Here is a 54,741-nt window from a genome sequence, read left to right on the forward strand (position 1 = left end):
GGTCACCGCACGTGCGGTGACCCGGCCCTCCTGCGCGTCTGGGACCTGGTCGGTCAGGACCGCACGAGGCGGGCGATGGCGTCGGAGGCCTCCTTGACCTTGGCGTCGGCGGCCTCACCGCCCTGGCGGGCGGCGTCGACGACGCAGTGCGCCAGGTGGTCGTCCAGCAGCTGCAGCGCCACCGCCTGCAGGGCCTTGGTGGCCGCGGACACCTGCGTGAGCACGTCGATGCAGTAGGTGTCCTCCTCGACCATGCGGTGCAGGCCGCGGACCTGGCCCTCGATGCGGCGCAGGCGCTTGAGCACCTGCTCCTTGTCGCTGTCGTAACCGACCACGTCCGCCTCCTCCTGCTCTCCCGCGCCCGCGGGGCACCGGCGTCAACGCCGCCGTGCGGCGGCCCCTTCCCCTTCGACTGTACCCGCAGGGGGTACTGAGAGCACCCGCCTGCGGCGACACGCACGCTGTGGGAGGAACACCCTGGGAGGGTATAACGTTCTTGGTACGGGTACCCCCTACGGGTACCAATCGATGACCGGGGACACCCTGAGGAGGACGTCGTCATGAGCACGATCGAGTACCGGGTGAGCGGCATGACCTGCGGGCACTGCGAGACGTCGGTGCGCGAGGAGGTCGAGCAGGTCCCGGGCGTCACCGGCATCGAGGTGAGCGCCCAGAGCGGCACGCTCGTCGTGACGGGCTCGCAGCCGGTCGACGACGCCGCGGTCCTGGCCGCGGTCGAGGAGGCCGGCTACTCGGCGGTGCGCGTCTGATGAACGCCGCGGGACGGCTCGCCTCCTACGCCACCGGCCTGGCCGTGGTCTTCGGCGGCTCGTTCGCCGCAGCGTCGGCTGTCGTCCCCGACAGCGCCTCCGCCGAGTGGCGGAGGAGCACCGCCGTCACCGGGCACCCCACCACCGGGCACCCCACCACCGAGCCCACCACCAGCGAGCCCGCCGGTGACGGGGCGGCGCTGCCGGGCCTGTCGCAGGCGCAGGACGGCTACGTCCTCTCCCCGGTCAGCGCGCCGGCGGCGGTCGGTGCAGCCGGTGACCTCTCGTTCCAGGTCCTGAACCCCACGGGCGCGCCGCTGGTGGACTACACCCGCTCCCACGAGGAGGACCTGCACCTGATCGTGGTGCGCTCGGACGGGACCGGCTTCCGGCACGTGCACCCCGCCCTGGACCCCGCGACGGGCACCTGGTCGCTGCCGTGGACGTGGGACGCGGCGGGCACGTACCGGGTGTTCGCCGACTTCACCCCCGCCGAGGGCTCCTCGGGGCTGACACTGACCCGCACGCTCGACGTCGCGGGCGCCTTCACCCCCACCCCGCCGACGGCGACGAGCACGCGGGACGAGGCCGGCGGCTTCACCGCCACCCTCCAGGGGAGCCTCACCAACGGGACCACCCGGACGCTGGAGCTGAGCATCAGCCGCGATGGGCAGCCGGTCACGACGCTGCAGCCGTACCTGGGCGCCTTCGGCCACCTGGTGGCCCTGCGCCAGGGCGACCTGGCCTACCTGCACGTGCACCCCGAGGGTGAGAGCCCGGCCAGCGCCACCGACACCTCGGGTCCGGTGGTCGCGTTCGCGGCCGAGGCCCCGACCGCGGGCCGCTACCTGCTCTACCTGGACTTCCAGGTGGACGGCGAGGTCCACACCGCCGAGTTCGCCCTCGACGTCCCGGCCACCGGCGGACCCACGACCGGAACCGCTGCCGGAACGACTGCCGGACTCACCGGCGAGCACGGCGACCACTCCGGGCGCTGAGGCCGCACCGCGGACTCCACGACCCGTTCCCACAACCGGAGGCAAGGACACCCATGAGCACCCACGCACCCGCCGCGACCGGGCCGGTCGACACCGGGCCGGCCGTCGAGCTGCAGATCAGCGGGATGACCTGCGCCTCCTGCGCGATGCGCATCGAGAAGAAGCTGAACAAGCTCGACGGCGTGAGCGCGACCGTGAACTACGCCACCGAGAAGGCGAGGGTCACCGTGCCGGGCGGGTACGACCCCGCGCAGCTCATCGCGGAGGTGGAGAAGGCCGGGTACACCGCCGCCCTGCCCGCCCCGGAACGGCCCGCCGCCGGCGAACCCGGCGACGGGGGTGAGGAACCCGAGGGCGCGGAACTGCGGACCCTGCGGCAGCGCCTCGTGGGCGCGGTCGTCCTGACGGTGCCGGTCATCGCGCTGTCCATGGTCCCCGCCCTGCAGTTCACCTACTGGCAGTGGGCGTCCCTGGCGCTGGCCGCTCCGGTGATCTTGTGGGCGGCGTGGCCCTTCCACCGGGCGGCGTGGGTGAACCTGCGCCACGGCACGGCCACCATGGACACGCTCATCTCGATGGGCACCCTGAGCGCGTTCGCGTGGTCGCTGTACGCGCTGTTCCTCGGCGACGCCGGCGCCCCGGGGATGACCCACCCCTTCGAGCTGACCCTCAGCCCCTCCGACGGCGCGTCGAACATCTACCTCGAGGTCGGCGCCGGGGTGACGATGTTCCTGCTCGCCGGACGCTACTTCGAGAAGCGCTCCAAGCGGCAGGCCGGCGCCGCCCTGCGCGCCCTGCTCGAGCTCGGCACCAAGGACGTGGCTGTCCTGCGCGGCGGGGTCGAGACGAGGGTTCCCGTCGACCAGCTGGTCCTCGGCGATGAGTTCGTCGTCCGGCCCGGGGAGAAGATCGCCACCGACGGGGTCGTGGTCTCCGGCACCTCCGCCGCCGACACCTCGATGCTGACCGGTGAATCGGTCCCGGTCGAGGTCGGTGAGGGCGACGCCGTCACCGGCGCGACCGTGAACGTCGGTGGACGGCTGCTCGTGCGCGCCACCCGCGTGGGCCCGGACACGCAGCTGGCCCGGATGGCCCGTCTCGTCGAGGACGCGCAGACCGGTAAGGCGCAGGTCCAGCGGCTGGCCGACCGCGTCTCGGGGATCTTCGTGCCGGTCGTCATCGCCCTGGCCGTCGCCACCCTCGCGGCGTGGCTCGGGGCCGGGTTCCCCGTCAGCGCCGCCTTCACCGCCGCCGTCGCCGTCCTGGTGATCGCCTGCCCCTGCGCCCTGGGACTGGCCACGCCGACCGCGCTGCTGGTCGGCACCGGCCGCGGCGCCCAGTTGGGAGTGCTCATCAAGGGCCCGGAGGTCCTGGAGTCCACCCGCGCGGTCGACACCGTCGTGCTGGACAAGACCGGCACCGTCACCACCGGCACCATGGCGCTGACCGACGTCGTCCGCGCCGCCGGCACCGACCGAGCGCAGCTGCTGCGGCTGGCCGGCGCGCTGGAGGACGCCTCCGAGCACCCCGTCGCCCGCGCCGTCGCCCGCGCCGCCGCCGACGAAGTCGGCCCCCTGCCCGCCGTGGAGGGCTTCACCAACCTCGAGGGCCGCGGCGTGCAGGGCGTCGTCACCCTCGACGGGCCCTCCGGCAGGACCAGCCACGCCGTCGTCGTGGGACGCGAGTCCCTGCTGGCGGAGTGGTCCCAGCCCTTGAGCCCGGACCTGGCCGCGGCCAAGGCCGATGCCGAGAGCGGGGGCGGGACCGTCGTGGCCGTCGGCTGGGACGGCGCCGCCCGCGGGCTGCTCGTGGTCACCGACACCGTGAAGCCCACCAGCGCCCGCGCCGTCGCCGAGCTCAAGCGCCTCGGCCTGACCCCGGTGCTGCTGACGGGGGACAACACCGCCGTGGCCCGGCGGGTGGCCACCGAGGTCGGCATCGAGGAGGTCGTCGCCGAGGTCCTGCCCGAGGGCAAGGTCGACGTCGTCAAGCGCCTGCAGGCGCAGGGCAAGACGGTCGCGATGGTCGGTGACGGCGTCAACGACGCCCCCGCCCTCGCGCAGGCCGACCTTGGCCTGGCCATGGGCACCGGCACCGACGTCGCGATCGAGGCCGCCGACCTCACCCTGGTGCGCGGGGACCTGGTGAGCGCCGTCGACGCCATCCGGTTGTCCCGCAGGACCCTGGCCACGATCAAGGGGAACCTGTTCTGGGCCTTCGCCTACAACGTCGCGGCCCTGCCGGTCGCGGCCCTGGGGTGGCTCAACCCAATGCTCGCCGGGGCCGCGATGGCGTTCTCCTCCGTCTTCGTCGTCGGCAACAGCCTGCGGCTGCGCGGTTTCCGAGGCCTGGCCGACCAGAGCACCTCCTGACCCCGCCGCCGGCACGACGGCCCGATCCACCCGCGCGCACCCCGGAGGGTGCGCGGAACACCGACACGAGGAACCACATGCCACGCGCGGAGGACGGCGGGGACGCCACCGTGACCGCCGCTGAGACCACTGCCCGGAACCGCTCGAGGCTGGCGCTGCTGGTGGTCGCCACCGCCCAGCTGATGACCGTGCTCGACGACACCGTCGCCAACGTCGCACTGCCCAGCATCCAGGCCGACCTAGGCGTGTCCACCACCGCGCTGCCCTGGGTGATCAACGCCTACCTGCTCGCCTTCGGCGGCCTGCTGCTCTTCGGTGGCCGCGTCGGGGACCTGGCCGGGCGCCGGCGGGTGCTGCGGGCCGGGCTGGTCGTCTTCACCGCGGCCTCCCTGGCCGGTGGCCTGGCGCCGACCGGCGAACTGCTGATCGCCGCCCGCGCCGTGCAGGGCGTCGGTGCTGCCTTGGTGGCGCCGAACGTGCTGGCCCTGATCGCGACCAACTTCCCCGCCGGCGCCGCGCGCAACAAGGCGATGGGTGCCTACGGGGCCATGTCCGCTCTCGGCATCGTCGGCGGGGTGCTGCTGGGCGGGTTGCTGACCGGCGCGCTCAGCTGGCGCTGGGTGCTGCTGATCAACCTGCCCATCGGCCTGGTCGTCCTGGCCGGCACCCGGGTGCTGCGCGAGGGGGAACGCGGTGCTGGGCGTCTGGACACCCTCGGCGCCCTGACCGCCACCGGCGGCGTGAGCGCCCTGGCCTACGGCTCCACCCGCGCCGGCGAGTACGGCTGGGGCGAAGCCCTCACGCTGGCCGCCTTCGCGGTCGCGCTGGTGCTGCTGGTGACCTTCGTGCTGGTGCAGGCGCGCAGCCGTCACCCGCTGCTGCCGCTGCACCTGCTGGCCGACCGCAACCGCTCGGGGGCGTACCTGTCGGTGCTGGTCATCGGCGCCGGGCTGATGGGCACCTTCTACCTGGCGGTGCTGTTCATGCAGCAAGTCCTGCAGTTCGGCCCGCTGCGCGCCGGCGTGGCCTCCTTGCCCTTCGGGCTCGGGATCATCGTCGCCGCCGGGGTGGCCTCCAAGCTCGTGGAGGAGCTGCCGGTGCGCGCCGTCGCTGTCCCCGGCCTGCTGCTGGCCGCCCTTGGCCTGTTCTGGCTCTCGCGGCTGCAGGCCGACTCCGGCTACGTCAGCGGCCTGATGGTCCCCTTCTTCCTGGCCACCTTCGGCCTGGGCCTCGCCTTCCTGCCGATGACCCTGCTCGTGGTGCGGGAGGTCGATGAGCGCGAGACCGGCAGCGCGTCGGCGCTGATGAACACCGCCCAGCAGGTCGGTGCGGCTCTGGGCCTGGCGCTGTTGACGACCGTCTCGACCACCGCTGCCGACACCCGCCTGCCGGGTGCGGGTCGGGCGCTGCAGCGGGCGGTGAGCGAGGGTGACGCCGGTCTGCTGGCGCGGGCCGAGCAGGCCCTCAGCCACGGCTACACCAGCGCCTACCTCGCCGCCGCCGCCGTCCTGGTCCTGGCCGCCATCATGGTCGCGCTCACCATCACCGCCGGCCGTCAGCAGTCCAGCACACCGGCTCAATCTGGTGCCTGACAGCAGATGTCAGGGACCGGGGTTGATGAAGGGCGGGAAGCTGGAAACGTTCGCCCGCACGGGCCAGGTGATCCCTGGCTTCGCTGAAGCCGCCCAGGACCACCTGCGAGGTCGAGCATCAGCCTGCCCAACAGGTTCTGCCGCCACGGCCAGCCGGTGCCTGGCACCATCCAGAGCCAGGCCCCTGCGAGTACCACGAAGACGACCGCTTCCACCTTCAGGCACGGCCCGCAAAGCGCGCCAGACCCTTCTCCTAGTGATCATGCTCAGGGAAGGGCTTCGCTGCATCGAGGAGTGCTCCTGGTACTTGCTCATGACGCGACCCATGCAGCTGCAACATCAACAACGACGCTGCCAACTTCTTGACGCAGGACACGTCCGTGCGGTGAGCAAGGACCGCTTTGATCTTCCGTGCGTCGCTGTCCAGGCGCGACCCGTGCCGGTCCAGCGTCTTGGGAAGGCTCTCGACGGGCCAGCCGTCTCCGGTGTAGCGGGGCAGGACATGCAGGTGGAGGTGGAAGATCGTCTGGAAGGCGGCCTCACCGTCGTTCAGGAAGAGGTTGATCCCCTCGGGACGCAACGTCGAGCGGCGCAAGGCTCGGGCCAGGTCGTGAGCCGCCGCCCAGACGTGAGCACCAGTGGCGTCGTCGAGGTCCTCCATGCCCACCGCGTGACGGCGCGGCACGAGCAGGAGGTGCCCGGGAGTGACGGGGTAGCGGTCCATGGAAGCCACGACGGTCTCGTCCTCGTACGCCCTGCTGGCCTCGGCCTCGTGCCGGGCGATGTCGCAGAAGATGCACCCCTGGGCCGCCGCGGTCGCGCCCTGCGTCATGGAGCGACGCTTTCAGTGCGTCGAGCCAGGCGCTACCCGATTGATGAGCGGTCGGTTGCCCTGATCAGCCGCTCCCCGACATGTCTGCGACGTCCTCACCAGCCCTAGGGTCTGCCCCTACTTCGTTGACCTTCGTCGGTAGGGGCGATTGAGCCGCGTGAGCGGCTTGGAGAAGTGTCTCGTACTCGATGGGCGTCAGTCGACCCAGCGCCTGCTGCCGGCGGCGACGGTGGTAGGTCCGTTCGATCCACGCGACGATGGCCAGGCGTAGCTCCTCCCCGCTGGCCCAGCGCCGGCGGTTGAGGACGTTCTTGTGCAGCAAGCTGAAGAATGACTCCATCGCAGCGCTGTCCGCGCAGGTGCCGACCCGACCCATCGACCCGCGTGCCTGCGCTGCCGACAGCGCACGAAGGTAGCGGTGAGAACGTAACTGCGCTCCGCGGTCGGAGTGAACCACCAGCTCGAGGACGTCGGTCCCCCCGCGCAGGGCCAGGGCGTTCTGCAGGGCCTTCACCGCGAGGTCGGCGGTCATCCGCGCGTCGATGGAGTAGCCGACGATGCGATTGGAGCAGGCGTCCTCGACCGCGCAGAGGTAGAGCTTGCCCTCAGCAGTGGGATGCTCGGAGGAGGCACCTCCCACGCAGTGGGGGAATGTCGGTCAGCCAGAGGGCATTGGGCTTCTCGGCGGTGAACTTCCGGCGGACGAGGTCGTCGTGCACGGGCGGTCCCGGCCGGCGACCGGCGCCACGCTTGCGGGCGTGAGCTGAGAACAGCTTTTGCAGGTTGCACAGGCGCTGAACGTGGTTGCGCGAGGCACTGACGCCCTGCTGCTGCAGCTCGTCGGCGATGAAGCGGTAGCCGAACTCCGGATCGTCGTGGTGGATGTCCACCGCGGCGTTGATGAGGTGGGCGTCGTTCCAGTCCCGGTCGGTGACCGGGGCGGTGCGCCACTTGAAACATGCCTGCTTGGAGAAGCCGAGCACCCGGCGGGTCACCGCGACAGGGATTCCGTCCTCGGCGAGGTCACGGACCAGCGGGAACATCATTTTGGCAGGACGTCACGGGCGAAGTACGCGGTCGCCCGGCGCAAGATCTCGTTCTCCTGCTCCAGCAGCTTGTTGCGTTTGCGCAGCTCTCGCAGCTCGACGTCGGACTCTTCCGATGTCCCGTGAGAGGAGGTAGGAGCGGTTAGGTCGTCCTCGCGGTCGGCGATCCTCAGCCAGCGTCCCAGGCACGACTCGGAGATCCCGAAGCTGCGGGCGATCTGAGCTCGGGTCTGTCCGCCTTGGCGGGCGACGCGATCACGTCGCGGCGGAACTCGTCGGGATGGGGCTTGTGCACGGTGGTCATCCTTCCAGCGAGGACCATGATCCTCATAGGTCGGAGTCAACCAGAGCGGGGGCAGACCCCCGGAGTACGCCGCGGATCGCGGGATGACCGCGACGTCGCCTGCAGCGCGCCATGAGCGGGAGGTCGGTGGTGATGCTCGGCTACGACGCTCAGGTCGTCGCTGCTGCGTGCTTGTGGCGCCTCGTGGTTGTTCGTGGGCGCGGCTCACGTCTGATCACCGAGGCGACTCACCACTTCGCCTGCTCGCTCCACCCGGGAAGGGCAGGGCCGGGGAGGGTGCACAAGACGCTTCCCGAATCGTCGAAGAGCCACAGGCCGTCGTGATCGTCATCGGTCTTCAGGTGCACCAATTGCACCTCTTGCAAGCCGCAGCGTTCCAACACCTGCAGGATCTGATCGACGGCTGCGGCCACCAGTGGACGATTGAGTGCGGCGAGGTGTCGGGCCCTGCGCCGGTAGGTGGTCAGCAGTTCCTCGACAGCGACAGGACCGGCACCGAAGTAGACGTCGACGCTGCCGGAGAGGGCGTGGAGGAAAGGTGGGTCGCTGCAATCCGCGACCGCGTGCATCGCCATCTCCTTGGTGGTCACTGTTGGTTCGTGTCAGGCTCGAGGCTGGGTGCATGTGCGGTCCTCATGATCCATCTTCCCTCGATGGAGCGATCTTGGTCGACATCTGACCATGAAACAGCGTGCGCGGTCTTCGACAACACCGCGACGTCGTGGCCAGCCATGATTGCGCGTGGCCAGCGGGGAAGGCGGACGTTCATGGCCCGTCGCGCGCAGCTGTGACGGCTCAGGTGGTGAGCCCTTCGGCCAGGTCGAGGCGCTGGCTGAGGGCATCGAGACCAGCGGTGATCATGCGCCCGTAGCCATTGTCGGGCAGTGCAGTGATCGCTCGGCGTCCGAGGTCGAGGTGGCGGCGGGCGGCGTCGAGGTCGCCGAGCTCGCGGTGGACCTCACCGAGGTTGAGGTGGAGGGAGGGGTAGAACGCTGCCACCGGCCCGGCCATGCCCGCAGCAGAGGCACGCTCGTCGGTGATCGAGTCCGCTGCCCGCAGAGCCTCAAGATCCCACCGCAGTTCTTCCTGCGGGTCATCGCAGGTGTCGGCCATGGAGTGTGCCAGTGCGCAGCGGTGCATGGCGTCGCCGTCAGGACCGATCTGGGACCACAGGTCCATGAACAGCGCGTGGGCTCGATACTTCTCGCCACGCTGGTTCAACTCGATGCCGTGGCCGATGCGCGTCATCACGTCGTCAGGGGCAGGTGTGTTCGGCGTCTCGTCGTTCATGGACGCAGCTTGTCGGAGCCCACCGACATCTCACCGGCAACGTCGTGGTCGTCGACAAGTCCGTGAAGTCGCCGGCCGGCAGCAACAGCGCGCACAGCGAGATGACCGTGAAGTGCAGATGGGGGTGATTCACCTTCTGCCAGGATCGCCCGATGGCTGTCCACCACCCCGCGACGATCGTGCCGACCAAGCTGCAGCTGCTGCAGGCGTGGGTGCCGCACCAGCCGTGGATCGGCGGCGCCGACGCCAGCACCTTGATCGAGCTCGGGTCCTACCGCTTCGACGACCCCGACGGTGAGGTGGGGGTGGAGACGCACCTGCTGGCCACTGCCGACGGACAGGTGCTGCAGGTACCGCTGACCTACCGCAGCGCCCCCCGCGCAGGAGCCGAGGACTCACTGATCACCACGATGACGCGCACCACGCTGGGCGATCGCTGGATCTACGACGGCTGCCACGACCCGGTCCACGTCAGCGCCCTGGTCGCCACCATCATGACCGGCGGCCGCGAGGCCGACCTGTACGCCGCCACCGATCAGGGGCTGGTGCTGGAGCCGGCCAGGACGCACGTGCGCGGCAGTGGCTCCTCGGCCGCCGTCCCGGCTTTGACGGCGCCGGTGGTCAGCCATGACGGGACCACGACGACGATCGACGCCGGCGTCCGGCTCACCTTGCCGCGGGTGGTCGACGTCGCCGCTGCGCCGGGGGCCGCTCTCACGCTGAGCGGCACGTGGCCCGGCCAGGAGGTCCCCTGCGTGGTGGCCAGCGTGGTCGTCCCCTGATGAGAGGGCAGCAAGCGGTCAGACCACGACAGCGGGACGACCGTGGAGTCCGGACGCGGTCAGGCGGGGTGCTCTCGGCCTGCCTCGGCGACAGCCTTGACGTGACTCCCGCGTCGTTGCAGGAGCCGGCGCAGGTACGGCGCGAGCAGCAGGTGGGCGACGACGTCGCCGAGGGCGCCCGCGGGGGCGGTGATGCTCATGCGGTCGGTCATGCGGGTCCCTCCCGACATGAGGTCGTCGAAGAGGTGCTCGTGGTGCAGGGCGCGGAAGGGGCCGCGGGTCTGCTCGTCGACGAAGCGGTGCGGGCGGTCGTAGGCGGTGACGCGGCTGGTCATGCGCCAGGGCAGTCCGAGGTGGCGGGCGTGGAGGGTGACCTCGTCGTCGAGGTGGAGCCGGCGCAGGCCGGTGCTGGTGGTGGCCGTCTCACCGCTGCCGGCGAGGGAGGCGGTGTGGACGTCGACGTCCAGTTCCAGGTCGAAGACGACGGCGGGTGGGGCGTGGATGACGGTGACGACCTCGATCAGCACGGGCACCCCTGAAGGCTAGGTGTCAGCTCGAGGACCGCTGGCGGGTCGGCGTGATTGCGGCGTCATCGCCGTCCGGTAGGAGCGCGCACAACGCGGGATGACCGTGAGGTCGTCGACTTCCACACGTCGGGGCGATCGGGCAGGTCGCGATCCAGCGACGCCGCCGGTACCGGCGCTGACTGGAGGGCCCAAGCGGTGCCACCTCACCTGCCGCCTTGCCCGACGCCGGCGTCCCCGATGGGGACTGTGCTGAAGTGGCGGACCGCCGCCATGATGTCGTCGGCGGTGACGTCCAAGGCGTAGGGCATGACGATGTAGTCGCTGCGGTAGATGGCCCGCCGGTAGCGCTGCAGGACGCTGGTCGGTCGCGGGGGTGCTCCCTGCTCGTCGGTGTCGACGAACGTGACCACCCGGAACCCCAGCGAGAAGACGAAGAACCACCGCGGCCGCATTCCGCTGACCTCCACCGATGCGATCTGCGTCCACGGCAGACGGTGGCGGTCGGCGAGCTTGACCCCGTGCTCGTCGATGACCAGCTGCGGGCGCGAGCGGCCACCGCGGGCGGTGATCATCTGCACGGTGGTGAAGACAGCGAAGCCACCGAACAGCACCGTCCCCAAGAGCGTGAGTCCCCGTGAGTAGGTGCCGCTCAGACCCAGAGCCAGGTAAGCCGCGGTCAGCATCACGAAGGTGATCAGCAGTGCTGTGAACCCGCGGGCGGTCTTGCGCGCGGTCAGGACGTGACGGTCGGTGGTGCTGCTCACGGCCTGTGTCTAGCGCCTGGGCTGGTCTGTCACGACGTGAACGGGCCAACTGGGACCACCCAGCCCAGCCAGCTCACGGCCCGGCGGGGGAAGGTCACCGGTGGTGACCCCCACATCGGCGTTTGCAGGGCGGGGTGAGGCGCGTCGGTGTGACGTCCTCTGGCTGAGCCCGGTTGGGTCACCCGTACCGCGCCATGACCGTGACCTCGCCCGCAGGGCGCCATGACCGGACGTCACGCGGCGGCGCGCGACGACTGCGAGGTGGTGCGGCGCGTGAGCGATGCTGGCGATGTGCGGTCGACGCTCTTGGCGAAGACGCGCCGTACTGATGGTGACCGCGAGGAGGGACCGGGCCGTGACTCGACAGAACGCTGGGGCGTTTGGCGTCATCGTCTTGCGCCTGCCCACTGCCAACCCCCTGTCTTCACGACCTGAGGTTCACCTGCTGCTCGATGGTGACGCGGGTGTCGCGCCGCGGCAGTGGAGCGACCTGCACCCTGATCTCGACTTGTCCATGCGTGGACGGACCATGTGGTCGTTGGTGCTGAGCCCGTCGGGGCGCAAGCTGCTGGCCCGTGTGCCCAGCTCCGGTGCTGACATGGCGTCTCCCGACGTCAAGGCTCAGCGCCTAGTGATCATCGACGTCGCCTCCGGACAGGTGACCCCAACGTCCTTCACGGAGTTCGAGCAGGTGGAGGAGGAGCACTCCATCGACGACATGCTCGACTTCGCGACGGGGCGCAAGGCCCCGCCTTCGCAAGAGCATCGGCGCAGTGTGACGTTGAAGTACGCGATGTCCGCCGATGACGACGCCCTCGCCGTTGCGGCGACGCACCGTTCTGGCACCGACTGGCACCTGACGGTGACCGTGGTGCGGGGTGAGCAGCAGCAGGCCAGCGCTGAGCGCACCTTTCCCGGCCACCGGGTCTCGAGCATGGACGCGGTCTTGGACCACCTTGTGCAGTGGTCACCAGACGGGCGTTACCTCGCGTTGCAGGTGAGGGAGCCGGACCCGCAGTGGGAGGTGAAGCGCTACGAGTCGCTGTTCGTCTTGGACGCGTTGACGTTGGAGACGGTGCTGAGTCTGGACGCTACGTGGCTGGTGGGGTCGGCGTCGTGGTCGCCTGATGGTCGGCAACTCGCGGTAGAGCACAAGGACGGCTCGCGCATCCTGGACGTGCCGCAGCAGCGGCTGGATGAGCTCGCGTGGCTGCCTGGCCCGCGGTACAACCCTTCCCGGCAACCTCAGGTGCTGGGCTTGCTGTCCGGCGATCGTGCCCTGCTGCTACGACGCACCAGCACTCCTCGGTTCCGGCTGATCGCTGCGGATCTGGCGACGGGTAAGGGACCGCTGCTAGCGGCGTTCGGGACCGATGACCTGAACAGGGACGCCCGCCCGTCCGTCACCCGCCGGTGGCAGGAGCTGGCCGACACTCCATGACGGTCGAGGAGTGGGCCCGCGCATCTACTGGCTGCCTGCGCCCTCCACACGGTTAGTGCCCGAGAGGCCGCTCATACCCGCGGTCATCGACATGAGCGCGACGGCGCGGCCATCGACATGTGCGGACGATTGACGACCTACTGGTCCGCGGGATGACCGGTAGGTCGTCCGGTACCTGGACCGTCCCATGTGCCCAGGAGGGAGCGGGTGACGTTCTGGCGCTGGCATCGTCGAAGCCATGACGGAGCCGACCGACGACGAAATCTGGGACGAGCCCCTCACCGGCCTGCCCCTGCCACCGCGAGCGGTGCGCATCCTGGACTCCCTGCTGCCCATGCGCGGACGCAGCCGCCGCGGCTACGACCGCCCGCCGGACACCCTCGCCGAAGCCTGGCAACCCGCCTCCCAGGCCAGCTCCCGGGACTGGTTGGGCTTCGAGCTCCCCACCTTGCCCAGCCTCACCGCCGACCACGGACTGACCGAGCACTTCGTCGTGCACTCCTTCGAGGAACGTCCTCCGCGTTGGGCCATCCCGCCGGGGAGCAACGTGACCTTGAGCATCCTGTACGTGCCCGCCGACATCGAGTGGGCTGCGCCGGGCTCCTACGCCGCCGCCGCTGAGCGCGGGATGGTCACCGTGTCCCTGCTGGCCGGCGACGGTGCACCGTGGCCTCGGGTACCGCGCTCGACCTGGCAGGTCCGCACCAACGAGGCCAGTGGCGACTCAGTCGTCGTCTCCGTGGGGAGCGCCCTCATCGGGGTGCAGCGTCGCCGCGCCGCTTCCACTCGCCTGGCCTGGTCTGTGACGACGCCGTCGCCGGGGTTCAACGTGGAGGTGTGGGCGCACCTGCCGCCGGTCGTGGCGGTGAGCGCCTTGGTCAAGGACTGGGCCTCGACGCGGCTGGGTCCCCTTCCGCACCCGCACCGATGACCAGCGCCTGTCGATGCGCCCGAAGCGCACTCAATTCGACACGTGCGGACGATCGACGACCTGCTGGTCCGCGGGATGACCGTGACGTCGGTGTCGCCTACAGCCGCCTCAGGTCAGCGTCGACGGATGAGGTGAGGCGGCGGTTGTGCACCACTGTGCCCAGTGCATCGGGTCCCCAGATGATCAAGACAGCCAGCAGCCCGCCGTACCCGCCGGCTACGCGGCCCATGCCGCACCACAGGCCCACGCCAGCGAACGCCGCTGAGGCCAAGGACAGCGCCCACCAGGTCCTAGTGGTCACCACCGTCCCGGTGTAGCGGTCGAAGCGACGGACGGTGAAGGGCAGGTACCGCCCCGCGTTCTCGCGGCTACGCCGATGAGCGGCGATGAGGCCGAGCAACACCGCGACGATCCATGCACCAGCACCGAGCAGCACGGCACCCACCTCCTCAGAGCCACCCTGCCAGGCCGGCTAGCCCTGGCGGTGCCGGATGATCATCCGCTCTCGGCCTGGGCGCAAGATCATCGGCCGGCCATGGTTGCGCCAGGATCGCGGGATGACCGGAAGGTCGAGACCTGCCGGAGGCGTCTGGTCAGTACGTGGAAGCGGGTCCGGCGACGACTGCGATCGCCTCCACCTCTACCAACTGGTTCGGCCAACCCAAGACGCTGACGCCGAGCAGGGTGCTGGGGGCGTCGTGGTGACCGAAGGTGCTGTGGACGACATCCCAGACGGCGTTGAGGTCGTCGCGCTGGCTCGAAGCGACGTACACGGTGCTCTTGACGACATCTGTCAGCTCCGCGCCAGCCTCGCGCAAGGTGACGACCAGGTTGGCCATGACCTGCCGCGCCTGCCCGACGTAGTCACCGACAGCGACGGTCTGCCCGTCGGCATCTAGAGGGCAGGCTCCTGCGGTGTAGATGGCCTGCTTGGCACTGGCGGTCGCGGCGTAGGCGTAGGGGGCCTGATCGGTGAGTGTGGGGGGGCGGATGAAGGTGATGGCTTCGTTGGTCACGATCAGCGTTCTGGATCGAGGCCGGGGTGGTGAGCACCTGGTTTGAGCGAACATGGACTGCCCGTCACGGGCGCCTCCCCCCCCCCCGCGTGCCCTTGCGGATCGCTCGCTCGTCGACGAGGCCGTGAAGTCGTCGGCCACCTGGACAGCAGCATGGCCGCGGAGACGTGTCGTGTGGGCGTCAGTTGTCCGTTGCCGGTGGCCCGTTGCTAGCGCAGCGAGCTGAGCACCTGCATGGCTTCGCGCTCTCGGTCGGCCAGCTCGAGGAGGATGATCGAGGCGTCGGTGAGGTGGCCGCGCTCGCCGTCGTCTGCGGCGGCCGTGAGGTGCTGGAAGACCTGCGTCCACAGGGGAGCGATCGCTTGGAACATCTGATGACCGCGGTGCAGTTGCTCATCGTCGGTGAGAGTCGTGCACTCGGCGAGGAAGTCGCGGTACATGGTGCGGAAGAGGGCGCCGCCGGTCCCGCCGCGTTCCATCAGTGAGGCAGCCAGCGCGATCTGCGGCTGCGGATCACTGCTGCGGTCCAGCCACGTCGGCACCTGCGCAGCGGCCCTTCGGATGCCGCGGTGTCCCAAGTTGGCGATGGGCGGGTTCAGGAAGTCGCGTGCGTTGCTGCGGATCGCAGCCCGGACAGCGTCTCCGAGGTTCGCCCCGCCCCCGTCGGCTGTGAGGGTGAAGGAGAGGTTCCTGGCCGTCATCGGTCCGCGTTCACCGCGCGCCCGCTCCAGGCTGGTGCGGGTGGTCGTCACGGGGCCGCCCTGCTGGGCGGTGTCGATGAGGTAGGCGTGGGTGTCGTCGTAGCCGTACATCGCCACGACGTGGCCACCGAAGTGGACCCTCGTGGTGAAGTAGTCGAGGTGGTAGGAGTCGAGCTGCAGGCCGACGGGACGCCCACCGTCCAGCGCTGCGGACACGTTCTGCCACGCCTTGCGTACCGACGTGGTCTGCTCGAGGTGCAGTGTCACGCCCAAGCGGGCGGCCAAGGTTCGGGTGATGGCCATCGGCTTGCTCCGGCCACCCAGGAGCGGGAAGTTCATCTTCTGGCTGTCCCAGTAGATGAAACCTAGCCCTTCGCCGAGGCCGAAGCGCATGGGTTCGGAGAGGTCGATGCCTTCGTGGCGCAGCAGGACGCCCAACGCGGTGGTCTCGCAGTGCTGCCCTGCGTGTAGTCCTGCGTGTAGTCCCGCGTGCTGCCCCGCCAGGGTCCCGGCCAGTCGGGCCGCATCTCGGGACGTGGTGTCGATGATCATTGGTCCTCGTGTCCGGTGAGTGGGGGCGAGCTGATCGGCCAGGCGATCTCCGTGCGGTACGCGCCCATCGGCACGCCGGGCCCGGGTGGGAGGAGGTAGAGCTCTTCTGCCGGCCCTTCGAGTGCGCGGTCGTGATCGGTGATCCAGCGTCCCAGCGACTGGTAGGCGGTCTCGACGTCGTCGTAGCTGCCCTCGTGGATCGTCGCTGCGAGCGTGCAGCGGGTGAGGTGCCCCGCCTCGACCGCTGCAGCCGGCCGCGGCGCCCGTGTGACGGGCACGAACAGCTCCACGCTCAGCGCCGCCGCGTCGAGGTCGTCGCTGGGGTAGCGGGCACCAGGAGGGCCGACCGAGGTGATGCCTTGCTCAGCGAGTACGGAGAAGAGCTGGTCGAAGCCAGAGTTCAGCGCACCGGCCAAGCCGGACATCGAGGTGTGCACCAGCATCCGGGCGGTGCACTGAGCCTCGCGGCGCCGTTCGTAGACGTGCAGCCAGCCGGGCACCTGCAGAGGGTCCTGCAGGACGGCCTGCAGGCGCGCGGCGATCTGCTCCAGCTCCGCAGCTCGCAGCACGACGCGATCGCGGTGGCGCTCGAGGGCGGCCTGCACCTTCGTCGAGCTGCCGGCGGTGAGGATCTCAGTGATCTCGGGCAACCCCACCTCCAGCTCCCTCAGCCGTCGGATCAGTCCTGCCTGGGGGAACTGGTCGACGGCGTAGCGGCGGTAGCCGGTGTTCGGATCGATGTGTGCCGGGGTCAGCAGGCCCAGCCGGTCGTAGTTGCGCAGGGTGCGTACGGACAGTCGGGTGGCCCGTGAGAACACCCCGATCGACATCAGCTCTGTCATCAGCACCTCCCGGGAGCACTCTGGGGTCTCTCCCAGGGGGAGAGTCAAGGCTGGCGGCCGTGGCGCCCGTCGACTCATCGGCTGCGAAGGGCTGAACCGGTGGTTGGACGTGCTCAGCGACCACACGCCATCCGGCATGAGCGGACGTCGCCGACTCGCCGGACCCGCCCACGCCGGCAGGGCGTGCTCACGGTGTCCCGCGCCAGGGTGGGCACCGGCAGGAGGGCACGTGGTCTCGTCGCTCGACCAGCTCGTCGGCGTCGGCGAGGCGCACCTCGCCGACGAGGTCGATGTCGCCGGGTGGGCCAGGACGCCGGGGACGACCGAGCACCCGTGCGCGGGGCCTCCTCCGCCGCGGCCGCTCGCCGGAGCGCGGGACCGCGCCCGGTGAGCCTGCGGCGGACGTGGGCGCCACCGCCACGGAGCGGTTCCCTGCGCCACCTGGCGATCGCGGTCGGGACCGGAGCTCCTCGCGCTCCTCGCGCGCGCCGGGACCTCCGCGTTCAGTCGTCCGGCAGCTGCACGGGCGCGAGCTCCGCGAACCGGTCGCCCGGGCCGGGGTTGCCGGGGGCGCTCGTACCACCGAGCTGGTGCACCACGCCCCACACGGCGTTCAGGCCGGTGGTGACCGCGCCCTCGGCCCAGCCGGGGGTGAAGGAGATGTCGTCGCCGGCGAGGAAGATCCCGCGCTGCTGGGGCGGCAGGTCGTCCTGCACGAAGTGGCAGAACAGCCGCCGCTGGTAGCGGTAGTGCCCGGGCAGGTTGCCGCGGAAGGCGCCCATGAAGTGGGGTTCGCGTTCCCAGGAGACGGTGATCGGGTCGCCGAGGACGTGGCTGGCGATGTCGACGTCGGGGTAGATCTGCTTGAGGTTGTGCAGCATGAGCCGCACCCGCTCGTCGGTGTCCAGCGCCAGCCACTTCAGCGCGTCGTCGTTCCAGGTGTAGCTCAGGCAGATGACGGCCGGTGAGTCCGCCGCGGCGGGGTCGTCGACGCCCTCGCCGCCGTCGAGCAGGTAGGTGCCGCGGGTCATGCGGTCGGTGAGGGTGGTGCTCATCACCCGGCGGCCGGTCGCGGGGTCCACGTCGCGCCAGAACGGGCGGTCCACCAGCACGAAGGTCTTGGAGGACTGCATGTAGTGCGAGCGCTCCATCGCCATCCACATCTCGTGGCTGAACAGCGACTCCTCGGTGTCGATGCCCGCCGACAGCAGCCAGGACTGGCAGGTGGCGACGACCGCCTCGAAGGAGCGCTCGGTGCCCCAGCGGTCCAGGACGAGCAGGCGCCCGTCCTCGCCGCGGCGCACGCGGGTGACCGCTGGGCGCGGCGATCCGCCGTGCAGGGACTGCAGGCTCGTTCCCGCCGGCCAGTGCACGAGGTCGGCGGGGGCGTGCTGCCACAGCCCCAGCGGCACGCTCTGCGCGCCGCCGGTGATGCGGTGGTGCTGGTCGTCGGCGTCGGTGTGCACGACGCGCAGGATCTCCAGGATGGAGTTGGGGAAGTCGGTGTCCCAGCCGCCGGTGCCGAAACCGACCTGCCCGAACGTCTCGCGGTAGGAGAACGGCAGCTGCCCGAAGGAGGGTGACTTGGCGACGAAGCCGTAGAACGTCTCCTCGTCCAGCCGGGGGACCGTCCGGTTCCAGATCTCCTTGATGGCCGCCAGGTCGCGGCGGCGGATCGCGTCCTGCATCGCCTCCAGCTCCGCGCCCTCCACCAGCGCCCGGCGCCAGGCGGCGGCCACCTCGCCGAACTCCGCCGGCAGGTCGTCGGGGGTTTCGGCGTAGTGGGCGCGGTTGCGCAGCTCGATGACGGTGCTGGGGGTCTGCGGGGCCAGCGGGTTGGGGAACGGGCTGGTGCGGATGCCCAGGGCGTCGACGTAGTGGAAGAAGGCACGACCGGAGGAGGGGAACCGCATGCCGCCGAGGTCGGCGACCGCGCCGGGCACCCCGGGGAAGGCCGCCGAGCGCAACCTGCCGCCGATCTCGCCGGCCTCGTAGACGACGGGGCGCAGCCCCAGCTTCATCAGCTCGTGCGCGGCGACCAGACCGGACACGCCGGCCCCGATGACGGCCACCTCGGTGCCGCGGCGGTGCTCGGGCACCGAGCCCAGCCCGGCGGGGTGCGCGAGGTACTCGTCGTAGGGGAAGGGGAAGTCGGGCACGAGCATCGTCAGCGGCTGCGCTCCGGCGGCCGGCGCGTCGGGCAGCTGGTCCTCGGTGCTCGTTCCTGCGGGCAGGGTCATCTCAGCTCCCGGTGCGGGTGGCGGCGAGCACGGACAGCAGCTCGTAGGTCACGTGCGCCGCGGCGATGCCGGTGATCTCGGCGTGGTCGTAGGCGGGGGCGACCTCGACGACGTCGGCGCCGACGACGTGCAGGCCGGTCAGCCCGCGCAGGGTGTTGAGCAGTTCGCGGCTGGTCAGTCCGCCGGCCTCGGGCGTTCCGGTGCCGGGGGCGGCCGCGGGGTCGAGGACGTCGATGTCGACGGAGACGTAGACGGGCCCGTCGCCGAGGCGGCGGCGCACCCGCTCCACGGCGCGGGCCACCCCGTCGGTCTCGTAGTCGTCGGCGCGCACGACCTGGAAGCCGAGGACGGCGTCGTCCTCGAGGTCCTGCTCGCTGTAGAGGGGGCCGCGGGTCCCCACGTGCAGGCAGCGCTCCAGGTCCAGCAGACCCTCCTCGGAGGCCCGGCGGAACGGGGTCCCGTGGGTGTAGGGCGCGCCGAAGTAGGTGTCCCAGGTGTCCAGGTGCGCGTCGAAGTGCAGCACCGCGAGCCTGCCGTGCTGCTTGGCCAGCGCCCGCAGGGCGGGCAGGGCGAGGGTGTGGTCGCCGCCGAGGGCCATGACGGTGGCGCCGTCCTCGGTCAGCCGCGTCAGCGCGGTCTCCGTCTGGGCCAGGGCCTCGCCGATGTCGAAGGGGTTCAGGCCCAGGTCGCCGGCGTCGGCGACCTGCTGCGCGGCGAACGGGGAGACGCCGAGGGCGGGGTTGTACGGGCGCAGCAGCTTGGAGGAGGCGCGGATGTGGCCCGGGCCGAAGCGCGCGCCCGGGCGGTAGCTGACGCCGGAGTCGAAGGGCAGGCCGACGACCGCGACGTCGGCGCGGGAGACCTCGTCCAGGTGCGGCAGGCGGGCGAAGGTCGCGGGGCCGCCGTAGCGGGGGACGCGGGTGGCGTCGACCGGTCCCTGCGGCGGCGGAGGGGTGCTGGAGGACGACATGGCTCCACAGTGGCGCGAGGCGGCCGACCGGTCAACCCCGGTTTACCGCTGGAGCACCCGGGGTTCCCGGACGGCCGCGGTGGTGCCAGACTGCGGCGGACGCATCGACGGCGTCGACGGCGAGACGACGCCACGGCGAGACGGCGAGGACGGGAGGGCGTGGTGCAGGCAGCGGCGGAGGGCACCGCGCTGGTCGGGGCCCGGCTGCGGGCGGCACGACTGGCGCAGCGGCGCACGGTGGCGGAGGTGGCCGAGGCCAGCGGCCTGACCAAGGGCTTCCTCTCCCGCCTGGAGCGCGACCGCGCCACGGCGTCGGTCGCGGCGCTGGTGCGCCTGTGCACCACCCTGGACCTCGCCGTCGGCAGCCTCTTCGAGCCCGCCCCGGCCGGTGAGGTGGTCCGCGCCGGCAGCTACCCGCCCATCACCTTCGGCGGCCACGGCCTGCGCGAGTTCCTGCTGACCCCCGCCGGTGAACGGCGCCTGGCCGCCATCGTCAGCGAGGTCGAGCCCGGCGGCGGTTCCGGTGAGGAGCCGTACGCGCTGGCCGCCGACGTGGAGTTCGCCCTCGTGCTGGCCGGTGAGGTCGAACTGCGCTTCGCCGGCCCCGACGAGGAGGGGGTGGCGGGCCCGCCCGAGGACGTCGTCGTGCTGGGCACCGGTGACACCTTCACCTTCGACCCCGCCCGCCCCCACTCCTTCCGCGCGGCCGGCGACGTCCCCGCGCGGGTGCTGTGGGTCGTCAGCCCCGCCCTGTCCGAACCACCGCGCCGCGGCGCCTGAGGCGCCCGATCGACCACCCCGGGCCCACCCGGTGGACCCGACGAACCGGACGAAGGAGTCCCGTGGACAGCACCACCACGCCGCCGCGCCGAGGCCTGCGCGCGCAGCTGACGCGCACCAAGCCCGTCGACGACATCGTCTCCGAGGCCGGTCGCGGCACCGGAGGCACCGGCGGCAGCATGCGCCGATCGCTGGGCCTGTGGCAGCTGACCGCGCTGAGCATCGGCGCCAGCCTGGGCACCGGCATCTTCGTCGTGCTCGGTGAGTCGGTGCCGCTGGCCGGTCCCGCCGTCGTCGTCAGCTTCGTCCTGGCGGGGCTGACGGCGCTGCTGTCGGCGCTGTCGTACGCGGAGATGGCCGGTGCCGTGCCCGTCGCCGGGTCCAGCTACTCCTACGTGTACGCCACCGTGGGGGAGTTCGCCGGGTGGCTGTGCGGCTGGTGCCTGCTGCTGGAGTACGGCGTCTCCGTGGCCGCCGTCGCGGTCGGCTGGGGGCAGTACGTCTCCGACGTCGTGCACGCGGTCACCGGGCTGGGCCTGCCGGACTGGACCGCGCAGCCGCCCGGCGACGGCGGGGTGCTGAACCTGCCCGCCGCCCTCGTCGTGGCCGGCGCCGTGCTGCTGCTGGTGCGCGGGGCCGAGGAGAGCGCAGCCGTCAACGCCGTCATGGTCGTCGTCAAGGTCGTCGTGCTCGCGCTGTTCTGCGCGGTGGCGTTCACGGCCTTCCAGGCAGGCAACCTCACCCCGTTCGCGCCGCTGGGTGTCGCCGGCGCCACCGCGGCGGCCTCCCGGCTGTTCTTCTCCTACATCGGCTTCGACGCGGCCAGCACCGCGGGGGAGGAGGCCCGCGACCCCCGCCGCGACCTGCCGCGCGCGATCGTCCTGTCGCTGGTCGTCATCACGGCCGTGTACTGCCTGGTGGCGCTGGCGGCCGTCGGCGCGCGGGAGTGGACGTGGTTCGAGGGCGTCGAGGTCGCCCTCGTGGACATCCTGCGCGAGGTCACCGGCCGGACGTGGGTGGGCGTGGTGTTCTCCCTGGGCGCGCTGGTCTCCATCGCCAGCGTCGTGCTGACCGTGCTCTACGGGCAGACCCGGATCCTGTTCACCATGGCCCGCGACGGCCTGGTGCCCGGGGTGTTCGGGCGCCTGGACCGCCGCGGGGTGCCCGTGCTCGGCACCGTGCTCGTCGGCGGCGCCGTCGCCGTGCTCGCCGCGCTGGTCCCGCTGGGCGCGCTGGCGGACGCCACCAGCATCGGCTCGCTGGCCGCGTTCGCCCTCGTCAACGTCTCCGTCGTCGTCCTGCGCCGCGCCCGCCCCGACCTGCCGCGCACCTTCCGCGTCCCGCTGTTCCCGCTCACCCCCCTGCTGGGCGCCGCGATGTGCGTGCTGCTGGCGCTCAACCTCGGCACCGGGACCTGGGTCGCGTTCGGCGCGTGGACCCTGGTCGGGGCGGCCGTCTACCTCGGCTACGGCCGTCGCCGCTCCCGGCTGGAGGGCCGGGCGGGCGCCGCGGGGGAGGGAGGGCGGTGAGGATCGCGGTCGCCCAGCAGGCCGCCGTCGCCGACGTGGCGCAGAACCTGCGCACCCTGGAACGGGTGGCGGCCGACGCCGCCCGGGCCGGCGCCGACCTGCTCGTCACGCCCGAGCTGTTCCCCACCGGTTACGACCCGGGGCGGGTGCGGGCGGACCCCTCGGTGCTGCCGCACGTCGTGGACCTCGCCCGGCGCACCGGGGTGGCGCTCGTCGTCAGCGAACCGCACGACGGCGCCATCACCGCCGTCGTCGTCGACCGCGACGGGACCGTGCTGGGCCGCTACGTCAAGACCCACCTGTACGGGCCCGCCGAGCGCGCCGCGTTCCGCCCCGGCGACGGGACCCCGCTCGTGGTGCAGGTCGCCGGGCTGCGCGTCGGCGTCCTCGTGTGCTTCGACGTGGAGTTCCCCGAGGCCGTGCGCGGCCTGGCCCTGGCCGGCGCCGACGTCGTCGCCGTGCCCACCGCGATCTTCGACGCGAGCGTGGCCCGGGTGCTCGTGCCGGCACGCGCCTACGAGAACCGCGTCGCGCTCGCCTACGCCAACCACGTCGGGCCCGCGGCCGACGGCAGCACCTTCAGCGGCGGTTCCGTCGCCGTCGGGCCCGACGGGCGGGTGCTGGCCGCGGCCGGGGCCGACGAGGCGGCGCTGCTGGTCGCCGACGTCGACGCGGACGACCTGCGGCGCGCGCGGGAGGTCGTGGACTACCTGCCCGAGCGCCGGCCCGAGACCTACCGGCTGAGCTGAGGAGCCGGCGCGGGCGGTGCCGCCGCCCGCGCGGCCGGCGCCCCGAGGCGGCCCCGGGTGAGGACGAGCAGGACCGCCGTGGCGAGGCCGGTGGCGAACAGCTGCACGACCAGGGTGTCGTGGTCGCCGTCGAGCGCGGGGAAGACCGCCGGCCACAGCAGGGTGTACGTGCTGTTGATGCCGGCGTGCAGCAGCATGACGAGCGGGACGCTCTGCCCGGTGCGGTTGAACACCCACGTCATCACCAGGCTCAGCGGCACGCACGAGAGGGTGAACAGCGTCGGCTGGACCCACGACACGTGCGGCCAGCCGCCCCACTCGGTGAGGAACAGCGGCCAGTGCCACGCGCCCCACAGCAGGCCGAGCAGGACCGTGCCGCGCACCGCGCCGAGGCGCTCCTGCAGGCGGGGCAGGGCGAAGTCGCGCCAGCCGGGTTCCTCGGCGAGGGCGGTGGTGACCACCTGCACCGCGAGCATCGGCAGGTACCCCAGCAGCAGCAGGGCGCTGACCGGGCGCACCGCGTCCCACGCCTGCGGCAGGACGAAGGTGGCGGCGAGGACGGAGACGGGCACCACGACCCCGACCCCGAGGTACCACCGCCAGCCCACCCGGAAGCGCAGCAGCCGTCCGCGCCAGGCCCGCAGCCCGGAGCGGCCCTCGACGAGCGCGGTGACGACGAGGGCGGCGGTGACCGGCCCCAGGTAGGCGCCCGGCAGCACCCCGAGCAGCTGCGAGGTGCCGAGCACGGCGGGGAACGAGAACGGCAGGACGCCGGTCCCGTGGCTGGAGAGCAGGTAGGGGATCCACGCCAGCCAGCTGAGGCCGTAGGCGAGGGCGAAGAACGCGGTCAGCGGCCGTCGTGCGACGGCGGCCCGCAGACCCGCCGCGGGCCGGGGCGCGGGCCGGGGCGCGGGCCGGGGCGCGGGCCGGGGCGGGTGCTGGGCTGCGTGGTGGGGCGCGTCGTGGGACACGGGTGCGGCCTCCTGGGTCGGGCGGTCGCCGGTCGCGATCCGCTGCGCCCCAGCACACCCGGGAACCCGCTGCGGGTCCCTCCCGCAGCCGCCCCGATCGTGGTGGTGCCTGCACCACCACCCGCGTCAGCGCCCGTCGGCGGTGCGCAGGTAGCGCAGGACCGCGACGACGCGGCGGTCGACGTCGTCGGTGGGGGCGAGGTCGAGCTTGGCGAAGATGCTGCGCACGTGCTTGTGCACCGCGCCCTCGGTGACCACGAGCCGCCGGGCGATCGCGGTGTTGCCCAGGCCCTCGGCCATCAGGCCCAGCACCTCGCGCTCGCGGGCGGAGAGGCGGTCCAGCCCGGCGTCCGGCCGCGTGCGGGTGAGCAGCTGCGCCACCACCTCGGGGTCGACGGCGGTGCCGCCGTCGGCGACGCGGTGCAGCGCGTCGAGGAACTCCTCCACCCGCCCGACGCGCTCCTTGAGCAGGTAGCCGACCCGGCGGGCGCCGCCCACGAGCAGTTCGGTGGCGAAGGCCTGCTCGACGTAGGCCGACAGCACGAGCACCGCCAGCCCCGGCATCCGGCGCCGCGCCTCGACCGCGGCGCGGATCCCCTCGTCGGTGTGCGTCGGCGGCATCCGCACGTCGACGATCGCGACGTCGGGCGCGTGCTCGGCGATCGCGGCGAGCAGGTCGTCGGGCCCACCGGCGGTGGCCACCACGTCCAGGCCCTCCGCGCGCAGCAGCAGGGCCAGCCCCTCGCGCAGCAGCGCGTCGTCCTCACCGATCACGATGCGCACGGCAACCGCACCTCCAGGCTGGTCGGGCCGCCCGGGGGGCTCGTCAGCGACAGCGTGCCATCGTGCGCCCGGACGCGGTGCAGCACCCCGGTCAACCCCGACCCGCCGCCCGATCCGCCGCCCGACCCGCCGGCGAACCGGGCCCCGCCGCGGCCGTCGTCGAGCACGGAGACCAGGAGTTCGTCGCCGCTGCGGCGCACGCCGACCCGGACGCTGCTCGCACCGCTGTGCCGGGCGATGTTGGTCAGGGCCTCGGCGACGACGAAGTAGGCGGTCGCCTCCACCGACACCGGGCAGCGCACCGCGACGTCCACCTCGACCCGGCACGGCACCGGGCAGGCCGCGGCCAGCCCGTCCAGCGCGCCCGCCAGACCCCTGTCGACCAGCACCGGCGGCAGGACGCTGCGGGCCACGGCGCGCAGTTCGGCCAGCGCCTGCTCCGTGGCGGTCTGCGCCCGCTCCAGCAGCTCGTCGGTGGCGGCGGGGTTCCGGGTCAGCGAGCGCCGGGCGGCCCCGAGCAGCACGTTCACGCCGACCAGCCTGTTCTGCGCGCCGTCGTGCAGCGAACGCTCGATGCGGCGCAGCTCGCTCACGTGGGCGTCCAGCGCGGCGGCCCGGGTCGCGGTCAGCTCGGCCACCCGCAGGGACAGGTCCGCACCCGGCGGTGGCGCCAGCAGCCGCCGTCCCGCCGAGCGCTGCAGCCGGGCCATGCCGGGCGCGGCGACCACGGTCAGCACCGCCCAGCCCAGCCCGAGCAGCGACACCGCCGCCGCACCGCGCCCGTCCTGCACCGTCCACCACCACGGCGAGCTGTCCACCCCCGCGGGCACCAGGTGTCGCCACAGCGGGAAGGTGGTGTCGCGCACCGCGTACACCGGCAGCAGCGCACCCACCAGGCCCAGCAGCAGCCCTCCGACGGCGTGCACCGGCAGCCAGCGCAGTTCGCGGCGCACCACGGCGTCGGCCAGCGCCGCGCGCAGCGTCGCCGGCACCTCACCACCCGGCAGCAGCTCCTCGCCCCGGCGCTCCAGCCGGCGGCGCTCGCGGTCGGCCAGGTCCCGCAGGCCGCGCAGCGTCCGCGGTGCCAGCAGCAGGCCGATCCCCACCGGGCACAGCGCCGCGACCACCACCAGCCAGACCAGCAGGCCCAGCGCCGGCAGCGCGGTGCCCAGCCCTCCGGCGAGCTCCGCGACCGCCGCGCGCGTCGAGCGGCCGGTCCGGGCGATCGGGGAGCGGAGAACCCTCGCGCGCCGCTCGCGCCTGCTGGTGTGCACCCCTGGACGCTAGGGGTTCCCCGGTCCCGCGTCAGCACCCGCACGCGGGGGGTGCAGCCTGCTGCACCGCACGGGTGCAGCCTGCTGCACCGCGGGAGGGTAGCCGGCGGGATGGGGTGCGGCGCCCGCGCGCCGGAGCATGGACCAGGACCACCCGCCTCCCCGAAGGAGCCTGCCGTGAGCGATCCGCGCACCCTGCCCGTCCGCACCGACGCCCGCACCGACCTCCGGACCGGCGGAACCCGCCCGCGCCGCGCCACCTGGCTGTGGGTGCTGCTCGTCGTCGCCGTCGTCGTCGACCTGGTCTCCTCCGCCGGGGTGCTGCCGCCGGCGGTCGGCACCGGTTCCGGTGCGGTCGCGATCGGGTGCATCGCCGCGCTCGTCGTCGCCCGCGTGCGGCGGTGAGGACCGCGACGGCCCGGTGACCGGTGACCGGTGAGCGGTGACCGGACACCCGGGCGAGCGGGTTCGCGACCGTGCTCGCGGGCCGGGTGCGAGCGCCACCGCTTGCACCCGGTGATCGTCCTGCGTTCACTGTGACGGACGATCCCCGCCCGCGGTGCACGAGAACCGGAGTCCTGCCATGGCCACGTCCGAGCACGCCGTCTCGCTGAACACCCCGACGGCGCTCGCCGTCGGTTCCCGCGCGCTGGAGCTGCCGGTGCGGCGCGACGGCCGCCGCTACGGCGTGCTCACCGTCAGCGCCCGCGGTGTGCAGTGGAACCCCGCCACCTCCCGGCCCGCGGTCAGCGTCACGTGGGAGGAACTGCCCGCCGCCCTGAGCGCCGCAGCAGGCAGCGGTTCCGCCCCGACCGCACCCGCGCGCAAGCGTGCGGCGAAGCGCACCCCTGCGGCGCCCGTGCGGGGGAGCACCGGGGGTTCCGCCGCCCCGGCCGAGGTGGCCGCGACGGGGGGCGCGGCCGACGCACCTGCGACGGCGGGACCTGCGACGGCGGGACCTGCGACGGCGGGACCTGCGACGGCGGGTTCCGCGGGGGGTTCCGCGGAACCCGCCGCGGTCCAGCACGTGGACGGGCAGCAGTCGCTGCCGCTGGAGGGACCGGCCGACCTCGCGGGTGGGGGAACCGCTGCCCGGGCCGACGCCGGTACCGGCCCGGGAACCGGTGCCGAGCAGCAGAGCGCTCCCGCACCGGCGGCCCCCGCCGGGAACGCGGCACCGGTCCTGGACTTCGCGGGTGCGGCAGCGGGTGCGGCGGCTCCCGCGCGCACCGGCCGTCGGGCCGCGACCCGCAGGTCGGCGGTGAAGGCGCCGCCGCGCCGCGCCGGGGAGCCGGCCGCCCGGGAGGTCACCTCCGCGCCGGCCAGGGCCGTCGGTTCCACCGTGCCGGCGGCGGGGACCGACACCGCCCGCCTGGACGCGCGCGCGGTGCGCCGGTGGGCGGCGGCCAACGGCATCACCGTGCCTCCGCGCGGCCCGCTGAGCACCGCCGTCCGCGAGCAGTACCTGGCGGCGCAGTGACCGCGCAGCGCTGAACGTCCCACGACCTCGACCGGGGTCGGGTCAGGGACGGCTCAGGGTTCCTCCCCGATGCCGTCGCCCCCGCGCCGCGGGCACCCTGGGCTCATCGGGTGCGCGACCTGCGGACCCCCCAGCCAGAGGAGCACGACCGTGAACGTCCTCCACGCCCGACTCGCCCGCCAGGGACTCCTCCGCTCCGCGGACGACCGGTTGCTCGGCGGTGTCTGCGCCGGCCTCGCCCGGCGCTTCGGCATGGACCCGTGGGCGGTGCGCGCGCTGTTCATCGCCACCCTCGTCGTCGTCCCCGGCAGCCAGGTGCTCGTCTACCCGCTGCTGTGGGTGCTGATGCCCGAGGAGGGCGCGGCGGCGACCGGTCGCAGCGCCCAGCACCCCGTGGTGTGAGCTCGGGGTGCGGCTCGGGGGCGCGGGCTCAGGGGTGCGGGGCCCGCGGTGGGGTGAAGGCGTCGCGGAAGCGCCGCACGGCCAGGTGGCTGTCCTCGCGCGCCCACGCCTCCAGGGCGACGGTGCCGCGGTACCCGGCCTCGCGCAGGGCGGCGGCGACGGCGGGGTAGTGGACCTCCCCGGTGCCCGGCTCGCACCGGCCGGGCACGTCGGCGACCTGCACCTCGCCGATCCACGGCAGGCTCCGCCGCACCAGCTCCACGAGGTTCCCCTCACCGATCTGGGCGTGGTAGAGGTCCAGGTTCATCCGCAGGTGGGGGCTGCCGACCGCGGCGACCAGGGCGCGGGTGTCGGCCGCGGTGGCGAACGGGGTGCCGGGGTGGTCGACGGCGGTGTTGAGGTTCTCCAGGGTGAAGACCACGCCGTGGCGCTCCCCGAGCTCGGCGATGCGGTGCAGGGTGCGCTCGGCCGCCAGCCACATGGCCCCCGTCACCACCTCGACGGGGCGCACCGGCAGTCCCCGGCCGTCCAGACCCGTGCCGTGCAGGTTCAGGTTCGGGGTGCCCAGGGTGGCCGCGGCGGCGATGGAGCGCGCGGCGCTCGCCAGCAGGGCGTCCGCGCCGTCGGGGTCCACCAGTTCCCCGTCGACGTAGCCGGTCATCGACGTGAACCTCGCGCCGGTGGCGGCCAGCGCGGTGAGGTCCGCGCGCGTCCAGTCCCAGACCTCCACGGCGAAGCCGAGCTCGTGCAGGGTGCGCGCCCGCTGCGGCAGCGGCAGGTCGGTGAAGACCATCTCCGCGCACACCGCCAGGGTGAACCCGCCGGACGCCGCGTCCACGGCCGCGTCCACCACCGCGTCCGCCGCTCCGCCCACGGGGCCGCTCGCGTCCCCGCTCACCGCGGCACCGCCGCGCCGCTCGGGACGCCGGTGGCCGGGACGACGGGTTGGCCGGTGCGCACGGACTCGATGCACGCCATGGCGATCGCCAGCGCGCGGTGCGCGTCGCGGCCGGTGACCGCCGGGGTGCGCCGCTCGCGCACGGCCGCGGTGAACTCCTCGAACTCCCCGGTGTAGGCGTCGGCGAACAGCTCCACGTCCGAGCGCACCGTCGCGGCGTGCGAACCCGCGGCGTCGTAGCGCACCGGTGCGGTGCCGACGGGGGAGCCGACCGTCAGCATCCCGGCCGAGCCGAAGACCTCCGCGCGCACGTCGTAGCCGTAGGCGGCCGAGAAGCTGGCCTCGGCCGTGGCGATGGCCCCGTCGTCGAAGCGGATGGTCACCACGGCGGTGTCCAGCAGCCCGGCGTCCTTGAACCCCGGCGCGACCAGGGCGTCGGCGACGGCGTACACCGAGACGGGCTGCGCCCCCGGGTGCAGCCACAGCAGGGTGTCGAAGTCGTGGATCAGGGTCAGGCGGAAGATCGCCCACGGCGGGACCGCCGCGGGGTCCGCCAGGCCCGGGTCGCGCGTGACCGAGCGCAGCAGCTGCGGCGTCCCGACGAGCCCCGCTGCGAGCTGGGCGCGGGCCTGGGCGAAACCGCGGTCGAAGCGCCGGTTGAAACCGACCTGGAACGCCACGCCGGCGGCGTCGGTGGCGGCGGTGCCGCGCTGCACCTCGGCCGGGTCCATGCCGGCGGGCTTCTCGCAGAACACCGCCTTGCCGGCCGCGGCGGCCGCCTCGACGAGGCCGGCGTGCGCCTCGGTGCTCGCGGTGATCACCACGGCGTCCACGCCCGGGTCGCCCAGCACCTCGTCCGGGTCCAGCACCGCGCGGGCACCCAGCGGGGCGGCGACGGCCTCGGCGGCGCCCGGGCGCGGGTCGGCCACCGCCACCAGTCGTGCTCCCCGCACGCGCGTGCCGAGCAGCCGCGCGTGCGAGGCGCCGATCCGTCCGGCGCCGATCAACCCCACCCGCAGCGGGGCGCCGCCGCCCGCACCGCTCCCGCTGCCGCTGCCCGCACCGCTGCCGGTGTCGCCGCCGTCGCCGCTCATCCTCGCCCCGTCTCCTCGCCTAGAGCGCTCTAGGTTTAGAGCGCTCTAGGAGTGTGGACGTGCGGCGGTGCCCGGTCAAGCACCCGTTCCGCGTCCGGCGGAGGACCCGGTCCCGTGCCCGGCCGGGTGCCGGGACCGCACTAGGGTGGGCACCGCCGAGGAGGAGGGGCCGACGATGGGGGAGAAGTCCCAGCCGGTGACGATGGCCGACGTCGCCGCCCGGGCGGGCGTCTCGCGGGCGCTGGTCTCGATCGTCGTGCGCGGGGTGCCGGGTGCCAGTCCCGCCAACCGCGAGAAGGTCCTGCGGGCGGCCGCGGAACTCGACTACCACCCCGACCAGCGCGCCCGCCTGCTGGGAGCGGCCCGCAGCCGCACCCTGGGAGTGGTCCTCGACCTGCGCCAGCCCTTCCACGGGGAGCTCGTCGAAGCCCTGTACGCCGCCGTGGACCGCGACGGGCGGGCGGGCGCGGGGTGGCGGCTGGCCCTGGAACCCACGGCTCCCAGCCGGCCGGCGGCCACCGCGGTGCGTTCCCTGCTCGACCACCGCTGCGAGGCGGTGCTGCTGCTGGGCCCCACCTCACCGGCGGCGGAACTGGCGCGGCTGGCCGAACGGCTGCCCGTCGTGGTCCTGGCCCGGGCCGTCGAGGCGGTGGGGGTGGACGTGGTGCGCACCGACGACGAGGCCGGCGCCCGACTGGCCGCCGAGCACCTGCTGGCCCTGGGCCACCGGCGCCTGGCCCACCTGCACGGCGGGCGCTCCCCGGGCGCCGCCCAGCGGCGCGCCGGCTACCGCGCCGCCGTGCGCGCGGCGGGGCTGCGCGCCGAGCTGGTCGCCGGCGGGCCCGGCGAGTCCGACGGGCAGGCCGCCGCGCCGCGGCTGCTGCGCCCGGACGGGCCCACCGCGGTCCTCGCCTTCAACGACGCCTGCGCCGTCGGCCTGCTGGCCGCCGCCCGCGCCGGCGGCACCGCGGTGCCCGAGCGGCTGTCCATCGTCGGCTACGACGACAGCGCCGTCGCCGCGCTGCCGTCGGTGGCGCTGACCACCATCGGCCAGGACGCCGCCGCCCTGGCCGAGCACGCCGTCCAGCGGGCCGTCGCCCGCGCCGAGGACCTGCGCGCACCCGCCACCGAGACCGTCGTGGCCCCCCGGCTCGTCCAGCGGCGCACGACGGCACCGCCCGCCTGACCGCGGGCGGGTACCGGCTCCGTGTCGGAGGTCGCGGTTAGCGTGCCGCCGTGGCCGGGACGGAGTTGCAGGAGCTGGTCGTCGCCGACGCGCAAGCGCTGCGGGAGTGGTTGCTGGCGCACCACGCGTCCTCGCCGGGGGTCTGGCTGGCGCTGACGCGCAAGGGCGGCACGGTGACGTCCCTGACCTGGCAGCAGGCGGTCGACGAGCTGTTGTGCGTGGGGTGGATCGACGGGCAGGGCCGCAAGCGCGACGAGCAGACGTCCTCCATCCGCTGCACGCCGCGCGGTCGGCGCAGTTCGTGGTCGCAGCGCAACGTGGCGAACGTCGAGCGCCTGAGCGCGCAGGGGCGGATGACGCCTGCGGGGCTGGCGGCCGTGCGGGCGGCGCAGGCCGACGGGCGCTGGGCGGCGGCGTACCCGGCGCAGTCGCAGGCGCAGGTGCCGGCGGACCTGCTCGCCGCGATCGCCGCGGACCCGGCGGCGCAGGCGGTGTTCGAGGTGCTGACGGCGACCAACCGGTTCGCGCTGGTCCACCGCCTGGCCTCGGTGAAGCGGGCGGAGACGCGCGAGCGCAGGATCGCGCAGTTCGTGCAGATGCTGGCCCGGGGCGAGACGATCCACCCCCAGCGGGCCCGGCCGCCCTCGCCCGGGGCGTCCTGACGCCCGTCCCCGCCCGCTCCGCGCTGGGGGGAGCGGGCGGGGACGGGCGGTCAGGCGGGCGGTCAGGAGGGCGCCGGTGCCCGCACCGCGAGCACCGGGCACGGGGCGTCCAGCAGGACGCGCTGGGCGGTGCTGCCCAGCAGCGCCTTGCGGACGGGGGAGCGGCGGTGCAGGCCGACCACGACGAGCTCGGCGGCCTCGGACTCCGCGACCTCGAGGATGACCTCGGCGCTCGTGCCGCCGGCGCCGGTGCGGTGCTCGATGCGGTGCTGCACTCCCGCGGCGCTCAGCCGCTGCTGCACCGCGTCGAGGTCGACCTCGTCGGCGGCCGTGGGCCGGGTGTAGCCGGCCTCGTCGACGATGTTGACGACCACGACGGCGCACCCCCGCCAGCGCGCCTGCTGGATGGCCTCGGTGACGGCGAGGAAACCCGTGCGGTCGGGGACGTAGCCGACGACGACGCTCACGAGGGCCCCCGGGCCGGTGCGGGCGCGGGCAGCGCCCCGGTCATGATGCCGACCACCTCGTTCATCTCGTGGTCGCCGGGGCGCACGACGGCGGCCCGGCGCCCGAGCCGGTGGATGTGGATGCGGTCGGCCACCTCGAACACCGCGGGCATGTCGTGGCTGATGAGCACGACGGGGATGCCGGTGTCGCGGATGCGGCGGATGAGGTCCAGCACGCCCTGGGACTCGCGCACCCCCAGCGCGGCGGTCGGCTCGTCCATGATGACCACGCGGCGCCCGAAGGCGGCGGCCCGCGCGACGGCGACCGTCTGGCGCTGACCGCCGGAGAGGCTGTCGACGGTCTGGGTGATCGACTGCAGCGTGGTGATGCCCAGGGCGTCCATCTGCTGGCGCGCCTGCCGGCGCATCTCCTTGACGTCCAGCATCCGCAGCACCGACCCCAGCGGTCCCTTGCGCCGGATCTCCCGGCCCAGGAACAGGTTCGTCGCGATGTCCAGGGCCGGGGCCATCGCCAGGTCCTGGTAGACGGTCTCGATGCCGGCCAGCTGGGCGTCGTGCGGGCTGCGGAAGTGCACCGGGCGCCCGTCGAGCAGGACCTCCCCCGCGTCGGGGACCACGTCGCCGGACAGGACCTTGATGAGGCTGGACTTGCCGGCGCCGTTGTCGCCGATGACGGCCAGCACCTCCCCGGCCCGCAGGTCGAAGTCCGCCCCAGCCACGGCGGTGACGTGCCCGTAGCGCTTCACGATGCCCCGGGCCTCCAGGACGACTTCGCTCATCGCGCCTTCTTCCTCGTGACGGTGTCGAGCGCGACGGCCGCGATGACCAGCGCGCCGGTGACGATGTTCTGGTAGAGCGGGTCGATGCCCGCCTGGGTGAGCCCGGACTGCAGGACCAGGACGATGAGCGCGCCCAGGTAGCTGCCCAGGACGGTGCCGCGCCCGCCGAACAGGCTGGTGCCCCCGATGACGACGGCGGTGATGGTGTCCAGGTTCGCGGTCGGGAACGCGTTGGGCGAGGTCGCCGGGCTGCGACCGAAGGCCTGCAGGGCGGCCAGGGCGTAGAGGACACCGGCCAGGACGTAGACCGACAGCAGCACCCGGCGCACGTCGATGCCGGTGCGCTTGGCGGCCAGGTCGTTGTTGCCGACCGCGTACACGTGCCGCCCCCAGGCGGTGCGGGTCAGCGCGTAGTGCAGGACGACGACGCTGAGCAGGACGACGACCACGCCGGCGGTGACCTGGAACCGCCCGAGGAAGTACCCGCCCTGCGAGAGGACCGTGAGCGGTCCCTCCTCGACCAGGACGGTCTCCTTGGTGTACAGCCGTGAGGCGGCCTGCAGGATCGTCAGCAGGCCCAGGGTGACGATGAACGGCGGCAGGCCCAGGCGGGAGACGATGAGCCCGGACACCGCACCGAGCGCGGCGCACAGCACCAGGCCCACGAGCAGCGCGGCCAGCGGCCCGGAGGAACCGGCGGCCAGGCGGGCCACGACCAGCGTCCCCAGCACCATGATGGCGCCGTTGGCCAGGTCGATGCCGCCGGTCAGCACGATGAGGGTCTGCCCCAGGGCCAGGGTCCCCACGACCACCGACTGCTGCAGGATGAGCGAGAAGTTGTCGACGCTGGCGAAGTTGTCGGTGAGCAGCGAGAACACCAGGCACGCGACGACGAGCGCCGACAGCGGCCCCAGCACGGGGTTGCGGAACACGTGGTCGGCGATCGTCGCCGCCCGCGTCCCGGCCGAGTCGCGGACCAGCACCTCGCCGGTGCCGGCGGTCTTGACGGAGTCAGCCATGGACCTGCCTTCCAGTTCGAGCGGGTTCGCGGTCCCGGCGGCTCAGGACTCCCCGCCCCAGCAGTTCTCCAGGCCCCAGGCGGTGTCCTTCGCCTCCAGCCCGCCGAGCGGTTCGTCGGTGATGAGCTGCACGCCGGTGTCGATGAAACCGGTGGCGGGGACCTCCGGCTTGGTGCCGTCCTCGGCGAAGGCGACGGCGGCCTTCACGCCCTCCTCGGCCATCTTGCCGGGGAACTGCATGACGGTGGCGGCGATCTTGCCGTCCCGGACCGCCTGGACGCCGGTGCAGCCGCCGTCGATGGAGCCGACGACCGTCGAACCCGCCTTGCCGGCGTTGTTCAGCGCGGTCCAGGCGCCGATCGCGGCGGGTTCGTTGATGGTGTAGACGGCGTTGATGCCGGGGTTCTTCTGCAGCAGGTTCTCCATGGCCGTCTGGCCCTTGGCCTGGTCGCCGTTGGTGTCCTGGCGTCCGGCGATCTCCGGGCTGTCGTCGGTCAGGCCCATCCCGGTGAGGAAGCCGGCGTGGCGCTGGTCGCCGACGGAGACGCCCGGCTGCAGGTCGAGCATGGCCACGACCGGCGGGGTGGAGCCCAGCGCCGCCTTGACGTAGGCGCCCTGCTGCTCGCCCGCCAGGGTGTTGTCGGTCGCCCAGGTGGCGTCCACGCCCTCGTTGCCCTCGGTGGGGGTGTCGAGCGCGGCGACGAAGATGCCCCTGTCCTGGGCGGCCTTCAGCGTGGGCACGATCGCCTTGGAGTCGTTGGCGGTGATGAGGATGGCCTGCACGCCCGAGGCGATGAGGTTCTCCACCGCCGCGACCTGGCTGTCGTTGTCGCCGTCGGCCGTGCCGGCCTTGGCGATGAGCTCGGCCCCGGCGGCGTCCGCGGCCTCCTGGGCGGCGGCGCGCATGGACACGAAGTACGGGTTCGAGTCGGTCTTCGTCACCAGACCGATCTTGAGCGTCTCGTCGCCGCCGGAACCGGAGGTGCTGCCACCACCACCGGTCTGGGTGGCCGAGCAGCCGGCCAGGGCGGTCGGCAGCACGACGAGGGCGGCCGCGACGGCGAGGGAGCGGAGGGTGCGCTGGGAGGCGTTCACGGGGTTCCTTCCGGTGTCGCGCCGCCGGCGCCGGACGGGCGGGTGCCGGGGCGCTGGGACGGGCGCGAGCTGAGCGGGTCTACACGAGCGGTGTGCACGGCCGTGTGCACGGGCTGGACGGTCCTGGACGGGCTGTCGGCGGCGGGTCGGACGTGGCGCTCCTTCGCGACGAGCCGTTCCGCCGGCACCCGGTGCGGCCGCTGTGCCGTACCGGGTGGGCAGGACTGTAGGGCGTCGGGCAGAGGGAGGCAAGCGCTTGTCGAGGTGCGGCAAGCCCTTGCGCAAGCGCTTGTCGTCGACGACGATCGTCGCGGCACCGAGGAGGGGGGCGTCGATGGCGACGATGGCCGATGTGGCGAGGCTGGCAGGTGTGAACCCCTCGACGGTCTCGCACGTGGTGAACGGGACCCGCAGCGTCAGCGCGCCCACGCGGCGGCTGGTCCTGGACGCGATCAGCGCCACCGGCTACCGCCCCAACGCGCTGGCGCGCTCCCTGGCGACCTCGAGCACGACCACGCTCGGCCTGGCCAGCCGGTTCGTGTCCAACCCCCACTTCGCCGACCTGGTGCGCGTCATCGAGGCCCGGGCGCGGGCCGCCGGGTACACGCTCGTGCTCGCCGACACCCACGACGAGGCCGAGCAGGAACTGCGCGCGGTCGGTCAGCTCGTCGACCGGCGGGTGGACGGCGTGCTGCTCGCGCCCTCGGCCCACGCCGACGCCGGGGCGCTGCCCCTGCTGGTTTCCCGGGGGATCCCCGTCGTGCTGCTGGACCGCTTCGCCGACGCCGAGGTGGACCAGGTGGCGCCGGAGAACGTCGAGGCCACGGCCACCCTGACCGGCCACCTCGCCGACCTGGGGCACCGCCGGATCGCCTTCGTCGCGGGGGCGCCGGGCCTCAGCTCCTCCACCGAGCGCCTCGAGGGCCACCTGGGGGTGGTGGCCGCCCGCGGCCTGGACGCCGACCCCGCTCTCGTGCTGGCCGGCGGCAGCGAGGTCGACGACGCCGAGCGGGCCGTGCTCACGGCCTTCTCCGCGCCCGGGCGCCCCACCGCGGTCGTCGTGGGCAACAACGCCATGACCGTCGGCACGCTGCGCGCGCTGCGCCGCCTGGACCTGCGCGTGCCCGGCGACGTGGCGCTGGCGGCCTACGACGACCCGGAGTGGGCCGACATCGTCGAACCGCGGCTGACCACGATCGCCCAGGACGTGCCGGCGATGGCGCGCCGCGCGGTGGAGCTCGTCCTGGAGCGGGTGCTCACCCCGGACGCGCCCGCCCGCCGCGAGCGCATCGTCCCCGCCTTCCGCCACCGCACCTCCTGCGGCTGCGGCTGAGGCCGCCGCCGGGATCGGCGAGGTGGGTGCGCAGCCGCCGGGAGCGCCCGGTCACCAGCCCACGTACCGCACCAGGACCGGGCGCTCGTGCCGGCCGGAGGTCGACCTGGAGGGGTCCCGGTCGTCGACGGCGTGCTGGACCTGCGCCGTGCCCAGTTCCCAGGTGCGCGCGGGGGTGAAGGGCATCGACGTCCCGCGGCCGAGCACGAACCTCTCGGTGTGCCGGCCACCGTCGCAGGTGATCTGCTGGTGCTCGCGCTGGAAGACCCCCACGGACGGCGTCTGCACGCCCAGGGACATCCGCACGTCCACCGTGGTGGTCAGGGGCGCGCACCGGTAGGTGACGTCGACGACCCCCTCGTCCAGCTGGCCGCCGCCGGGGGTCTGCGGTTCGGTGAGCCGGTAGCGCATCAGGGGGCTGACGTGCGTGATCGTCAGGCTGCCGGGTTCCGGGGGCCTCTGCCAGGGCCAGCCGTGCGCCGCTGCGCCGGCCGGGGTGGCACCGAGGAGCACCAGGGCCGCGGCACCGGCCAGGGTTCCCGCGATCCTTCTCATCCCCGAACGCTACGCCTGGTGCGTCCGTCACGACAGGGCGCGAACTGCTCGCTCCGGCGTCCTCGCCCGGTCACGTCGGCGCGTGCGACGTCGAGCGCGGCGAGGTCGGTACGGTGCGGTGAGCCCCTCGGGGCGAGGAGGAGGGGGGACCCGTGGCCGAGCGCGTCACGTTCGAGAGCACCACCGGGCACCGGCTGGCGGGGTTGCTGGACCTGCCCGAGGGCACCGCGCGCGGGTGGGGGGTGTTCGCGCACGGGTTCACCCTGGGCAAGGACTCCCCGGCCGCGGCGCGCATCTGCAAGGGGCTGGCGGCCGAGGGCATCGGGATGCTGCGCTTCGACAACCTCGGCCTGGGGGATTCCGAGGGGGACTGGGGCGACGGTTCCTTCACCCGCAAGGTGTCCGACACCGTGCTGGCCGCGCGGTTCCTGGCCGCGCGGGGCAGCGCACCGGACCTGCTGGTGGGCCACTCCTTCGGCGGCGCCGCCGTGATCGCCGCGGCCGAGCACGTCGAGGGGTTGAAGGCCGTCGTCAGCATCGGCGCGCCCTCGCAGCCGCGGCACGTGGAGCACAACTACGACGCGCTCGTGGAGCGGGTGATGGCCGAGGGCCACGCGGAGTGGATGGTGGGGGGCCGTGCCCTGACGCTGAAGCGGGCGTTCGTGGAGGACGTGCGCGCCGCGGACCTGCGCCGGCACGTGCGCCGGCTGCGGGTGCCGCTGATGGTGATGCACTCGCCGACGGACGCGACGGTGGGCATCGAGAACGCCAGCGCCATCTTCAAGGCGGCCTCGCACCCGCGCAGCTTCGTGGCGCTCGAGGGCAGCGACCACCTGCTGGTGGCACCGGGGCAGGCCCGGCGGGCGGCGCGGATCGTCAGCGCGTGGGTGGACCAGTACCTCCAGCAGGCTCCGGCCTGATCCGCGCGCGCCGGGGCGGGCAGCGGCTCACACCAGCGCGCGGGCCTGCTCGACGAGGGCGAGGCAGGCCCGGGCGACGGCGAGCCGGGTGGCCACGTCGGCGTCCTCGGGCCGCACCGCCACCTTCAGCCCGACGTGGGGCACGTCCCCGGCGGCGCGCAGCGCCTCGAGGACCTCCTCGGGGCCGAGCAGGGAGGGTGCGGAGATCGCCAGGGCAGGGTCGTCGCCGCGCGGGGGGATGTGCGTGTCGGCCCACGCGGGGGACCAGGGGGACTCCTCGCCGGTGGCGCCGGAGAACACCACCGAGCGCAGCAGCCCCTCGGCGGCCAGGGTGCGGACGTGCTCCAGCGCGAGCGCGGGGCCGCGGCCCTCGATGGCCGAGCGGCCCCAGTTGAAGCCCGTGCCGAGCCGGTCCGCCGGCAGGCCGAACCCCTGCACCAGCGCGATCTCCTCCTCCAGCGGCCAGAACCCCTTCGCGGGGGTGCGGCCCGGCACCAGGGCGTCGCAGTGCTCCAGGACCACCTCGGCGCCGGCGAGGTCCCAGGACAGCACCTCCTCCAGCGAACGGGCCAGCGCGTCCAGCGAACCGGCGCGCGGCCCCGGGGCGCTGTGCAGCTCGATGCCCACGACGCGGCGGCGGCCGGAGCCGTCGGCCAGCGAGAGCGCCAGGTCGCGGGCGCGGGCGACGTCCGCCAGGGCGCGGGCGCGGGCGCCGGGGTCCGTGGAGGACAGCCCGTAGGCCGGGTCGGTGGTCAGCCGCGGCACCACCGTGGGCACGAGGCTGACGAGCAGGTCCCACTCGGGGCGGACGTTGCGCTCCAGCCAGCCCGGCTCCAGGCTGCGGCTCCCCTCGGGGGGCAGGGCGTGCTCCAGGCCCGCGACGCCGAGGTCGGCCAGGCCCGCGAAGAGCTCCTCCTCCCCGGCCGGGTCGGCGGGGGCCAGCATGTAGCCCGCCACCAGGGTTCCCCGGCGGGCCGGGTCCTGCGCCGGGTCCGCGCCGGGCGTGGGCTCGCTCATGGTTCCTCCGTCGTCGCCGTGGTCGTCGCCGTGGTCGTCGTCGTGGTCGTCGTCGTGGTCGTCGTCGTGGTCGTCGTCGTGGGTCGGCGCTCCGGCGCGCCCCTTGACGTCGTCCCGGACCGTATCTAGGTTTTCCGTCCAGCGAAACAGCGTTCCACCGCAGGTGCCCCGGGATCCGCCGACGGACGTGGACGTCCGCTCGACCCCCGCGCACCTCCCGACCACCGCACCACCCCACCCGGCCTGCACCACCTGGAGCGCCCGGTCCGTCCGGGCGCGAGGCAGCAGTTGAGGAAGGAGCCGCTCGTGCGGGGAACCACGGCGACCGGGGCGGTGCGCGCGGCGCAGGACGGCGTGGAGGCTCCCCGCGCCGCGGCGGCCAACGCCAGCGAGAAGACCCTCCTCGTGCTGGAGGCCGTCCTGGAGAACTCCCGCTTCACGGACGTGGTGGAGGCGACTGGCCTGGCCAAGGCCACGACCCACCGCATCCTGGCCACCCTGGTGCACCGGGAGTTCGTCACCCTGACCGCGGACGGTTCCTACCTGCCCGGGCCCAAGGTGCTGGCCCTGGCGGGGCGGGCGCTGCAGCGCATCGACATCTCGGCGATCGCGCAGCCCTTCGTCGACGAGCTCGTCGACCGCGTGCACTGCACCGTGCACGTGGGCGTCGCGAACGGCGACGAGATCGTCTACCTGATCCGCGCCGACTCCGACAAGCCCTACCAGATGCCGTCCCGGGTCGGGCACGCGATCCCGCTGCACACCTCCGGGATCGGCAAGGTGGTCCTCGCCGGGCTCACCGACGAAGGGGTGGAGCGCTACGCCGCCCGGACCGGGTTGCCGGCGCGCACCGCGCACACCCTCACCACGGTGGAGGCGCTGGCCGCGGAGCTCGCCGAGGTGCGCCGCCGCGGCTACGCCGTGGACCGCGAGGAGAACGTGCCCGGCGTCGCCTGCGTGGCCGCGCCGGTGCACGACCACACCGGCACCGTCCGGTACGGGCTGAGCATCTCCACCCTGACCCTCGAGCACAGCCTCGCCCAGGTCGAGGCGATGTCGGCCGACGCCGTCGCGACGGCCGCCCGGCTGTCCGCCGCCCTCGGCCACGTCGGCTGACCCGCCGACGCCACCCACCCGGACCAGGAGAGACCCGTGGCACCCACCGGCCCCCCGCGCAGCGCAGCGGCCCCGAGGAGGACCCCGTGAAGATCGTCATCACCGACTGCGACCACGACTCCCTCGCCGAGGAGCAGGCGGTGGCGGACGCCGCCGGAGCCGAGCTCGTCCTGTCCCCCTCGGGCGCCGCGGAGGACGTCGTGGCCGCCGCCGCCGGCGCCGACGGCCTCGTCGTGCAGTACGCCCGCATCGACGCCGACCTCCTCGACGCGCTGCCCACCGTGCGCGCCGTCGGCCGCTACGGGGTGGGCGTCGACACCGTCGACGTCGCCGCCTGCACCGCCCGCGGCGTCGCGGTCTGCAACGTGCCCGACTACGGCACCGAGTCGGTCTCCGACCACGCGATCGCCCTGGCGCTGGCGGCGGCCCGCCGCATCGCGTGGATGGACCGCGGGGTGCGCGAGGGCAGCGGCGGGCTGGCCCCGGTGCGCCCGCTGCACCAGTTCGGCGGGCGCGTCTTCGGCGTCGTCGGCCTGGGCCTCATCGGCGCCGCCACCGCCCGCAAGGCCGCCGGCCTCGGCTACCGCGTCGTCGCGAGCGACCCCCGCCACCGGCCGGGGACGGACGTCGGCGGCGTGGAGGTCCTCGCCCTCGACGACCTCCTCGCGCAGGCGCACGTGGTCTCCCTGCACGTCCCGCTCACCGAGGCCACCCACCACCTGCTCGGCGCCGCGGAGCTGGCCCGGATGCGCCCGGACGCGGTCGTGGTGAACACCAGCCGCGGCGCGGTGCTCGACACCGCAGCGCTGGCCGACGCGCTGGGCGCCGGCCGGCTGCACGGAGCCGGCCTGGACGTCTTCGAGGAGGAGCCGCTGCCGCCGGGCCACCCGCTCACCCGCCTCGACACCGCCGTCCTGACCCCGCACCTGGCCTGGTACTCCGAGGAGTCCTACGGGGAGCTGAAGCGCCGCACCGTGCAGAACGTCGTCGACGTCTGCGCCGGCGGGCGCCCCGCGAACGTGCTCAACCCCGAGGTGCTGGACGCGGCCGCGGAGCGTGCCCGGTGACGGCCGCCCCCACGGCCGCGGTCTGGGAGGGCCCCGACGTCGTCCGCCCCGCCCACCTGCCCGCCCCCGAGGTCCCCGACGGCTGGGCGCTGCTCGACGTGGCCTGCAACGGCATCTGCGGCAGCGACCTGTCCATCCTGCACGGCACCCACCCCCGGGCGGCGGCGCCGCTGGTGATGGGGCACGAGGTCTCCGGCTGGGTCGCGCGGGCCGGTGCCACCGGCCCGCGCGAGGGAGCGCTCGTGGCCGTCGAACCCCTCATCAGCTGCGGGCGCTGCCGCGCCTGCCGCACCGGCGCCGCGCACGTGTGCTCCCGGCTGGGCCTGTTCGGCATCGACGCCCCCGGCGGCCTGGCCACCCAGCTCGCCGTGCCGCCGGACCGCCTGCACGAGCTGCCGGGCACGGTCGACCCGCGCACCGCCGCCCTCGTCGAACCGCTGGCCGTGGCCGTGCACGCGGTGTCGCTGTCCGGCATGGAGCGCGGTGACGTCGTCTCCGTCCAGGGCGCCGGGCCGATCGGCCTGCTCACCGCCCTGGTGGCGCGCGCCGAGGGCGCCGGGACAGTCGTCGTCACCGAACCCGGGCCCTGGCGCCGCGAGGTCGCCCGCGGCTTCGGCCTGCGCGTCGCCGCCGACGGGGAGGAGCTGACCGCCGTCCTGGACGAGCTGACCGGCGGCGAGGGCGCCGACACGACCTTCGACACCGCCGCCCACCCCTCGGTCGCGGCGCGGCTCAGCTCCACCACCCGCGTGCTCGGCCGCGTCGTCGTGGTCGGCGTCTACAAGCAGCCCACCCCGCTGGACCTGCAGGGCGTCTGCTTCCGCGAGCAGTCGCTGCAGGGCGTGCGCGTCTACACCAGCGCCGACGTGCGGCGCGCGGTGCAGCTCGTCGCCGACGACGCGCTCGGCCTGGCCGCCTTCCCCACGACGGTGTTCGCCCTGGCCGACGTGGCGCGGGCCTTCGACGCCGCCGCCTCCGGCAGCGACTGCCTCAAGGTCCTCGTGACACCCCGCCCGGAACTGCTGGAGGATCGGACCGCATGAGCGACCCCTTCGACCTCACCGGCCGCACGGCCGTCGTCACCGGCGGCGGGCGCGGCCTCGGCCTGGGCATCTCCGCCTCGCTGCTGCGGGCCGGCGCCGACGTCGTCGTCCTCGGCCGCAGCGCCCCCGCCGCCGAGCTCGCGCAGGAGGCGGCCCGCTGCGGTCGGCGCCTGGTCCACCACGGCGTCGACCTGGGCGACGCCGCCGCGGTCGCGGCCACCGCGGCCGCCGTCCTGGCCGAGCACCGCGTCGACGTCCTGGTCAACAACGCCGGCACCCAGGAGCGCCACCCGGCGGTCGAGTTCCCCCTCGACGCCTTCGACCGGGTCCTGGACGTGAACCTGCGCGCGGTCTTCCAGCTCTGCCAGCTCTTCGGCGCACCCATGCTGGAGCGCGGCGAGGGCCGCGTGGTCAACATCGCCTCCCTGCTCTCCTTCCAGGGCGGGGTGACCGTGCCCGCCTACGCGGCCAGCAAGGGCGCGGTGGCGCAGCTGACGAAGGCGCTGTGCAACGAGTGGGCCGGGCGCGGGGTCGGCGTGAACGCGGTGGCCCCCGGGTACATGGCCACCGACATGAACGAGGCGCTGCTGGCGGACCCGGTCCGCCGCGAGCAGCTGTCCGTGCGCATCCCCGCCGGCCGGTGGGGGACGCCGCAGGACGTGGGCGACGTCGTCGTCTTCCTGGCCTCCCCGGCGGCCGCGTACGTGCACGGGCACGTCCTCGCCGTCGACGGCGGGTGGCTGGCCCGGTGACCCGAGGACCCGAACCCCTGGAGGCCCCGCCCGTGGACGTCCTCGACCGCGTCACCGCGGCCCGCCTCGTGCCCGTCGTCGTCCTCGACGACGCCGCCGCGGCAGGCCCCCTGGCCGACGCCCTCGTCGCCGGCGGCCTGCCCGTCGCCGAGGTCACCTTCCGCACCCCGGCCGCCGCCGACGCGGTGCGGGCCATGGCCGACCACGGCGGGGTGCTCGTCGGCGCCGGGACCGTCCTGACCCCCGCCCAGGTCGACCGGGCCGTCGCCGCCGGTGCGGCGTTCGTGGTCAGCCCGGGCCTGGACCGGGCCGTCGTGGAGCGCTGCCGCGAGCACGGGGTGGCGGTCCTGCCCGGCGCCGTCACCGCCACCGAGGTGCAGGCCGCGCTCGCGCTGGGCCTGTCCACCGTGAAGTTCTTCCCGGCCGCCACCTCGGGAGGGCCGGCCGCGGTCCGGGCGCTGTCCGCCCCCTTCGCCGACGTGCGGTTCGTCCCGACCGGCGGCATCGGCCCCGACGACCTCGGGCGCTGGCTGGAGGTGCCGAGCGTGCTCGCCGTCGGCGGGTCGTGGATGGTCCCGCGCGAGCGCATCGCGGCCGGCGACTTCGACGCCGTCCGGGAGCTGACGGCCCGCGCGGTCGTCCTGGCGGCGCGGTGAGCGGCGAGGCGGGCGCCCCGGTGAGCGGCGAGGCGGGCGGCCCGGTGCAGCTGCGGGCGGCCGGGGACTGCCGCTACGACCTGGTCTCCCTCGGGGAGGTGATGCTGCGCTTCGACCCCGGTGAGGGGCGCATCCGCACCGCCCGGCGCTTCGAGGTCCACGAGGGCGGCGGGGAGTACAACGTCGCCCGCGGGCTGCGCCGCTGCTTCGGCGCCCGCACCGCGGTCGTCACGGCGCTCGCCGAGAACGAGGTCGGCCGGCTCGTGGAGGACCTCGTCCTCACCGGCGGGGTCGACACCTCCCTGGTCCGGTGGGTCCCCGCGGACGGAGCGGGCCGCACCGTGCGCAACGGGCTGAACTTCGTGGAGCGGGGTTTCGGCGTCCGCCGCTCGGTGGGCGTCTCGGACCGGGGCGGCACGGCGGTCAGCCGCCTGGCGCCGGGGGACGTCGACTGGGACGACCTCTTCGGCGTCCAGGGGGTCCGCTGGTTCCACACCGGCGGGATCTTCGCGGCGCTCTCGGAGAGCACCGCCGCGCTCGCCGCGGAGGCGCTCGCCGCCGCCCGCCGGCACGGGACGACCACCTCCTACGACCTGAACTACCGCCCCAGCCTGTGGGCCGGCCGCGGCGGGGCGCAGGCCGCCCAGGAGCTGAACCGCCGCCTCGTCGAGCACGTGGACGTCCTCGTCGGCGCCGGCCTGGCGGGGCTGCCCGGCGACGGCGGCGACCCGCGCGAGCGGGTCCTGCGCGACGCCGCGGACAACCCCGGCCTGCGCGTGGTCGCCACCACGCGCCGGCGGGTGGTCTCCGCCTCGCTCAACGACTTCGGCGCCCTCGCCTGGTCGGCCTCCACCGGGGTGGTCGAGGGGCCCGACCTGCGCGACCTCGCCGTGCTGGACCGCATCGGCAGCGGCGACGCGTTCACCGCGGGGCTCGTGCACGGGCTGCTGAGCGGGCAGGGGCTGCAGCGGGCCGTGGACCTCGGGGTCGCGCACGGGGCCCTGGTCATGACCACCCCCGGCGACTCCTCGGCCGCGTCGGCCGCCGACGTGGAGGCGCTCCTGGCCTCGGGGGACGCCTCCGTGTCCAGGTGAGGGCGACCGCGCCGCCGGCGAGCACCTGCCGCCGGCGGCGCGGCTCCGCTGGCCGAGGTGCCGGTGCGCTCCTACCGTTGGAGGTCGGGGTCCGCTGCCCGGCCGTCCTCGCGACCGGGGCGTGGGCGACCGCAGTCGGCAGCATCGCTCGCGAGCGCAGCAGCGGAGGCGTCATGGTCCAGCGGTCCCGCTCCAAGGCACCGGCCAGTGCCCTGCAGGGGGCTCTCAGCATCATGATCTTCCTCGAGGTGGCCGCCGTCACCGGCGTGGTCCTGGGGCACGTGCTGCACAGCTACCTCCTGGGCGCCGCTCCCGCCGTCCTCATCGCCGCGGCCGTCACGGGGACCTGCGCGTGGGTGCGCCGGCGCCAGTGAGCCGCACCCCGCGGCACGCCCGCGGGCGTGCCGGCGACCCCGCCCGTACAGCGCGCGTTCGCCCGGGCACCGCCCCGGCGTCGCCGTCCGGTGGGCGCCGGGGTGGACCCTGGCGGCCGGGGAGCGCCCGGGCCGGGCGGCCCTGATCGGCGGAGCGGCGAGTGCTGGGGGCGGACGGGTGATCTCGGTGGAGCACGGCGCGCTCGCGGCCCTGGTCGTCCTCACCGTGGTGGTGGGCTTCGTCCGGTTGTGGAGCGACGTGCGCAGCGAGCTCTCCCGCTCCGACGGCGGGGCCGACGGCTCCGTCCCCCGCGGTGGCGGCACCCGCTCCGGGCGCCCTGCGACCGCTGATCCGCTGGACGGCGGTGACGGCGAGGGCGTGCTCGTGGTGGGGCGGCGGGCCGTGCGCGGGCCGGCCGCTGCGAGCGGTGCCCGCGTCCCCCGCCAGGGTGGCCCCAGCGCCCGGTCCTGACCCGCCCGGACCGTCCCGCCGATCCTTCCCGCAGGGGGAGTGGAGCGTCCTCCCGCTGCGTCCCCGCGCCGTCCCGCTGCCGTCCTGCTGCCGTCGCCTCCCGCGCGGTCCTCTGCCTGAGAGGTATTGCGCTCCCGGTACTCAACGCTACTATCTACTGGTAGTCAGTGACGTTGAATACCGGCGGGTCGGGGCGGGGGATCGTGGCGAAGCTGATCACGGAGATGCTCAAGGGAACCCTGGAGGGCATCGTGCTGGCGATCCTGGCCGGCCGCCCCGCGTACGGGTACGAGATCACCGCCCACCTGCGCGAGCAGGGGTTCGACGACATCGCGGAGGGCACGATCTACGCCCTCCTCGTGCGCGTGGAGCAGCGCGGTCTGGTCGACGTGCAGAAGGTCGCCTCCCAGAAGGGACCGCCGCGCAAGGTCTACTCCCTCAACGCCGCCGGCCGCGAGTACCTCGAGGAGTTCTGGAACACCTGGACCTTCCTCTCACGACGACTGGACCAGCTCCGGAAGGACGGGACGCAGTGATGGCGAGGAACCTCGTCGAAGCGCTCACCGGCGCGTTCGAGGACAAGAAGCGCTGGAGGGCGTACAAGACGCGCACCAGGGCGTTGCCGCAGGAGCACCGCTCCGCCGTCGAGGCGGTCGAGCGGTACCTGCTGCGCTCGGGGGACGCCCCCGTCGACGGCGGCCGGGCGGCCACGATGTTCGAGGACCTGGCGGACCTGTTCGAGCAGGCGGCCGCCGACGGCACGCCGGTGCGCGACGTCGTCGGCGAGGACCCCGTCGAGTTCGTCGAGGCCTTCGTGGCGACGTACTCCGACGGCGGCTGGATCGCCCGGGAACGCGGACGCCTGCGGCGCGCGATCGACCGCGCCGCAGGCGGACCGGTCGCGGGGGAGGTGCGGGACGCATGAGCCCCGCGGCCATCCGGGTGCGCGGTCTGGAGAAGTCCTACCAGATCCTGCGCGTGCTGCGGGGCGTCGACTTCGACGTCGAGCGGGGGAGCGTCTTCGCCCTGCTCGGCTCCAACGGGGCGGGCAAGACCACCCTCGTCAAGATCCTGGCGACCCTGGTGAAGGCCGACGCCGGCACGGCCAGCGTCGCCGGGCACGACGTCGTGAGCGGCGCCGACGAGGTCCGCGAGGCGATCAGCCTCACCGGGCAGTTCGCCGCGGTCGACGACAAGCTCAGCGGCCGCGAGAACCTGGTGCTCGTCGCCCGGCTGCGCCACCAGCCGGGACCCCGCGCGATCGCCGACCGCATGCTCGAGCGCTTCTCGCTCACCGAGGCCGGTCGGCGCAAGGTCGCCACCTACTCCGGCGGCATGCGCCGCCGGCTGGACATCGCGATGAGCCTCGTCGGTGAACCGTCGGTCGTCTTCCTCGACGAGCCGACGACCGGCCTCGACCCGCAGGCGCGCAACGAGGTGTGGGCGGCCGTCAGGGAACTCGCCGCGCAGGGCACGACCGTGGTGCTCACCACCCAGCACCTGCAGGAGGCCGAGCAGCTCGCCGACCGCATCGCCATCCTGCACGGGGGGCGCATCCTGGTGGACGGCACGCTGGAGGAACTGGAACGGCTGCTGCCGGCCGTGGAGGTCGAGCGCGTCGAGCGGCGCCCCGACCTCGAGAAAATCTTCCTCGCGCTCACCGGCGCGAACTCCCCGGCCGACGGGAACCCCGCCGCCGGGAACTCCAGCGACGGGAACTCCGCCCGGAAGGGACCGGTGACGAGGTGAGCAAGCGGTTCCTCGTCGACACGGCCGTGCTGACCGGCCGTTCGCTGCAGCACGTCCTGCGCAGCCCGGACACGATCATCACCACCGTGCTCATGCCGATCGCCTTCCTGCTGCTGTTCGTCTTCGTGTTCGGCGGCGCCATCGACACCGGGTCGGGCTCCGGTGAGGGCGACTACACGCGCTACCTGCTGCCCGGCATCCTGCTCATCACCGTGGCGTCGGGGATCTCCTACACGGCCTACCGGTTGTTCCTCGACGTGCAGAGCGGCATCTTCGAGCGCTTCCAGTCCATGCCGATCGCCCGCTCGGCGGTGCTGTGGGCGCACGTGCTCACCTCGCTGGTGGCCAACCTGATCTCCCTCGCGGTGGTGGTCGCCGTGGCGTTCGCCATCGGCTTCCGCACCGGGGCCGGCCCGGGCGGCTGGCTCGCCGTGGTCGGGATCGTCGTCCTGTTCACGCTCGCGCTGACCTGGCTGGCCGTGAACCCGGGTCTGACCGCCTCGTCGGTGGAAGGCGCCAGCGCCTTCAGCTACCCCCTGGTCCTCCTGCCGTTCCTCAGCTCCGCGTTCGTGCCCACGGCCTCCATGCCCGGCCCCGTGCGCTGGTTCGCCGAGCACCAGCCGGTGACCCCCGTCGTCGACACCCTCCGGGCGCTGTTCGACCAGCGGCCGGTCGGCGGCGAGATCTGGACCGCGCTCGCCTGGTGCGTGGGGGTCCTCGTCCTCGCCCACGTCCTGGCGGTGAGGACCTACCGCCGCAAGCTCGGCTGATGCCGGGGCGGGGAGCACCTCACCCGAGCAGCGCGTCGGCCAGGCGCGCGTCGGACTCCGCCTGCAGGTCCGGCTCGTGCACGGTCGTGGCGACGAGGAGCTCCGCGGCCCCCAGTCGCTCCAGCAGGTCGCCGACCTGCCGGCGCACCTGCGCCTCGGTGCCGACGACGGCCTGCGCGAGGACCGCGTCCACGGTGCGGCGCTCGCGGGCGCTGAGGGCGGCCAGGTCGACGTCGCCGGGGGCGGGCAGCGGCGGGAACTCCCCGCGGGTGCGCGAGACCGCCAGCGACCACGCCTGCGGCAGCAGCTCGCGCCGGGCCGCGGCCGGGTCGTCGGCGACGAGCACGTCGGCCAGCACCGCCACGCGCGGGCCGCCGTGGCCGCGGTCGACGAAGCGCTCCCGGTACTGCGCCAGCCGTGCCGGCTCGTCCAGCACCGGTCCGCCCACGACGACGGGCAGCCCCAGCTGCGCGGCGGTGAGCAGGCCCGCGCCGGTGGCCAGCACCGTGACCGGCGGCGCCGGCACGTGCGGGCGGACGGTCACCGGCGCCCGCCCGTGCAGCAGGTCCAGCAGCTCGGTCAGGGCCGTCGTGAACTCGTGCGCGTCGCTGCCGCCGGCGCGCAGCGCCGCCCGGACGGGGGCGGTGAAACCGGCCGAGCGCCCCACCCCGAGGTCCACGCGCCCCGGGCGCAGGGCCTGCAGGACGGCGAACTGCTCCGCGACCACCAGCGGCACGTGGTTGGGCAGCATCACGCCGCCAGAGCCGATCCGCAGCGCCGAGGACGGCTCCAGGGCCGCGGCGACGGCGCCCAGCAGCACCGCCGGTGCCGGGCCGACGACGCCGGGGACCGCGTGGTGCTCGGCCACCCAGAAGCGGTGGTGGCCCAGCGCCTGCGCGCGCACCGCGCGCTCGACGGTGGCCCGGACCGCGGCGGCGTCGTCGCCGGGTCCGCCGCCGGGCGGAGCGGTGGCGCGGGTGCGGTCCAGCAGCGACAGGGCGGGCGGGGCGGGTGCGGGCATGGTGGCAGGTGCAACACCGGGCGCGAGCGGCTGCATCCCGCCCGCCGCTCCCCGCCCGCGCCGGGTGGTCGGTGCACGGCTGCGGCGGCAGGATCGCGCCCGTGAGCTGGCACGCGGGCAACGCTGACGTCGACGGCGCCGAGGACGGGGGCTGGCTGCTCGGGCACTTCAAGGCCGGGCGGGTGCCGGAGCTGGCCAGCGCCGAGGTGGAGGTGAAGTGGGCGCGCCTGGCGCCCGGTTCCCGCGACGACGAGTGGACCGGGCCGGAACCGCAGACGTCGCTGTGCGTGCTGGTCGGCGGGGCCCAGCGGATCCGGTTCCGCACCGGTGAGGTGGTGCTGCGCCGGCCCGGTGACTACGTGCTCTGGTACCCGGGGGAGTCGCACACCTGGGAGTCCTCGGCGACCGAGGAGACGACGACGATCACGGTGCGGTGGCCCTCCCTCGTGCAGGGGTGAGGGACCCCAACCGCGCCCGCCGCGCGGTACCCGGCGGGTGCGTGAGCACGGCCCCTGATGAGGATAGGCTCCCCTTCTTCGTCCAGAGGAGGAGTCGCAGTGCGCGGACGCAGGCGTGTCGTGGTGGGGCTGGTCGCGGGGGTGCTGCTCGCCGGGTGCGGCGGCACCGGCGAGGCCGGGACCAGGGAGGGCCCCGGCGGCCCGGCGGAGACGGCCGCTGGGGCGGCGAGCACCGCCTCCGGCGGCGCGGCGCAGGACGCGGTGGGCACCTTCCCGCGCACGGTCGAGCACGACAAGGGCTCCACCACCGTCCCGGCGGCCCCGCAGCGCGTGGTCGCCCTCGACGACAGCCTCGTGGGCGCCGTCGCCGGTCTCGACGTGCAGGTCGTCGGCCACACCGGCGAACCCGAGGGGCTGCCGCAGGTGTTCCGGGTGCCGCAGACGCAGGGCTCCACCAACGTGGGCACGCTCGGCGAGCCGAACCTGGAGGCGATCGCCGCGCTGCGGCCGGACCTCATCGTCTCCAGCACCGTGCGCCACGACGAGCTGTACGAGGAGCTGTCCGCCATCGCGCCCACCGTCTTCACCGCCACCACCGGGCCCACGTGGAAGGACAACGTGCGCCTGGTCGCGCGGACCCTGGGGCGCGAGGAGGCGGGTGAGCGGCAGCTGGCGGACTACGAGGAGCGCGCCGCCGCGGTCGGGGCGGACGTGAACGCGGCCGCCGGCCGGCCGACGATCTCCCTGGTGCGCTTCCTGTCCACCGAGGACCCTGCGCGCCTGTACGCGAGGGCCTCCTTCCCCGGCATCGTCCTGCAGGACGCGGGGCTGGCGCGCCCGGCCAACCAGGACGTCGACGAGTTCGCCGTGGAGGTCTCCCCCGAGCAGATCGACGCGGCCGCCGCCGACCGGGTGTTCTACTCGCGCTACGACGTCGACGACCCGGCGGCGGCTGGCCGCTTCACCGGCAGCAGCCTGTGGCGGTCGCTGCCGGCCACCACGGAGGTCTCCGACGAGCGCTGGTACACCTCCGTCAGCGTGCAGGGCGCGCACCTGATCCTGGACGACCTCGCGAGCGCGTTCGGCGTCGACCCGCACCGGGTCTGAGGCCGGCCGGCGCAGCGGCCACCGCCTCACCGGGTGCCGTGGCTCGCGGCGTCCGGGCGGTCCATCCTCAGGCGGCGCTCCTCGCCGATGGTGAAGTAGTCGGACGGGCCGCCGCCGCGCAGCAGCGGGTCTGCGGCGAGGGTGTCGAAGACCCCGTCGACGAGCAGCCGCTCGTCGATGTGGACCACGACGACCTCGCCCAGGACCAGCCAGGAGCCGACCTCGCGCTGCGCGGCGTCGGTCAGCTGCTGGACGGCGCTGACCCTGCACTCGAAGGAGACCGGGCTCTCCGCCACGCGCGGGGGGCCCACCAGGACCGAGGGCACCGGCGTCAACCCCGCCAGCTCGAACTCGTCGACCTCGGGCCCCACCGTCGCCGAGGTCTGGTTCATCGGCCCCGCCAGCGCGGTGGAGGCCAGGTTCCACACGAACTCCCCGCTCGCCTCGGCGTTGGCGACGCTGTCCTTGCGCCCGGTGCTGGAGAACCCCACGATCGGCGGGCGGTAGTTGAACAGGTTGAAGAAGCTGTACGGCGCCAGGTTCCGCGTCCCGTCGGCCGCCGCGGTCGAGATCCAGCCGATGGGGCGGGGTGCGACGATCGAGTTCAGCGGGTCGTGGGCCAGGCGGTGACCCTCGCGGGGCTCGTAGGAGTGCACGGACGGGGACGCTACCGGTCGCGGTCCGGCGCCCGGTCGGCTCGCCCGACCGCCGGGGTGAGCACGAACCGCAGGGTGGCCCGGACGGCAGCGCCGGAGCGCCGCCGGGGGGTTCAGCGTGGTCCGCGGCGGAGGCGTCAGCGGGTCGTCCGAGGAGCGCGGGAAGACGCCGAGCTCGCGCCCTCCCGGAGGCGGCCCGGTGCTGCGGCCGTCGGCCGCCCCCCGCGAGGGAGGAGCGCGGTCCCCCTCGCGGAGGGACCTCAGCGCCCGAGGGCTCCGGCGACCCGCGCGGCGGCCTGGGCGGGCGTCAGGTGCGTGGTGTCGACGACCTCGGCGTCGCGGTGCAGCCAGGTGCGGGCCGCCTCGGCGTAGGGCTCCACGTGCCGCAGGCGGAACGGCGACGGGATCGGCGTGGCCGCCCGGATGCGGGCGCGCAGTGTCTGCGGATCGGCGTGCAGGACGAAGTGGTGGACCGGGACGGCGTGCTGGGCCAGGCCCGCGCTGATCTCGCGCCAGTAGGCCTCGACCAAGACGGTCATCGGCACCACCAGGGTGCCGCCGGTGTACTCGAGCACCCGGCGGGCGGTCTCCACCACGAGCGGCCGCCACGGTGGCCAGTGCTGGAAGTTCTCGGTCGCCGGCAGCCCGGGGGTGATGTCCATGAGCGTCTCGCCGACCTTCTCGGCGTCGAACACCCGCGAGTCCGGGAGCAGCCGCTGCACCAGGGCGCTGGTCGTCGTCTTGCCCACGCCGTGGGTGCCGTTGATCCAGACGATCACGGAGAGGGACGCTAGCGGTCCCGTGCGCGGAGCACCCGCGCCACCTCCGGACCGCCCGCCCACGGCCACCGGTCCTCCACGTGCGGCACGGACGACCCCCCGTCCACCGGCGGGACCGCCACCGCCGCCACGCGCCCGCGCCACGCGGTCGTGGGGGAGGTCGTTAGTGTTGTCGCTCCGCCCGCGGACGCGGAGGGGGAACGGGACACCTGGGGGCGACTGGCTCGTGCACGGCGACTGCGGACCCGATGCGAGGAGGCTCGGGGAGAGCGAGGCCATCGAGCTCTACTACGACGACTTCGCTCCGCACTACGTGCCGGGCTGGCGTTCCCTGGAGCACTACGGTCCTCTCGTCGCGGACTTCCTGCTGCGCACCGTGACGCCCCAGTGCCGGGTGCTCGACGTCGGGTGCGGCCCGGGGCAGCTGACGAGGAACCTGGCCCCGGACGTGCACGTCACGGGCATCGACCTGTCGCCGCAGATGCTCGCGGTGGCGACTGCGGGCCGGCCGGGGGGCCACTACGAGCAGCACGACTTCCACGACCCGCTGCCGGGCGACTGGGAGCTCTTCGACGTCGTCGTCGCCGTGGGGTGCCTGGAGTTCTGCCGGGACCTCACCGCGACGCTGCGGAACCTCGCCGACGCGTGCGCGCTCGGGGCCCGGCTGCTCGTGGGGGTCGTCGAGGACCGCGCGGCCGGAGGACCCGGCCGGTCCCGGCGCGCGTTCTCCGAGGACGGCCTGCCCGGGGTCGACATGCACTGCTACGACGCCACGGCGCAGCTGGCGGCGATCACGGCCGCCGGGCTGTCCCCGTGGTCGTACCGGTTCGTCCCGGCCTGGCGGCACGACGAGTACTCCTACGTCGTGCAGTACGGGCTGTGGGAACTGCGTGCGGAGGCGCCGGTGCGCCGCGACCGGGCGCGGTGAGCGCACCAGGGGACGGACCGCCGCCGCAGCCGCCTACCGGTCGGTCTGCTGGTCGGTGCCCTCCTGCTCGCGGGAGCGCCTGACGTACCAGGCGGCGAGGAAGTAGATCCCCACGACCGTGAAGGTGATCTTGACCAGCCACGTGAACGGGGTGCTGTCGTCGTGCAGCAGGGTCCACGACAGCGCGGCGACGGCCGCGTAGAGCAGCCCCGCCCGCTTGGACTGCTCCAGCGTCTTCGTCGCCCGCCACCAGGGTTGCCGCGCCATGGTGACAGTGTGACGCCTCCCTCCGCGCCGCTCCCGCGGGGTCGGCGGCGACGGCTCCCCTGGAGCGGCCGGCTACCGCCACGAGCCCGGTGCGGAGCCCGGCGCCTGCGGGGGCGGTGAGCTGCGCGGGAGCGTCCGCAGGAACTCGCGGTAGGTGGCGAGCACCCCGGGCGCCAGCAGCTCCCTGGGCCGGAGGGCCGCGGTGAGCAGGCCCAGCGCGTCGGACTCCTCCACCGCCGGCCGGGCCATCGAGTGCGTCGCCCGGAAGCGGGCGACCCGCACGTCGTCGCCGAGGATCCGCCGGTAGGTGGCCTCGGTCTCCTCGACGTCGACGTTGCGGTCCTGCGAGCCCAGCTGCAGCAGGACGGGGACGTGCCGGGCGGCGGCCGCCTGGAGGTCCGCCGTCGCATCGGCGCGGAAGTTGCGCAGCACGAAGCCCCAGCGCTGCGCGTCCACCGGGTGCTCCTCCGTCGTCTGCGCGAGGTAGCGGGCGTGGTCGGCCCCGGACTCCAGCAGCGCCCGGGTGCGGTCGCTGGCCGCGATCGCCTCCCGCCGCGCGGCCGCGTCCGCGCCGTCGTGCTCCAGTTCGGCGAGCAGGTTGAACCGGCCCTGCCGCAACCAGTTCACCGCCGGGCTGACGGCGACGACGGCGTCGACGTCGGAGCGGGAGCGGACCACCTGCGGCAGCACCCACCCGGCCTGGCTGGCCCCCCACAGCACGGTGGTTCCGGTCGGCAGGTCCGGCTGCGCCGCGGCCCAGTCCAGGACGTGCGAGACCTCGGCGGCGCGCTCGTCCATGCTCTGCGACAACCAGTTCCCGCTGGAGCCGCCCACACCGGGCTTGCTCCAGGACAGCGTCGCGAAACCCGCGTCGGCGGCCGCCTCGAACCAGGGCCGGTACAGGCCGTCGTGCGTCGCCTCGACGGCTCCGTCGCCGTGCACGAGCACCACCAGGCCGTGCGCGCTGCCCCGCGGGCGGGCCACGACCGCGTCCAGGGTCCCGCCCGGCACGGGGACGGTGATCCGCTCCTCCTCGGTGCGGTAGTCGTTGCCGACCACCACCAGCACGCCCAGGACGAGGGCGAGCACGCCCAGGACCGCGAACCCCCGAAGTATCATCTTCTTCACGATCGTAGACTATGCGATAGTTGACTCGTGGAGATCACCTGCGGTGTCACGACGGCGGAACGGGCGCGCGTCGGCGCGCTGTACTGGGAGGCGTTCGGGGCGAAGCTGGCCCCCGCCTTCCGCGACGAGGCGACCGGCCGGGCCGAGGTCACCGCGGCCCTGGTCGCCGACCGCGTCCTGGTCGCCCGCGAGGGCGAGCAGGTGCTCGGGGTCTGCGGGTTCCGCGCCGGCGGACGCGGCGCGCTGCACTGGACGTGGCGGGCGACGCGCTCGCGGTTGGGGCGGCTGGCTGCGCTGCGGGCCGCGGCGGTCCTCGTGCCGCTGCACCGCGCCGACGTCCG

General features: G+C 74.1%; 61 protein-coding genes and 1 pseudogene (1 of these 62 only partly in view). 33 read left to right on the forward strand and 29 right to left on the reverse strand.

Annotation, left to right across the window (positions count from 1 at the left end):
• Positions 1-53 precede the first annotated feature (53 nt).
• Positions 54-335: a metal-sensitive transcriptional regulator gene (locus ACRYM2_RS00680; protein ID WP_432519146.1), complete on the reverse strand. Its 282-nt coding sequence runs from the start codon at positions 333-335 to the stop codon at positions 54-56.
• A 225-nt stretch (positions 336-560) separates the two neighbouring features.
• Here ACRYM2_RS00680 and ACRYM2_RS00685 point away from each other — a divergent pair, with 225 nt between their 5' ends.
• The 4 genes from ACRYM2_RS00685 to ACRYM2_RS00700 all read left to right on the forward strand — a co-directional run bounded on the left by ACRYM2_RS00685 (position 561) and on the right by ACRYM2_RS00700 (position 5,732).
• Complete coding sequence (locus tag ACRYM2_RS00685) at positions 561-770, forward strand: heavy-metal-associated domain-containing protein (RefSeq protein ID WP_432519147.1); 210 nt, start codon at positions 561-563, stop codon at positions 768-770.
• The gene (locus tag ACRYM2_RS00690; protein ID WP_432519148.1) at positions 770-1,768 is read left to right on the forward strand and encodes a DUF8832 domain-containing protein; all 999 of its coding nucleotides are present in this window, start codon (positions 770-772) and stop codon (positions 1,766-1,768) included. The genes ACRYM2_RS00685 and ACRYM2_RS00690 overlap by 1 nt, the downstream gene beginning before the upstream one ends.
• 53 nt (positions 1,769-1,821) lie before the next feature.
• Entirely contained in the window at positions 1,822-4,140 is a 2,319-nt protein-coding gene (locus ACRYM2_RS00695; RefSeq protein ID WP_432519149.1) for a heavy metal translocating P-type ATPase, read from the forward strand.
• Positions 4,141-4,217: 77 nt separating this feature from the next.
• Positions 4,218-5,732: an MFS transporter gene (locus ACRYM2_RS00700; RefSeq protein ID WP_432519150.1), complete on the forward strand. Its 1,515-nt coding sequence runs from the start codon at positions 4,218-4,220 to the stop codon at positions 5,730-5,732.
• 253 nt (positions 5,733-5,985) lie between these two features.
• On the opposite strand, the gene ACRYM2_RS00705 is transcribed toward ACRYM2_RS00700, so the two are convergent.
• From ACRYM2_RS00705 to ACRYM2_RS00720, 4 genes and pseudogenes are all read right to left on the reverse strand, one after another.
• Positions 5,986-6,564, reverse strand: coding sequence for an HIT family protein (locus ACRYM2_RS00705; protein ID WP_432519151.1), 579 nt, complete (start codon positions 6,562-6,564; stop codon positions 5,986-5,988).
• Between the two features lie 151 nt (positions 6,565-6,715).
• Positions 6,716-7,914, reverse strand: a pseudogene (locus tag ACRYM2_RS00710) (IS3 family transposase); the annotation flags it as partial.
• Positions 7,915-8,141: 227 nt separating this feature from the next.
• Positions 8,142-8,504, reverse strand: coding sequence for a hypothetical protein (locus ACRYM2_RS00715; protein WP_432519153.1), 363 nt, complete (start codon positions 8,502-8,504; stop codon positions 8,142-8,144).
• A 205-nt stretch (positions 8,505-8,709) separates the two neighbouring features.
• The gene (locus ACRYM2_RS00720) at positions 8,710-9,204 is read right to left on the reverse strand and encodes a hypothetical protein (RefSeq protein WP_432519154.1); all 495 of its coding nucleotides are present in this window, start codon (positions 9,202-9,204) and stop codon (positions 8,710-8,712) included.
• 152 nt (positions 9,205-9,356) lie between these two features.
• On the opposite strand from ACRYM2_RS00720, the gene ACRYM2_RS00725 reads away from it, so the two are divergent.
• Complete coding sequence (locus ACRYM2_RS00725) at positions 9,357-9,986, forward strand: CG0192-related protein (RefSeq protein WP_432519155.1); 630 nt, start codon at positions 9,357-9,359, stop codon at positions 9,984-9,986.
• Positions 9,987-10,045: 59 nt separating this feature from the next.
• Here the strand turns inward: ACRYM2_RS00725 and ACRYM2_RS00730 are convergent, their stop codons facing one another.
• Positions 10,046-10,519 (reverse strand): SRPBCC family protein, encoded by a 474-nt coding sequence (locus ACRYM2_RS00730; protein ID WP_432519156.1) that lies wholly within the window; start codon positions 10,517-10,519, stop codon positions 10,046-10,048.
• Between the two features lie 197 nt (positions 10,520-10,716).
• Entirely contained in the window at positions 10,717-11,277 is a 561-nt protein-coding gene (locus ACRYM2_RS00735) for a hypothetical protein (protein WP_432519157.1), read from the reverse strand.
• Between the two features lie 355 nt (positions 11,278-11,632).
• On the opposite strand from ACRYM2_RS00735, the gene ACRYM2_RS00740 reads away from it, so the two are divergent.
• The gene (locus tag ACRYM2_RS00740) at positions 11,633-12,718 is read left to right on the forward strand and encodes a hypothetical protein (RefSeq protein WP_432519158.1); all 1,086 of its coding nucleotides are present in this window, start codon (positions 11,633-11,635) and stop codon (positions 12,716-12,718) included.
• Between the two features lie 238 nt (positions 12,719-12,956).
• Complete coding sequence (locus ACRYM2_RS00745) at positions 12,957-13,649, forward strand: hypothetical protein (protein WP_432519159.1); 693 nt, start codon at positions 12,957-12,959, stop codon at positions 13,647-13,649.
• A gap of 97 nt (positions 13,650-13,746) precedes the next feature.
• Here ACRYM2_RS00745 and ACRYM2_RS00750 read toward each other — a convergent pair whose 3' ends face one another.
• From ACRYM2_RS00750 to speB, 6 genes are all read right to left on the reverse strand, one after another.
• The gene (locus ACRYM2_RS00750; RefSeq protein WP_432519161.1) at positions 13,747-14,085 is read right to left on the reverse strand and encodes a hypothetical protein; all 339 of its coding nucleotides are present in this window, start codon (positions 14,083-14,085) and stop codon (positions 13,747-13,749) included.
• A gap of 157 nt (positions 14,086-14,242) precedes the next feature.
• The gene (locus ACRYM2_RS00755; protein WP_432519162.1) at positions 14,243-14,665 is read right to left on the reverse strand and encodes a RidA family protein; all 423 of its coding nucleotides are present in this window, start codon (positions 14,663-14,665) and stop codon (positions 14,243-14,245) included.
• Positions 14,666-14,874: 209 nt separating this feature from the next.
• Entirely contained in the window at positions 14,875-15,918 is a 1,044-nt protein-coding gene (locus tag ACRYM2_RS00760) for a BtrH N-terminal domain-containing protein (protein WP_432519163.1), read from the reverse strand.
• Positions 15,915-16,760, reverse strand: a complete 846-nt coding sequence (locus ACRYM2_RS00765) for a MerR family transcriptional regulator (protein WP_432519164.1) — start codon at positions 16,758-16,760, stop codon at positions 15,915-15,917. The genes ACRYM2_RS00760 and ACRYM2_RS00765 overlap by 4 nt, the downstream gene beginning before the upstream one ends.
• A 503-nt stretch (positions 16,761-17,263) precedes the next feature.
• Positions 17,264-19,000, reverse strand: coding sequence for a flavin monoamine oxidase family protein (locus ACRYM2_RS00770; protein ID WP_432519166.1), 1,737 nt, complete (start codon positions 18,998-19,000; stop codon positions 17,264-17,266).
• Between the two features lies 1 nt (position 19,001).
• Positions 19,002-19,970, reverse strand: a complete 969-nt coding sequence (speB, locus tag ACRYM2_RS00775; RefSeq protein ID WP_432519167.1) for an agmatinase — start codon at positions 19,968-19,970, stop codon at positions 19,002-19,004.
• Positions 19,971-20,132: 162 nt separating this feature from the next.
• Between speB and ACRYM2_RS00780 the strand changes: the two genes are divergently transcribed.
• The 3 genes from ACRYM2_RS00780 (at position 20,133) to ACRYM2_RS00790 (ending at position 23,028) form a co-directional block, all read left to right on the forward strand.
• Entirely contained in the window at positions 20,133-20,750 is a 618-nt protein-coding gene (locus tag ACRYM2_RS00780; RefSeq protein ID WP_432519314.1) for a helix-turn-helix domain-containing protein, read from the forward strand.
• A 62-nt stretch (positions 20,751-20,812) separates the two neighbouring features.
• The gene (locus ACRYM2_RS00785) at positions 20,813-22,279 is read left to right on the forward strand and encodes an amino acid permease (protein WP_432519169.1); all 1,467 of its coding nucleotides are present in this window, start codon (positions 20,813-20,815) and stop codon (positions 22,277-22,279) included.
• The gene (locus ACRYM2_RS00790; protein ID WP_432519171.1) at positions 22,276-23,028 is read left to right on the forward strand and encodes a nitrilase-related carbon-nitrogen hydrolase; all 753 of its coding nucleotides are present in this window, start codon (positions 22,276-22,278) and stop codon (positions 23,026-23,028) included. The genes ACRYM2_RS00785 and ACRYM2_RS00790 overlap by 4 nt, the downstream gene beginning before the upstream one ends.
• Here ACRYM2_RS00790 and ACRYM2_RS00795 read toward each other — a convergent pair.
• From ACRYM2_RS00795 to ACRYM2_RS00805, 3 genes are all read right to left on the reverse strand, one after another.
• Positions 23,013-23,999, reverse strand: a complete 987-nt coding sequence (locus ACRYM2_RS00795; RefSeq protein WP_432519173.1) for a CPBP family intramembrane glutamic endopeptidase — start codon at positions 23,997-23,999, stop codon at positions 23,013-23,015. The genes ACRYM2_RS00790 and ACRYM2_RS00795 overlap by 16 nt on opposite strands.
• Before the next feature lie 126 nt (positions 24,000-24,125).
• Positions 24,126-24,782 (reverse strand): response regulator transcription factor, encoded by a 657-nt coding sequence (locus ACRYM2_RS00800; protein WP_432519175.1) that lies wholly within the window; start codon positions 24,780-24,782, stop codon positions 24,126-24,128.
• Positions 24,770-26,056, reverse strand: a complete 1,287-nt coding sequence (locus ACRYM2_RS00805; RefSeq protein ID WP_432519176.1) for a sensor histidine kinase — start codon at positions 26,054-26,056, stop codon at positions 24,770-24,772. Before ACRYM2_RS00805 ends, ACRYM2_RS00800 begins: the two co-directional genes overlap by 13 nt.
• Positions 26,057-26,233: 177 nt before the next feature.
• Here ACRYM2_RS00805 and ACRYM2_RS00810 point away from each other — a divergent pair, with 177 nt between their 5' ends.
• The 3 genes from ACRYM2_RS00810 to ACRYM2_RS00820 all read left to right on the forward strand — a co-directional run bounded on the left by ACRYM2_RS00810 (position 26,234) and on the right by ACRYM2_RS00820 (position 27,938).
• Positions 26,234-26,461, forward strand: coding sequence for a hypothetical protein (locus ACRYM2_RS00810; protein WP_432519178.1), 228 nt, complete (start codon positions 26,234-26,236; stop codon positions 26,459-26,461).
• A gap of 178 nt (positions 26,462-26,639) precedes the next feature.
• Positions 26,640-27,536 (forward strand): Lsr2 family DNA-binding protein, encoded by an 897-nt coding sequence (locus tag ACRYM2_RS00815; RefSeq protein WP_432519179.1) that lies wholly within the window; start codon positions 26,640-26,642, stop codon positions 27,534-27,536.
• A gap of 150 nt (positions 27,537-27,686) precedes the next feature.
• Positions 27,687-27,938, forward strand: coding sequence for a PspC domain-containing protein (locus ACRYM2_RS00820; protein ID WP_432519180.1), 252 nt, complete (start codon positions 27,687-27,689; stop codon positions 27,936-27,938).
• 28 nt (positions 27,939-27,966) lie between these two features.
• Here ACRYM2_RS00820 and ACRYM2_RS00825 read toward each other — a convergent pair whose 3' ends face one another.
• Together ACRYM2_RS00825 and ACRYM2_RS00830 are read right to left on the reverse strand one after the other, a co-directional pair.
• Positions 27,967-28,731: a TIM barrel protein gene (locus ACRYM2_RS00825; RefSeq protein ID WP_432519316.1), complete on the reverse strand. Its 765-nt coding sequence runs from the start codon at positions 28,729-28,731 to the stop codon at positions 27,967-27,969.
• 101 nt (positions 28,732-28,832) lie between these two features.
• Positions 28,833-29,930 (reverse strand): Gfo/Idh/MocA family oxidoreductase, encoded by a 1,098-nt coding sequence (locus ACRYM2_RS00830; protein ID WP_432519182.1) that lies wholly within the window; start codon positions 29,928-29,930, stop codon positions 28,833-28,835.
• 145 nt (positions 29,931-30,075) lie between these two features.
• Here ACRYM2_RS00830 and ACRYM2_RS00835 point away from each other — a divergent pair, with 145 nt between their 5' ends.
• The gene (locus ACRYM2_RS00835) at positions 30,076-31,116 is read left to right on the forward strand and encodes a LacI family DNA-binding transcriptional regulator (RefSeq protein ID WP_432519183.1); all 1,041 of its coding nucleotides are present in this window, start codon (positions 30,076-30,078) and stop codon (positions 31,114-31,116) included.
• 50 nt (positions 31,117-31,166) lie between these two features.
• Complete coding sequence (locus ACRYM2_RS00840) at positions 31,167-31,778, forward strand: YdeI/OmpD-associated family protein (protein WP_432519185.1); 612 nt, start codon at positions 31,167-31,169, stop codon at positions 31,776-31,778.
• 62 nt (positions 31,779-31,840) lie between these two features.
• On the opposite strand, the gene ACRYM2_RS00845 is transcribed toward ACRYM2_RS00840, so the two are convergent.
• From ACRYM2_RS00845 to ACRYM2_RS00860, 4 genes are read right to left on the reverse strand one after another with little or no spacing between them, the layout of a single operon-like run.
• On the reverse strand, positions 31,841-32,245 hold the full coding sequence (locus tag ACRYM2_RS00845) for a universal stress protein (RefSeq protein ID WP_432519186.1): 405 nt from the start codon (positions 32,243-32,245) through the stop codon (positions 31,841-31,843).
• Positions 32,242-33,024 carry an ATP-binding cassette domain-containing protein gene (locus ACRYM2_RS00850; RefSeq protein WP_432519187.1) on the reverse strand — a complete coding sequence of 261 codons (783 nt, stop codon included), beginning with the start codon at positions 33,022-33,024 and terminating at the stop codon, positions 32,242-32,244. The genes ACRYM2_RS00845 and ACRYM2_RS00850 overlap by 4 nt, the downstream gene beginning before the upstream one ends.
• Positions 33,021-34,043 carry an ABC transporter permease gene (locus ACRYM2_RS00855; RefSeq protein WP_432519188.1) on the reverse strand — a complete coding sequence of 341 codons (1,023 nt, stop codon included), beginning with the start codon at positions 34,041-34,043 and terminating at the stop codon, positions 33,021-33,023. Before ACRYM2_RS00855 ends, ACRYM2_RS00850 begins: the two co-directional genes overlap by 4 nt.
• 42 nt (positions 34,044-34,085) lie before the next feature.
• Positions 34,086-35,138, reverse strand: a complete 1,053-nt coding sequence (locus ACRYM2_RS00860) for a substrate-binding domain-containing protein (protein ID WP_432519189.1) — start codon at positions 35,136-35,138, stop codon at positions 34,086-34,088.
• A 343-nt stretch (positions 35,139-35,481) separates the two neighbouring features.
• Here ACRYM2_RS00860 and ACRYM2_RS00865 point away from each other — a divergent pair, with 343 nt between their 5' ends.
• Entirely contained in the window at positions 35,482-36,471 is a 990-nt protein-coding gene (locus tag ACRYM2_RS00865; RefSeq protein ID WP_432519317.1) for a LacI family DNA-binding transcriptional regulator, read from the forward strand.
• Positions 36,472-36,522: 51 nt separating this feature from the next.
• On the opposite strand, the gene ACRYM2_RS00870 is transcribed toward ACRYM2_RS00865, so the two are convergent.
• Entirely contained in the window at positions 36,523-37,026 is a 504-nt protein-coding gene (locus tag ACRYM2_RS00870) for a hypothetical protein (RefSeq protein WP_432519190.1), read from the reverse strand.
• A gap of 152 nt (positions 37,027-37,178) precedes the next feature.
• On the opposite strand from ACRYM2_RS00870, the gene ACRYM2_RS00875 reads away from it, so the two are divergent.
• Positions 37,179-37,946: an alpha/beta hydrolase family protein gene (locus ACRYM2_RS00875; protein ID WP_432519191.1), complete on the forward strand. Its 768-nt coding sequence runs from the start codon at positions 37,179-37,181 to the stop codon at positions 37,944-37,946.
• Between the two features lie 27 nt (positions 37,947-37,973).
• On the opposite strand, the gene ACRYM2_RS00880 is transcribed toward ACRYM2_RS00875, so the two are convergent.
• Positions 37,974-38,963 (reverse strand): DUF4862 family protein, encoded by a 990-nt coding sequence (locus ACRYM2_RS00880; RefSeq protein WP_432519192.1) that lies wholly within the window; start codon positions 38,961-38,963, stop codon positions 37,974-37,976.
• Positions 38,964-39,269: 306 nt separating this feature from the next.
• On the opposite strand from ACRYM2_RS00880, the gene ACRYM2_RS00885 reads away from it, so the two are divergent.
• The 12 genes from ACRYM2_RS00885 to ACRYM2_RS00940 all read left to right on the forward strand — a co-directional run bounded on the left by ACRYM2_RS00885 (position 39,270) and on the right by ACRYM2_RS00940 (position 48,056).
• Positions 39,270-40,079, forward strand: coding sequence for an IclR family transcriptional regulator (locus ACRYM2_RS00885; protein WP_432519193.1), 810 nt, complete (start codon positions 39,270-39,272; stop codon positions 40,077-40,079).
• 86 nt (positions 40,080-40,165) lie between these two features.
• Complete coding sequence (locus ACRYM2_RS00890; RefSeq protein WP_432519194.1) at positions 40,166-41,146, forward strand: C-terminal binding protein; 981 nt, start codon at positions 40,166-40,168, stop codon at positions 41,144-41,146.
• A complete protein-coding gene (locus ACRYM2_RS00895) occupies positions 41,143-42,189 on the forward strand; it encodes a zinc-dependent alcohol dehydrogenase (protein WP_432519195.1) in 1,047 nt (348 codons plus the stop codon). The genes ACRYM2_RS00890 and ACRYM2_RS00895 overlap by 4 nt, the downstream gene beginning before the upstream one ends.
• On the forward strand, positions 42,186-42,941 hold the full coding sequence (locus ACRYM2_RS00900; RefSeq protein WP_432519196.1) for a glucose 1-dehydrogenase: 756 nt from the start codon (positions 42,186-42,188) through the stop codon (positions 42,939-42,941). The genes ACRYM2_RS00895 and ACRYM2_RS00900 overlap by 4 nt, the downstream gene beginning before the upstream one ends.
• Complete coding sequence (locus ACRYM2_RS00905; protein ID WP_432519197.1) at positions 42,938-43,597, forward strand: bifunctional 4-hydroxy-2-oxoglutarate aldolase/2-dehydro-3-deoxy-phosphogluconate aldolase; 660 nt, start codon at positions 42,938-42,940, stop codon at positions 43,595-43,597. The genes ACRYM2_RS00900 and ACRYM2_RS00905 overlap by 4 nt, the downstream gene beginning before the upstream one ends.
• Positions 43,598-43,617: 20 nt before the next feature.
• Positions 43,618-44,691 carry a sugar kinase gene (locus ACRYM2_RS00910; protein WP_432519318.1) on the forward strand — a complete coding sequence of 358 codons (1,074 nt, stop codon included), beginning with the start codon at positions 43,618-43,620 and terminating at the stop codon, positions 44,689-44,691.
• A 173-nt stretch (positions 44,692-44,864) separates the two neighbouring features.
• Positions 44,865-45,065, forward strand: a complete 201-nt coding sequence (locus ACRYM2_RS00915) for a hypothetical protein (RefSeq protein ID WP_432519198.1) — start codon at positions 44,865-44,867, stop codon at positions 45,063-45,065.
• Positions 45,066-45,252: 187 nt separating this feature from the next.
• Entirely contained in the window at positions 45,253-45,537 is a 285-nt protein-coding gene (locus ACRYM2_RS00920) for a hypothetical protein (RefSeq protein WP_432519199.1), read from the forward strand.
• Positions 45,538-45,740: 203 nt separating this feature from the next.
• Entirely contained in the window at positions 45,741-46,073 is a 333-nt protein-coding gene (locus ACRYM2_RS00925) for a PadR family transcriptional regulator (protein WP_432519200.1), read from the forward strand.
• Complete coding sequence (locus ACRYM2_RS00930) at positions 46,073-46,462, forward strand: DUF1048 domain-containing protein (protein ID WP_432519320.1); 390 nt, start codon at positions 46,073-46,075, stop codon at positions 46,460-46,462. Before ACRYM2_RS00925 ends, ACRYM2_RS00930 begins: the two co-directional genes overlap by 1 nt.
• The gene (locus tag ACRYM2_RS00935; RefSeq protein WP_432519202.1) at positions 46,459-47,286 is read left to right on the forward strand and encodes an ABC transporter ATP-binding protein; all 828 of its coding nucleotides are present in this window, start codon (positions 46,459-46,461) and stop codon (positions 47,284-47,286) included. The genes ACRYM2_RS00930 and ACRYM2_RS00935 overlap by 4 nt, the downstream gene beginning before the upstream one ends.
• Positions 47,283-48,056, forward strand: coding sequence for an ABC transporter permease (locus ACRYM2_RS00940; RefSeq protein ID WP_432519203.1), 774 nt, complete (start codon positions 47,283-47,285; stop codon positions 48,054-48,056). The genes ACRYM2_RS00935 and ACRYM2_RS00940 overlap by 4 nt, the downstream gene beginning before the upstream one ends.
• Positions 48,057-48,075: 19 nt before the next feature.
• Here ACRYM2_RS00940 and ACRYM2_RS00945 read toward each other — a convergent pair whose 3' ends face one another.
• Positions 48,076-49,077 (reverse strand): MsnO8 family LLM class oxidoreductase, encoded by a 1,002-nt coding sequence (locus ACRYM2_RS00945; RefSeq protein ID WP_432519204.1) that lies wholly within the window; start codon positions 49,075-49,077, stop codon positions 48,076-48,078.
• A 101-nt stretch (positions 49,078-49,178) separates the two neighbouring features.
• Between ACRYM2_RS00945 and ACRYM2_RS00950 the strand changes: the two genes are divergently transcribed.
• A complete protein-coding gene (locus tag ACRYM2_RS00950) occupies positions 49,179-49,535 on the forward strand; it encodes a signal peptidase I (RefSeq protein ID WP_432519206.1) in 357 nt (118 codons plus the stop codon).
• 57 nt (positions 49,536-49,592) lie between these two features.
• Entirely contained in the window at positions 49,593-50,642 is a 1,050-nt protein-coding gene (locus tag ACRYM2_RS00955) for an ABC transporter substrate-binding protein (protein WP_432519208.1), read from the forward strand.
• Between the two features lie 26 nt (positions 50,643-50,668).
• On the opposite strand, the gene ACRYM2_RS00960 is transcribed toward ACRYM2_RS00955, so the two are convergent.
• On the reverse strand, positions 50,669-51,298 hold the full coding sequence (locus ACRYM2_RS00960; RefSeq protein WP_432519209.1) for a flavin reductase family protein: 630 nt from the start codon (positions 51,296-51,298) through the stop codon (positions 50,669-50,671).
• A 260-nt stretch (positions 51,299-51,558) separates the two neighbouring features.
• Positions 51,559-52,077, reverse strand: a complete 519-nt coding sequence (locus ACRYM2_RS00965; protein ID WP_432519211.1) for an AAA family ATPase — start codon at positions 52,075-52,077, stop codon at positions 51,559-51,561.
• 226 nt (positions 52,078-52,303) lie between these two features.
• Between ACRYM2_RS00965 and ACRYM2_RS00970 the strand changes: the two genes are divergently transcribed.
• Positions 52,304-53,005, forward strand: a complete 702-nt coding sequence (locus ACRYM2_RS00970; protein WP_432519212.1) for a class I SAM-dependent methyltransferase — start codon at positions 52,304-52,306, stop codon at positions 53,003-53,005.
• Between the two features lie 33 nt (positions 53,006-53,038).
• Here the strand turns inward: ACRYM2_RS00970 and ACRYM2_RS00975 are convergent, their stop codons facing one another.
• Both ACRYM2_RS00975 and ACRYM2_RS00980 read right to left on the reverse strand, forming a co-directional pair.
• Complete coding sequence (locus ACRYM2_RS00975) at positions 53,039-53,272, reverse strand: hypothetical protein (RefSeq protein ID WP_432519214.1); 234 nt, start codon at positions 53,270-53,272, stop codon at positions 53,039-53,041.
• A gap of 72 nt (positions 53,273-53,344) precedes the next feature.
• Positions 53,345-54,391 carry an alpha/beta hydrolase family protein gene (locus tag ACRYM2_RS00980; RefSeq protein ID WP_432519321.1) on the reverse strand — a complete coding sequence of 349 codons (1,047 nt, stop codon included), beginning with the start codon at positions 54,389-54,391 and terminating at the stop codon, positions 53,345-53,347.
• Between the two features lie 36 nt (positions 54,392-54,427).
• Between ACRYM2_RS00980 and ACRYM2_RS00985 the strand changes: the two genes are divergently transcribed.
• Positions 54,428-54,741 carry the 5' portion of a GNAT family N-acetyltransferase gene (locus tag ACRYM2_RS00985; RefSeq protein WP_432519215.1) on the forward strand. The gene runs 286 nt beyond the window's last position, so only the first 314 of its 600 coding nucleotides appear in the window; its start codon is at positions 54,428-54,430; its stop codon lies beyond the right edge, outside the window.

This window comes from Kineococcus aridisoli (assembly GCF_050871885.1).
GTDB lineage: Bacteria > Actinomycetota > Actinomycetes > Actinomycetales > Kineococcaceae > Kineococcus.

Coding starts and splice junctions, on each gene's coding strand:
- ACRYM2_RS00685 (WP_432519147.1), top strand. CDS start 561: ATGAGCACGATCGAGTACCGGGTGAGCGGCATGACCTGCGGGCACTGC.
- ACRYM2_RS00690 (WP_432519148.1), top strand. CDS start 770: ATGAACGCCGCGGGACGGCTCGCCTCCTACGCCACCGGCCTGGCCGTG.
- ACRYM2_RS00695 (WP_432519149.1), top strand. CDS start 1,822: ATGAGCACCCACGCACCCGCCGCGACCGGGCCGGTCGACACCGGGCCG.
- ACRYM2_RS00700 (WP_432519150.1), top strand. CDS start 4,218: ATGCCACGCGCGGAGGACGGCGGGGACGCCACCGTGACCGCCGCTGAG.
- ACRYM2_RS00705 (WP_432519151.1), bottom strand. CDS start 6,564: ATGACGCAGGGCGCGACCGCGGCGGCCCAGGGGTGCATCTTCTGCGAC.
- ACRYM2_RS00720 (WP_432519154.1), bottom strand. CDS start 9,204: ATGAACGACGAGACGCCGAACACACCTGCCCCTGACGACGTGATGACG.
- ACRYM2_RS00725 (WP_432519155.1), top strand. CDS start 9,357: ATGGCTGTCCACCACCCCGCGACGATCGTGCCGACCAAGCTGCAGCTG.
- ACRYM2_RS00745 (WP_432519159.1), top strand. CDS start 12,957: ATGACGGAGCCGACCGACGACGAAATCTGGGACGAGCCCCTCACCGGC.
- ACRYM2_RS00760 (WP_432519163.1), bottom strand. CDS start 15,918: ATGATCATCGACACCACGTCCCGAGATGCGGCCCGACTGGCCGGGACC.
- ACRYM2_RS00765 (WP_432519164.1), bottom strand. CDS start 16,760: ATGACAGAGCTGATGTCGATCGGGGTGTTCTCACGGGCCACCCGACTG.
- ACRYM2_RS00770 (WP_432519166.1), bottom strand. CDS start 19,000: ATGACCCTGCCCGCAGGAACGAGCACCGAGGACCAGCTGCCCGACGCG.
- speB (WP_432519167.1), bottom strand. CDS start 19,970: ATGTCGTCCTCCAGCACCCCTCCGCCGCCGCAGGGACCGGTCGACGCC.
- ACRYM2_RS00815 (WP_432519179.1), top strand. CDS start 26,640: ATGGCCACGTCCGAGCACGCCGTCTCGCTGAACACCCCGACGGCGCTC.
- ACRYM2_RS00825 (WP_432519316.1), bottom strand. CDS start 28,731: ATGGTCTTCACCGACCTGCCGCTGCCGCAGCGGGCGCGCACCCTGCAC.
- ACRYM2_RS00830 (WP_432519182.1), bottom strand. CDS start 29,930: ATGAGCGGCGACGGCGGCGACACCGGCAGCGGTGCGGGCAGCGGCAGC.
- ACRYM2_RS00850 (WP_432519187.1), bottom strand. CDS start 33,024: ATGAGCGAAGTCGTCCTGGAGGCCCGGGGCATCGTGAAGCGCTACGGG.
- ACRYM2_RS00855 (WP_432519188.1), bottom strand. CDS start 34,043: ATGGCTGACTCCGTCAAGACCGCCGGCACCGGCGAGGTGCTGGTCCGC.
- ACRYM2_RS00865 (WP_432519317.1), top strand. CDS start 35,482: ATGGCCGATGTGGCGAGGCTGGCAGGTGTGAACCCCTCGACGGTCTCG.
- ACRYM2_RS00870 (WP_432519190.1), bottom strand. CDS start 37,026: ATGAGAAGGATCGCGGGAACCCTGGCCGGTGCCGCGGCCCTGGTGCTC.
- ACRYM2_RS00880 (WP_432519192.1), bottom strand. CDS start 38,963: ATGAGCGAGCCCACGCCCGGCGCGGACCCGGCGCAGGACCCGGCCCGC.
- ACRYM2_RS00900 (WP_432519196.1), top strand. CDS start 42,186: ATGAGCGACCCCTTCGACCTCACCGGCCGCACGGCCGTCGTCACCGGC.
- ACRYM2_RS00915 (WP_432519198.1), top strand. CDS start 44,865: ATGGTCCAGCGGTCCCGCTCCAAGGCACCGGCCAGTGCCCTGCAGGGG.
- ACRYM2_RS00930 (WP_432519320.1), top strand. CDS start 46,073: ATGGCGAGGAACCTCGTCGAAGCGCTCACCGGCGCGTTCGAGGACAAG.
- ACRYM2_RS00935 (WP_432519202.1), top strand. CDS start 46,459: ATGAGCCCCGCGGCCATCCGGGTGCGCGGTCTGGAGAAGTCCTACCAG.
- ACRYM2_RS00945 (WP_432519204.1), bottom strand. CDS start 49,077: ATGCCCGCACCCGCCCCGCCCGCCCTGTCGCTGCTGGACCGCACCCGC.
- ACRYM2_RS00955 (WP_432519208.1), top strand. CDS start 49,593: ATGAGGATAGGCTCCCCTTCTTCGTCCAGAGGAGGAGTCGCAGTGCGC.
- ACRYM2_RS00975 (WP_432519214.1), bottom strand. CDS start 53,272: ATGGCGCGGCAACCCTGGTGGCGGGCGACGAAGACGCTGGAGCAGTCC.
- ACRYM2_RS00980 (WP_432519321.1), bottom strand. CDS start 54,391: ATGATACTTCGGGGGTTCGCGGTCCTGGGCGTGCTCGCCCTCGTCCTG.